Genomic DNA, 54250 nt, shown 5'->3' on the forward strand with positions numbered 1-54250 from the left:
CCCGGCGTAATCCTTTCATCCGGCGCGAGCGCTTTTCGCTCGCCAGCGTAGGCATCAAGTTATGAGCGGCACCACCCGGCACTATGTTCTGGCTGCGGGGGGCACGGGCGGGCACCTGATCCCGGCCTTTGCCCTGGCGGTCGAGCTGGAACGGCGCGGGCATCACGTTGCGCTCATCACGGACGAGCGCGGTAGCCGCCTGCCGGGGAAGCCCGGTAGCCTGGTGGCCCACGTTCTCCCCGCAGGCCGGATCGGCAAGAACCCGCTCCACTGGCCGCGCGGGATTGCCGCGATACTGGAGGGGCGGCGCATGGCGCTGCGCCTGTTCGAAAGCTTTCAGCCCAGCGCCGTGATCGGCTTTGGCGGCTATCCGGCCTTCCCCGCGCTGTGGGCCGCGACCAGCGCGGGCATCCCCAGCGTGATCCACGAACAGAACGCCGTGCTGGGCCGCGTCAACCGCTTCCTGGCAGGCCGGGTCGACGCCATTGCCACCTCCTACCGCGAGGTTGAGCGGCTGAAGCACAAATATGTCGGCAAGGCGCATCTGGTCGGCAACCCGATCCGCGCCGAAGTGCTGGCCCTGCGCGAACAGCCTTTCCCCGCCTTTACCGAGGATGGACTGCTGCGCGTGCTGGTGACCGGCGGCAGCCAGGGGGCCGGGGTGCTGAGCCAGGTGGTGCCCGATGGCCTGGCCATGCTGCCCGCCGCGCTGCGCAGCCGCCTGCAAGTGACGCAGCAGTGCCGCCCCGAAGATATCGAGGCAGTGCGCGACCGCTATGCCAGCCACGGCATTCCGGCGGAACTGGGCACCTATTTCGAGAACATGGCGGAACGGCTGGCCGATGCGCACCTGTTCATCGGCCGCGCCGGCGCTTCGACCGTGGCGGAGCTGACCGCCGTGGGCCGTCCCGCGATCCTGGTGCCGCTGCCGATTGCGACCGACGATCACCAGGCAGTCAACACGCGTGAGATTTGCGCCGCAGGCGGTGCGCGGATGATCCGGCAGGACCGCTTTACCGCGCCGGAACTCGCCAAGCAGATCCAGGCCATCGCGATGAACCCGCAGACCCTGGCCACGGCGGCCCATGCCGCCTGGAACTGCGGCTATCCCAATGCCGTGTCCGACCTGGCCGACCTGGTCGAAGGGTTCGGCGGCGCGCCGCTGATGGACGTGATCCGCGTGGCCGACAGCCTGGAGGCGGCGACCGCAACGCAAGGGGCTCCGGCATGAAGGCGGTTGGCACAGACATCGGCACGATCCACTTCGTCGGCATCGGCGGGATCGGCATGTCGGGCATTGCCGAGGTCATGCACAATCTGGGCTATAGCGTGCAGGGCAGCGACATTGCCGAAGGCTATGTGGTCGAAGGCCTGCGCCAGCGCGGGATCAGGGTGATGATCGGCCACGCCGCCGAGAACCTGGGCGATGCGGCGGTGGTGGTCACTTCCACGGCGGTGAAGCGCGACAATCCCGAAGTGGTCGCCGCGCTGGAAAACCGCATTCCCGTGGTCCGCCGCGCTGAAATGCTGGCCGAGCTGATGCGGCTGAAGCGCACGGTTGCTGTCGCCGGTACTCATGGCAAGACCACGACGACCTCGATGGTCGCGGCTCTGCTCGACGCGGGCGGGGTCGACCCGACCGTGATCAACGGCGGGATCATCAATTCCTATGGCTCCAACGCGCGGCTTGGCGCGAGCGAGTGGATGGTGGTCGAAGCGGACGAGAGCGACGGCTCGTTCCTGCGGCTGGATGGCACGATTGCGGTCGTCACCAACATCGACCCGGAGCATCTCGACCATTACGGCAGCTTTGACCGGGTCAAGGACGCATTCGTCGAATTCATCGAGAACGTGCCCTTCTACGGCTGTGCAGTGCTGTGCATCGACCATCCCGAAGTGCAGGCCGTGATCCCCAAGGTGCGTGACCGCCGCGTCGTGACCTATGGTTTCTCTGCCCAGGCCGATGTGCGCGGCGAAAACGTCGTGCCCTATCCGGGCGGCAACCGTTTTGACGCGGTGCTGCGCCAGCGCGACGGTTCGGTCCGCCGGATCGAAGGGATCGAACTGCCCATGCCGGGCCGCCACAACGTCCAGAACGCGCTGGCCGCCGTGGCCGTCGCGGCGGAGATGGGCTGCGCCGACAGCATTATCCAGACCGGCTTTGCCAAGTTCGCGGGGGTGAAGCGCCGCTTTACCAAGGTGGGCGAGATCGACGGCGTGACCGTCATCGACGATTACGGCCACCACCCGGTCGAAATCCGCGCCGTGCTGGCCGCCGCGCGCGAAGGCGTGGGCACCGGGCGGGTCATTGCCGTGGTTCAGCCGCACCGCTTCACCCGCCTGCGCGACCACATGGAAGACTTCCAGGCCGCCTTCAACGATGCCGACGTGGTCTATGCCGCGCCGGTCTATCCTGCGGGCGAAGCCCCGATCGAAGGGGTCGATTCGGCCGCCCTGGTCGAAGGGATCAAGGCGCGCGGCCACCGCAGCGCGCACACCATTGCCGGTTCGGATGCGCTCGCCGCTACCTTGGCCGACAGCGCAAAGCCCGGCGACATGGTCGTCTGCCTGGGCGCGGGCGACATCACCAAGTGGGCGGGCGGCCTGGCCGACAAGATCAAGTTCTTGAGGGCGGGGGGATGACTCTTTCCGCAACCTCGACCTCTCCCGTTCGGGGCAAACTGACTCCCAACGCTCCGCTGGCCCCGCTGGTCTGGTTCAAGTCGGGCGGCAATGCCGAGTGGTTGTTTGAACCGAAGGACGTGGCTGACCTGCAAGAGTTTCTGCGCGGGCTGGATCCGGCGGTTCCGGTCATGGCGCTGGGCCTGGGTTCCAACCTGATCGTGCGCGATGGCGGCGTTCCCGGGGTGGTCGTGCGGCTCGGCAAGGCCTTTGCCAAGGTTGCCAAGATCGCTGACCTCACGCTGGACTGCGGCGCAGGAGCCAGCGGCATCCTGGTTTCCTCCACCGCGCGGGACAACGGCATTGCTGGCCTCGAATTCCTGCGTTCCATTCCGGGCACGGTCGGCGGCTTCGTGCGGATGAACGGCGGGGCCTATGGCGGCGAGGTCAAGGATATCCTGGTCGATTGCGACGTGGTCCTGCGCGATGGCACGCTGCTGACGCTGCCGGTGGAGGAACTGCACTATACCTACCGCCACTCCGAACTGCCCGAAGGCGCGATTGTCGTCGGCGCGCGGTTCAAGGGGCGTGCGGGCAAGGCCGAGGATATCCAGGCCGAAATGGACCGCATCTCGGCCAGCCGCGAGGCAAGCCAGCCGCTGCGCAGCAAGACCGGCGGCAGCACGTTCAAGAACCCGCCCGGGCACAAGGCCTGGGAACTGGTCGACCAGGCCGGATGCCGCGGCCTGACCCTGGGCGGTGCGCAGGTCAGCGAAAAGCACTGCAACTTCCTGCTCAACCTGGGCGAGGCGAGCAGCGCGGATATCGAAAACCTGGGCGACGAAGTGCGGCGCCGGGTCAAGGAATTGTCGGGCGTAGAGCTCGAATGGGAAATTCAAAGGGTGGGTAACAAGTGACCGCGAATCTCAGGAGTCTCCCCCAATGGGGGAGGTGGGCCGCCGCAGGCGGGTCGGAGGGGGATGAACCCTTGCGCCAGGCCCCCTCCGTCAACGCTTCGCGCTGCCACCTCCCCCAGCGGGGGAGGATCTGCGCATGACGCTTCCGAAACTCCACGTTGCCGTCCTGATGGGCGGCTGGTCGAACGAGCGCCCGGTCTCGTTGATGAGCGGTGAGGGCGTGGCCAAGGCGCTGGAAGAACGCGGGCACAAGGTCACGCGGATCGACATGGGCCGCGACGTGGCGCAGCGTCTGGCCGAGGCCGCGCCGGACGTGGTGTTCAACGCACTGCACGGCTCTCCGGGCGAGGACGGTTCAATCCAGGGGATGATGGACCTCATGGGGCTGACCTACACCCATTCCGGCATGGTCACCTCGGTTATCGCCATCGACAAGGAACTGACCAAGCAGGCCCTCGTGCCGCATGGCATTCCAATGCCTGGTGGCCGCATTGTCGAAACCAGCGAAATTCACCAGCGCGATCCGCTGGAACGGCCCTATGTCCTCAAGCCGGTGAACGAAGGCTCTTCGGTGGGCGTGGCGATTGTCACCCAGGACAGCAATGTCGGCAATCCGATCAGCCGCGACGCCAAGGGGCCATGGCAGGAATTCGACCGGCTGCTGGCCGAACCCTATATCCGGGGCCGCGAACTGACCACGGCGGTGCTGGGTGACAAGGCGCTGATGGTGACGGAACTGAAGCCCAAGGGCGGCTTCTACGATTTCGAATCCAAGTACACCGACGGCATGACCGAGCATGTCTGTCCGGCGGAAATCCCGGATGAAATCACCCAGGCCTGCCTCGACCTCGCCCTGCGTGCGCACCGCCTGCTGGGCTGCAAGGGCTGCAGCCGCACCGATTTCCGCTGGGATGACGAGCGCGGGATCGAAGGCCTGTTCGTGCTGGAAACCAATACCCAGCCGGGGATGACGCCGCTCAGCCTCGTGCCGGAACAGGCGAAGCACCTGGGGATCAGCTATGCCGACCTGGTCGAGCAGATCATTGCCGAGGCCCTGGCGGACAAGGAAGCGGCGAAATGAGCGCACGGACGATCAAGCGCGGAGGCAAGGGCGTACGCCGCGCCGCTGCGGCCCAGGGCAAGGCGCAAAAGGTCCGCACGGCGAAGGCCAAGACGGGATCGCTGGTCGATACCCTGATGGGCTGGCTGCCCTTTACCGAAGCGCAGCTGCACCGCATTTTCATGGGCATGATCCTGGGCTTCGTCGGCCTGGCGCTGTGGATCGTCGCCACCTTGATCGGGGTGCCGGCCATGGCGCGGGATCAGGTGGCTCTCGCCTCGCACAATTCGGGATTTGAACTGCACAATATCAACGTGCGGGGGACCAACAATCTCAACGAACTGAAGGTCTACCAGATTGCCCTGGCTGACCGGAACCGGGCCATGCCCTTCGTCGATGTCCAGGCCATGCGCGAGCGGCTGTTGCAGCTTTCGTGGGTCGAGGATGCGCGCGTATCGCGGCAGTTGCCGGATTCGCTGGTGATCGACATTGTCGAGCGCAAGCCGGTGGCCGTGGTGGCCAAGGCGGACCGTCTGATGCTGATCGACAAGGACGGGGTCGAACTGGAAGTCGTCTCGGCCGAGCGAGCCAAGGGCAAGCTCCTGCTTACCGGGCCGGGCGCGGGGCGGCAGGTCGCGGCGCTGAACGAACTGCTCGATGCGGCACCGGCCATGCGCCCCCACGTGCGCAGCGCGGAATGGGTCGGCAACCGCCGCTGGAACCTGACCTTCAAGACCGATCAGGTCCTGGCCCTGCCCGAAGGCAAGGAGCAGTCGGCCAAGGCGCTGATGACCTTTGCTCAGCTCGACGGGCGCAACCGCCTGCTCGGCGGCAAGGCCACGGCCTTTGACATGCGCGCGCCGGACCGGATCTACCTGCGGGTGCCGGGCCGGACCGATGCGGTGGAGCAGGGCGCTGCGGCGGTAGCCACGGCTGCGCCCGCAACCACCTCTGCCGCCACCGAAGTGGCCGATGCCGCCGCAAAGTCTTCGCCCAAGCCCGCCGCCAAACCCAGCGCCAAGTCCGGAGAGAAGGACTAATGGTCGCGCCGCGCATCACCCGCGTCTATGGTGCCGTCAACGTCGGCTCATTCCGCATTTCGGCGATGATCGCCGGCCTGTCCGAAACGGGCGAAATGGTCGTGCTCGGGTCCGGGCACCGCGCCGCACAGGGGGTCAAGCGCGGCTATGTGACCGACATGACCGCCGCCACCTATGCCATCCGCGACGCGGTCGAGCGGGCCGAGAAAATGGCCAACACCTCGGTCCAGAGCGTCTGGATCGGCTGTTCCGGGGCAGGGCTGGCCAGCCAGGTCGCGCAGGTCGAAGTCGATATCGGCGGGCGGCGGATCGAGCCGGAGGACGTGGAGCACTTGCTGGTCTCCGCGCGCGATGTGATCCAGCCTGACGGGCGCATGGTGCTGCACGCGCAGCCCGCGCACTACACGCTCGACGGCGCAGACGGCGTCGCCGATCCCAAGGGCCTTCATGCCGAGCGTCTGGGCGTGGATATCCACGTCATGCTGGCCGATGGCGCCCCGGTGCGCAACATTACCGAAGCGGTCCAGAACGCGCACTTGCAGGTCGAAGCCGTGGTCGGTTCGCCGATTGCCGCCGGCTATGCCGTGCTGACCGCCGAAGAGCGCGAACTGGGCGTGGCCCTGGTCGAATATGGCGGGGAAGTGACCAACGTTTCGGTCTATGCGGCGGGGATGCTGCTGGGCCTGGTGACGATCCCGCTCGGCTCTGGCGACATTACCGACGCGATTGCCAGTGCCTTTGGCATCCGCCGCTTCCAGGCGGAGCGGCTGAAATGCGTCCACGGTTCGGCCATCGCCAGCCCGGCGGACCATCGCGAAATGATTCCGGTGAATGCTCCCGGCGAGGAAACGGGCGGACCTGCCGCGCGCCATGCCGATGACAAGAACCGCATTCCGCGTGCGGAACTGATCTCGGTCATCTCCACGCAGCTGGCGGCCTGGGTCGAGGAAGTGAACAAGGCGCTCAAAGGACTGGGCTTCACCGGCCAACGTGGGCAGCTGGTGGTGCTCACCGGCGGCGGCGCGGAACTGGCGGGGCTGGCTGATTTTGCACAGGGGGCGCTGGGCAAGCCGGTGCGCCTGGGCAAGCCGCAATATCTGAAGGGGCTGGCTGAGGCTCACGCCACTCCGGGTTTTTCGACGCTGGCGGGCCTGGTGCTCTATGCCGCGGCCGATCCGATCGACATTCGAGCTATCGGTCCGACATACCAGCCGATCGTGCGCTACAAGGGTTTTGGACTCGTCAATCGCCTCTACCAGGCGATGCGGGAATATTTTTAGCCGCTTGGCCCCTTTCCCAAGGTCTGGCGACTGTGGAAAATGGTTACCGCGACTTTGATTCACCGATTCGAAGGGTGCAAGAACCCGGACAATCGCAGAAAATGCATCCGCTTTGCGGACAGGAGAGCTTAAATGAGCATCAATATCGGACCGCCGTCAGTCGATGAACTCCGTCCCCGTATCACGGTGATCGGCGTTGGCGGGGCCGGGGGCAACGCCATTGCCAACATGATCACCGCCGGGATCGAGGGCGTGGACTTCGTCGTCGCGAACACCGACGCGCAGGCGCTGAACAATGCGATTGCCGAACATCGCATCCAGCTTGGTTCCGAAATCACCCAGGGCCTGGGTGCCGGCGCCCGTCCCGAAGTGGGCCGCGCCGCTGCCGAGGAAAGCATCGAGCTGATCGACCGCGCGCTGGAAGGCGTGCACATGTGCTTCATCGCCGCCGGCATGGGCGGCGGCACCGGCACGGGCGCTGCCCCGGTCGTGGCCAAGGCCGCGCGTGACAAGGGCGTGCTGACCGTTGGCGTAGTGACAAAGCCGTTCCTGTTCGAAGGCACCCGCCGCATGCGCGCTGCCGAAGCGGGCATCGAAGAGCTGCAAAAGCACGTCGACACCCTGATCGTCATTCCCAACCAGAACCTGTTCCTGGTCGCCAAGGCGGAAACCACCTTCAAGGAAGCGTTCCAGATGGCTGACGAGGTGCTCCAGCAAGGGGTGCGCTCGATCACCGACCTGATGGTCATGCCGGGCCTGATCAACCTCGACTTCGCCGACGTCCGCTCGGTCATGGCCGAAATGGGCAAGGCGATGATGGGCACCGGCGAAGGCAGCGGCGAAAACCGCGCGCTGGAAGCGGCAGAAAAGGCGATTGCCAACCCGCTGCTCGATGGCGTTTCGATGCAGGGCGCGAAGGGTGTGATCATCTCGATCATCGGCGGCGACGACATGAAGCTGCTGGAAGTCGACGAGGCCGCGAACCACATCCGCGAACTGGTCGATCCCAATGCCAACATCATCTGGGGTTCGGCCTTCAATCCGGACCTCAACGGCAAGATCCGCGTGTCCGTGGTGGCCACGGGGATCGAGCAGAGCGCGGCCCAGGCCGAAGAAGCATCGCGACCGTTCAGCCTGGGCGCCTCGCGCGGTCCGGTCCGTCCGGCTGTCGCCATTCCCGCTGCGGCCGAACCGGCTCCGCAGCCTGCACCGGCCCCGCAGCCAGAGCCGCAACCGGTTGCCGTCGCGCCGCAGCCTGAGCCCCAGGCCGAGCCTGCACCGGCTCCGGCTCCGGCGGCTGCCGAGGAAGATTGGCAAGCGCCCACCCTGCCTCCGCCCGAAACCGCCGCAGAGCCGCTGGAACTGGAACTGGAAGTCGAACCGCCGGTCCAGCAGGCCCCGGCTGACGAACTGCTGCTCGACGCCAGCCGTCTCCATGAAGAAGACGCCCCGGTCGGTGCTGGTCGCCGTCGCGGACTGGTGTCCGGTGACGAAATGGACTTTGGCGGAGCAGCCGCTCCGGCTCCGGCCGCCAGCGCACCCGAAGCTGCTCCAGCGGCACCGCGCGCCCCGCGCGTGGGCGGCGGCGCCACTCTGTTTGAGCGGATGGCCAACCTCTCGCGCGGTGGCCGCTCGACCGATGACGAGGATGAAGACGATGATGGTCCGTCGATCTCCATCCCGCGCTTCCTGGGTCGCCAGAACAACCAGTAATCCAGGTTTGTTCGGCGCCTGTTAAGCTTGGGGATTGCAGGTCCACAGCCTGCAATCCCCGCTTGCCTCCGGGCTTCAAAAGGTTAACGCGTCCGCCGATGTCGCACTTCGCTGCCTTGCCCCTAAAGCTCTGTTCCGTAACGGCATTGGTCCTGCTGGCTGCTGCCGGTCCAGCCTGGGCGCAGCAGGCGGCAGCGCCGCAAGTCGCCGTGCCGGTGGTCCAGGCCGTGCCGCAGAAGTCGGCGGGAATGCGGCTCAACGATGCGCTGAACCAGTTGGCGCGCAATTCGCAGGACATTGCCGCCCTGGGCGAGGCGGGACAGGCCTCGCTGGAACTGGGCGATGCCCAGGCGGCTATCGGCTTTTACCGCCGCGCCCTGACGATCCAGCCGGGCAATGCGCGGCTGAAGGCGGGGCTGGCCGGGGCCTTTGTCCTCAGCGAGGATCCTTTCACCGCGATCGACCTGTTCGACGAGGCGGAAAAGGCCGGTCCGATCGATCCGGCGCGGCTGGCGGACCGGGGCCTGGCCTTTGACCTGGTCGGCGATGCGCAGACCGCGCAGACCTATTACCGCCAGTCGCTTGCCGCCGCGCCCAGCGATGAAACGCTGCGCCGCATGGGGCTGAGCCAGGCCATCCTGCGCGACCGCAAGGGCATGGACGCCACGCTCGCTCCGCTGCTCCAAAAGCAGGACAAGGCCGCCTGGCGCACCCGCGCCTTCGGGCTGGCCATCTTGGGCCAGGCCGAGCAGGCCGAGGCCATTGCCTATCAGACCATGCCCGCCGACATGGCCGCGGCGATCACCGCCTATCTGCGCTACATGCCGCGCCTTACCGCTGCCCAGCAGGCGGCGGCGGGGAACCTGGGGCGCTTTCCGCGCGCATCCGAAATCGGCAGCGACGATCCGCGCATGGCCGCCTATTCCCGCTCGAAGGCGCAGGTTGCCGTGGCCGCGCCAGTGGCCCCCGCGCCAACCGGCAAGGGCAAGCGCGATGCAAAGGGCGGCAAGAACCAGCCCGCTAAGAGCCTGGCCGCCGTGCCGCCGCCCGAACCGCAGGTGAGCCGCGAAACGGCAACCGCCTCGCGTCCGGCCATCGCTCCGCAGCCACAGCCAGTGGCGAAGCCGGTGCCGGTTCAGGCTACTGCCACGCCGCCCGCACCCGTCGCCGCGCAGCCCGCCTTGGCCGCGCGTGAGCCGGTGGTGGCCAAGCCTGCCTCGTTCGATCTGGCACGGGTCGCGACGCCAACCCCTGCGCCAGCTCCGGCACCCGCGCCAGCACCGCAGGCTCAGCTTGCGGCGGCTACGCAGCCAGCCCCGGCACCGCGCAAGCCTGCTTCGCTGGACGAAGCCTTTGCCGATCTGGCTCCGCCGAGCAGCGTGATCGAGCCTCAGGCCGGTGCGGTTGACGTGCGCGCGGTTCGCCCGGTGACGCTCGCCAGGAAAGAACCGCCCGCCAAGGAAGCGCCCGCAAAGGAACCTGCGGCCAAGGACAAGCCCGCCGATCCGAAGGCGAAGGACGCCAAGGCAAAAGATCCCAAAGCCAAGGCTGCCAAGGATCCGAAGGCCAAGGACGCCAAGGACGCCAAGGCGAAGCCCAGCCATCCCAGCCGGATCTGGGTCCAGATCGCTGCTGGCCGCAACAAGCCCGCGCTCGCCTTTGACTGGCGCAAATTCGCCAAGGAAGACCCCGCGGTGTTCAAGGCGCAAAAGCCCTATGTCACCTCCTGGGGACAGACCAACCGCTTGCTGACTGGGCCTTTCGCCAGCGCCAAAGAGGCCGACGCCTTCGTTGCCAAGCTGAAGAAGGCGGGCCGCGATGGTGCCTTTGCCTGGACCAGCCCGGCCGGGCAGGTGGTCGACGCGCTGGGTGGCGGTAACTAAGTTCGTCCACTCCTTTTCCACACCTTGTAAACAGTCTTATGGAGTTTTGCGCAGGGCAGCGCGCCTGGTGGATTGTGGATTGACCCCGATCCGCTGCATCCAGCCGGACATGATACAAGGCGACCGCCAATATGAGCGCGACGAGGACGCTGCCCCCGTCGATATGCTCGCTTCCCTGTTCGAGGCGCGCGGCTGGCCTTGCGAATTCATCGGCGATGACGAGATTTCGGGCGAGATCAAGGGATCCTGGGCCAGCTATACCCTGCGCGGCGTGTGGCGGCGCGAGGATCACGTGCTGCAATTGCTCTGCCTACCGGACATTCGCGTGCCGGACGACAAGCGGGCAGCGATTTACGAATTGTTGACGCTGGTGAACGAACAGCTGTGGGTCGGCCATTTCGACCTGTGGTCCAAGGGCTCAGTCCTGCTTTACCGCCACGCCATGCTGCTGGGCGATGAAGGCCTGCTCAGCCTGGCCCAGGCCCAGGTCGCCGTCGAAGCGGCAGTCGAGGAATGCGACCGGTTCTATCCGGCCTTCCAGTTCGTGCTATGGGGCGACAAGAGCCCGACCGAGGCGCTTGCCAGCTCGATGGTCGATGCGGCGGGCGAAGCCTGACCGGTCCGGGCAGGCGACGGAGAAGTCACGTGAAGATCCTCATTTGCGGCTGCGGCAACATGGGCGGGGCGATGCTGGCGGGATGGCTGGCGGGCGGAGTGGACGCGGGCGCGTTCACCGTGGTCGATCCGGTCCTGCCCCAGACTCCTGCCGGAGTACGGCTGCTGCGCGAAGTGCCGGACGAGCGGTTCGACTTCGTCCTGCTGGGCATCAAGCCGCAGGCCCTGGCCGAAGTGGCCCCCAGCCTGTCCGGCGTCACCCGGGGCGCGGTCCTGCTCTCGATCCTGGCCGGAGCGGAACTGGCCAGCCTGGCCGCGCGCTTTCCCGATGCGGCGGCTCTGGTCCGCGTCATGCCGAACCTGGCGGCCGCGATCGGCAAGTCCCCGATGGGGCTTTACGGGCAGGGTCTGGACGCTGCCGGTCGCACAGCGGTTGAGGGGCTGCTGGCTCCCTTGGGGACGGCGGAATGGCTGGCAAGCGAGGATCAGCTTGACGCGGTGACCGCGCTGGCCGGGTCCGGTCCGGCCTTCGTCTATCGTTTCATCGCCGCCCTGGCCGAGGGCGGCACGGCGCTCGGCCTGGATTCGCAGCAGGCGGACCGGCTGGCGCGGGCCATGGTGGAAGGCGCTGCGTCCCTGGCTGCTTCGTCTTCGGACGATCCCGCCGAACTGGCCCGCCGCGTGACCAGCCCGGGCGGAACCACTGCTGCCGGTCTGGCAGTAATGGACGATCAGGGCCACTTCGCCCGGATCGTCGCCGATGTCCTGCGCGCTGCGCGGGATCGCGGTGCGGAACTGGCCGCTGCGGCAAGGGCTTAGGTCGTTCGTCGAAATCCGACGGAACCGGTCCGGTTTTGCTTGAAACCTGCATCAAGTAACACGATATTCAGACCATCGCCTCCATGTTGGGGCGGCAAAGGAGTTTGTCATGTCTAATTGGAACGACCCGCGGACCACCCGCTCGCCCTTCAGCAACGGGCCGGCGATCAATGGCCAGGCAATGGGCAACGTCACCATGGACCAGGGTCTGCGGCGCTACATGCTGTCGATCTACAACTACATGGCTTCGGGCGTGCTGCTGTCGGGCATTGTCGCCTTGCTGTTCGCCACTTCGGGCATGGCCGCGCAAGTGATGGCGACCCCGCTGCGCTGGGTGATCGCGCTGACCCCGCTGGCCTTCGTCTTCGCCATGAGCTTCGGCCTGAACCGGATGCAGGAAAGCACGCTGAAGCTGCTGTTCTGGCTGTTCAGCGTGTCGATGGGCCTGTCGCTCTCGGCGATCTTCCTGATCTATACCGGCCCTTCGATTGCCACCACGTTCTTTGCCACGGCGGGCGCTTTCGCCGGTCTTAGCCTCTATGGCTATACCACCAAGCGCAACCTGTCGGGCATGGGCAGCTTCCTGATGATGGGCCTGATCGGCCTGATCATTGCCATGCTGCTGAACCTGTGGCTCCAGTCGGGGCCGCTGGCCCTGGCCATTTCGGCGATCGGCGTGCTGATCTTCGCTGGCCTGACCGCCTGGGATACGCAGCGCCTGCGCGATACCTACTACTACGTTGCCGGAACCGACATGATGGGCAAGGTCGTGATCATGGGCGCGCTGTCGCTCTATCTCGACTTCGTGAACATGTTCCAGTTCCTGCTGAGCTTCCTCGGCAATCGCGAATAAACGCGAAACTGCAACGGCTTGACATGCCCGGAGCGCCCAGGGGTGCTCCGGGCATTTGCTTTCAGGGCAAGAGGGGCCTAAAAAGCCCGGAAATGCTGGCGAATGCCTAGGGGCTTCGTCGCATGAATCTAACGAATGGGATGGCGCGTGCGGAAGTTTGTATTCAAGGGTGTGGTGGCTTTGACAATCGCGATGGTTGCGGCCTGCGCGCCCAAGCCGCCGCCCCCGCCGCCCCCGCCGCCGCCCGCTCCGGTCGTCTACATCCCGCCGCGCCCGCTGCCGCCGCTGGGTGCTGCACCGGGCCTGGTCGTGCCGCCGCTGGGCATCGATGGGGTGCGCGTGACGATCAACACCGGGATCACTCCGGCGCAGACCGTGTGGAACCTGCGTTCTGCCTATAACGTCGCCGCGCTCAACTGCCTTGCGCCGGAGCATGCGGACATCCTGGTCGGCTACAAGCAGTTCCTGACTACCCACAAGAAGGCCCTGGCAACGGCCAACAAGACGGTCGACAGCGAATACAAGAAGCGCTTCGGCACCGCCTGGATCCGTCCGCGCGAAGCCTATATGACGCAGGTCTACAACTATTACGCCTACCCGGCGACCGTGACCAAGTTCTGCGATGCGGCGCTGATCATGGCGCGGGAATCAATGACGCTCAAGTCGGCGGACCTGCCCAGCTTTGCCCAGCGCAACCTGGCCTTCCTGGACACGGTGTTCCAGCAGTTCTTCCTGGCTTACGAGCAGTACCTGGCCGATGCGGCTGCCTGGGATGCGAAGTATGCTCCCACGGCGGTTGCCGCGCCGGTGGTGCTGCCGGTGGCGGACGTCGTGGCCGCGCCTGCTCCGGCCGGCCCGCCCGCCACGACCCCGCGTTAAAAATAGCCCTTCCAAGGGGCAATCGCTTTCGCTAATGCAGCGCCTCGCACGCGGGCGAGGTGATTGCCTGCGGTGTTGCACTGGAACGGGGCCGTAGCTCAGATGGGAGAGCGCGTCGTTCGCAATGACGAGGTCAGGGGTTCGATCCCCCTCGGCTCCACCAGTGTGCTGATAATTGCCCCATCCTGGCCTGCGAACAGCCGTTTTCTGCGCTTCCGGTGCTCACGACCCTAAAGGTCGCTGCGCGCCGGTTCTCGAAATCGACTTTTCTCGGCACAGGCTGAGACAATTCTCAACACACTGGTCTTGCCACTTGGCGAAGAACCCCGTTAGCGCTCGGCAAAGGCCGTGGGCGACATTTCCTGCAATTTACGTTAGTAGCCCATTCCATGCATTTTCTCGATCAGGCAAAAATCTACATTCGTTCGGGCCAGGGTGGCCCCGGTGCCGTCTCGTTCCGGCGGGAGAAGTACGTTGAGTACGGCGGTCCCGACGGCGGCAATGGCGGCAAGGGCGGGGATATCATCTTTGAAGCGGTGCCCGGGCTGAACACTCTGATCGACTTTCGCTATGCCCAGCATTTCAAGGCTCCGCGCGGGGTTCATGGGTCAGGCAAGGACCGCAACGGCGCGGCGGGCAAGGACCTGGTGATCAAGGTGCCGATCGGCACGCAGATCATTTCCGATGAAGACCGCGAAACCGTGCTGCTGGACCTGACGGAACCGGGTCAGCGCGTGACCTTTCTGCGCGGCGGCATGGGCGGGCGCGGCAATGCCAGCTACAAGACCAGCACCAACCGCGCCCCGCGCCAGCATCAGCCGGGCGAGATGGGCGAGGAAATGTACGTCTGGCTGCGCCTGAAACTGCTCGCCGATGCGGGCCTGGTCGGCCTGCCCAATGCGGGCAAGAGCACGTTCATCAACCAGATCACCAATACCAAGGCGAAGGTGGGCGACTATGCCTTTACCACGCTCACCCCGCAGCTCGGCGTGGTCCGCCACCGCGACCGCGAATTCGTGCTGGCCGACATTCCCGGCCTGATCGCCGGAGCCGCAGAGGGGGCGGGCATTGGCGACCGCTTCCTGGGCCACATCGAACGCTGCCGCGTCCTGATCCACCTGATCGACGTAAACGGGCAGGACCCGGCCGAAGCCCTGCAAGTGATCGAGGAAGAGCTTGAAGCCTATGGCGGCGGGCTGGACGAGAAACCGCGCCTGATCGCGCTCAACAAGATCGACACGGTGGACCGCGAACTGACCGATGCGTTCATTGCCGAGCTTAAGGAAGCGGGTGCCCAGCGGGTCTTCCCGATCTCCGGCGCGACCGGCAAGGGCATGGATGCGCTGCTGGATGCCGTGCTGGAATACCTTCCGGCAGCGACCGTGACCGAACGCCCCGATGGCGAGCGCGAGGAGGCGGACGATACGCCCTGGTCGCCTTTGTGAAATGATCACGCAAAGCAGCGAAGGCGCGAAGGGGTAGCGCCCGACGGCGAAGCCGCTTGCCTGTCACCGGCTGCGTCTTGGGCGGCGTTAAGTGGCAAGAGAGCCTGCGGCGCTCACCACATCTTCGCGCCTTCGCGGCTTTGCGTGAATTTTTCCAACCCGGCTTCGACAGACTCAGCCTTTGCGGGATTTCAAACCTCCCGTTCGTCCTGAGGAGCAAGCGAAGCCGCAGGCTGAGTTTGCGTCTCGAAGGACTGCGTAAGGCGCAGTGGTTCGAGACGACCCCTCAATCTTCGATTTCGGTGCCTCCTCACCACGAACGGAGAGAGCGCCGACAACTCTGCGTGAGTCATTTCCGCCAACCCGGCTTCGACAGACTCAGCCTGAGCGGGCGGTTCTTCGGCCCGTTCCCCGCACCGTGACGCAGCAAAAAGGTTGCGGGGGGCGCGGCAATCGCTAATCCCCGGGGCCATGAAGATTGCCCGCCTCTCCGACTTTGCTGACAAGACCGCCTGTCCTCGCCTGGTGGTGAAGGTCGGCTCGTCCCTGCTGGTCGGCAAGGAAGGCGTGCGGCGCGGCTGGCTGGAAGGACTCGTGGCTGAAATCGCTGCAGCCAAGGCGCGTGGGCAGGAAGTGATCGTCGTCTCCTCCGGCTCGATTGCATTGGGCGCGGCTAGGCTGGGGCTCGAAAAGGGCGGACGCGGCAGCCTTGCCGATGCGCAGGCGGCTGCCGCTGTCGGGCAGATCGCGCTGTCCGGCCTGTGGGCCGACCTGCTGGGCGCGCATGGCATCACGGCGGCGCAATTGCTGCTGACGCTGGAGGATCTGGAGGATCGCCGCCGCTACCTCAATGCAACCGCGACGCTAACCCGGCTGCTCGATGCCGGTGCAGTGCCGGTGATCAACGAGAACGATTCCGTCGCCACGCAGGAAATCCGCTTTGGCGACAATGACCGGCTGGCCGCGCGCGTGGCCCAGGCGGCGCAGGCCAGTGCCGTGCTGCTGCTGTCGGATGTCGATGGCCTGTTCGACCGCAACCCCGCTGAACCGGGTGCAGTGCGTCTCAGCGAAGTGCGCGGCGTGACGGCAGAGATTCACGCCATGGCCACCGGCGGAAGCTCGTCCGGCATGGGTTCCGGCGGGATGACCAGCAAGCTTCAGGCTGCCGAAATTGCGGAACGCGCCGGGATTGCCCTGGCTATCGCTTCGGGCCTGCACGATGCTCCGATTGCCCGCGCGACCGAGCAGGGCATCGGCACGCTGTTCCTGCCCAAGCGCAAGGATGCCGGGCGCAAGGCGTGGCTCGGCGGACGGTTGCGGCTGAAGGGCGCGCTGGTGATCGATGCCGGTGCGGCGCGGGCGCTGGGCAAGGGTTCCAGCCTGCTCGCCGCCGGGATCGTCTCGGTCGAAGGAGAATTCCAGCGCGGCGATGCGGTTGCCGTGCGCGATGAAGCAGGCACGGTGCTGGCCCACGGCCTGGCCGAATACGATGCGCTGGAATGCGCGCGGCTGATGGGCCACCAGTCTGCTGAACATGCGGCGATCCTGGGCTATGCGCCGCGCTCTGCCGTGGTGCACCGCGATCAGATGGTGGTGCTGTGACCATAGCCGTTACCGGCTCGACCGGGTTTGTCGGCCAGGCGCTGCTCGACCGCGCCGAGCAGGAGGGAATGCCGGTCAAGGCTCTCGCCCGCCGCCCGCAGGACGCACGCAGCGGGGTCGAATGGGTCCGCGGCGACCTTGAGGCCAAGGCTGCTCTGCGCCAGCTGGTGCGCGGCAGCGAAGCGGTGATCCACGTTGCCGGGGTGGTCAACGCTCCCGATGCGGCGGGCTTCGAAGCAGGCAATGTGACCGGCACGCTCAACCTGATCGAGGCTTGCCTGAGCGAAGGCGTGCAGCGCTTCGTCCATGTCTCTTCGCTTTCGGCGCGCGAGCCGGACCTCTCCGCCTATGGCGCGAGCAAGGCGCGGGCGGAAAAGCTGATCGCGGCCAGCGGGCTGGACTGGACCATGGTACGACCGCCCTGGATCTATGGTCCGCGCGATACGGATACCTTGGACATGTTCAAGGCTGCGCGCTGGGGCCTGATGCCTATGCCGCCCAGCGAAGGGCGAAGTTCGATGCTGCACGTCGACGATCTGGCGCGCCTGCTGCTCGCCCTGGTCCCGGGCGGCGAGGGCGTTACCGGGCAGACCTTCGAACCCGACGATGGCCGCAAGCAGGGCTGGAGCCACTACGAACTGGCCCGCGCCATCGGCTGGGCCATGGGGCGGCGGCCCTGGGTGATCCACCTCAGCCGCGCGTCATTGGAACGGGCGGCGCGGGCGGACCGTCTGGTCCGCCGGCACCGGGCCAAGCTGACGCTGGACCGCGTCGGCTATATGACCCATCCGGACTGGGTGGTGACGCATGAGGCGCGCCCGCCGCGCGGGCTTTGGCGACCGGAAATCCCCACCCGCGAAGGGCTGAAGGCCACGGCGGACTGGTACCGCGAAAATCGCTGGATCTGATGCGCCAAATGCAATTGCCGTGAGCATTTATTGCGTTAGGATAGTTTCATGAACACGCTTGGCACCACCGATCGCTATTCGAAGCTCTCCATCGCGCTGCACTGGTTGATGCTGCTGGTGATGATCGCCGTTTTTGCGACGATCGAACTGCGCACCAATTTCCCGCGCGGCAGCGACATCCGCGAAGGGATGAAGATGTGGCACTTCATGCTGGGGCTTTCGATCCTGGCGCTGGTGCTGGTGCGGATCGTGGCGCGGCTGACATCGCCCGCTCCGGCCGAGCTGCCGGGCGAACCGGCGTGGCGTCGGCTCACTTCCAAGGCGACGCACCTGGCGCTCTATGCGCTGATGCTGGGCATGCCGCTGGCGGGCTGGACTATCCTCAGCGCGGAAGGTGATCCGATCCCGTTCTTCGGCCTGGAACTGCCGCCGCTGGTCGCGCCGGACAAGGACTTTGCCCATCAGGTGGAAGAACTGCACGAACTGGGCGGGACGATTGCCTATTGGCTGATCGGCCTGCATGCCCTGGCCGCGCTGTTCCATCATTATGTGCTGAAGGACGGCGTGCTGCTGCGCATGATGCCGCGCCGCAAGCCCTAAGCAGGCGCTTAGCGGCAGACGCATAAACGCCTGTGTCTGGCGCGGGCAATCGGCTCGCTCCAGACCGGTCCTGCAATTTCAGCAGGAGCGAGTGCCATGCAAGACCAGGTTGATCGGCCCCGCGTGTGGGACCCCATCGTCAAGCTGACTCACTGGGGCGTTGTCGCCGCCGTGATCGGCAACGCCCTGTTTACTGAAGAGGGATCGGGCTGGCACATCTGGGTCGGTTACGGTCTGGCCGGATTGCTGGTCCTGCGCCTGCTGTGGGGCTTTATCGGTCCGGCCGAGGCGCGCTTCTCCGCATTCCCGCCCAGTCCTGCACGCGCCCTGGCCCATCTTGGGGAGATCCGGCGCGGGGAAGTGACGCGGCACCGCTCGCACAATCCGCTTGGCGCGATGATGGCCTATGCGATCTGGGCGACGCTGCTGGTCATCGCGGGCAGCGGCATCGCCATGTCCGGCCCGCCGCCCGCCGATCCCGCTGCAGTCAGCGGCGAAGGCGGTGAAGGCGGTGAAGGCGATAAGGGCGAAGGCGGCGAGGAGCGCGAAGAGGAAGAAGAGCATGAACAGGCCGCTTTGTCGCTCGGCGATCTGATCGTCGCTCCGGCCTATGCCGACGAAGGGGGCGAAGGCGGTGAGGGCGGCGAAGAGCTGTTCGAAGAAATGCACGAAATCGCGGTCAACCTGCTCTATGTCCTGATTGCACTGCACCTGGCCGGGGTTATGTTCGAAACGCGCCGGTCGGGCCGCGAGATCGTTGGGGCAATGATCCCCGGTGGCAATCGCCGGGGCTGACAGGAAGGACGCATGGCGGAAAACCGCAAGGGACTGCATCTGAACCGCGACCGGCAAACCACGCTGGTCGCGGTCATTGTCGTGGTTCAGGCGATTGCCGCCGTGTTCTTCGTCGGCGATGCGATTGGCGATGTCGCCGAAAGCGGGATCACGCCGCATATCGTGCTGGAAGCGCTGATCGCCTTTGCCCTGCTGACCGGCACGTTCCTGGGTGCCTGGCACATCCGCGAGCTGCTGGCCGAAGCGCAGCGGCGCGAGGAGGCCCTGGCCGTGGCGCAGGGCGCGCTGGCCCAGCACATCACTGCGCGCTTTGGCGACTGGGGGCTGACCGCAGCGGAAAGCGACGTTGCCCTGTTCGCGCTGAAAGGCTGCGACGCGGCGGAAATCGCGCGGCTGCGCGGAGCGGCCCAGGGGACCGTCCGCGCCCAGCTAAGCCAGGTCTATGCCAAGGCTGGCGTAACCAGCCAGGCCGGGCTGGTCAGCCTGTTCCTGGAAGACCTGCTTTAGAAAGCGGGATCGAACCCGGGCGGCAGCTCGCTGGCCGCCCCATCGACGTGAATGCCGCATTCGGTCTTGTCCCAGCCCTTCCACCGGCCCGAACGCGGGTCTTCGCCCGGCGCGACCTTGCTGGTGCAGGGCATGCAGCCGATCGAGGGATAGCCATGCGCGACCAGCGGGTGCGGGGGCAAGCCGGTTGCGGCGAAGTAGGACTGGATCTGGTCGCTGGACCAATCGACCAGCGGATTGACCTTCAGCCGCCCGGCAAGGTCGGTCTGGTCCAGCTCGAACCGGGGAAGCCCGGCACGGGTTGCGCTTTGAAAGCCCTTGCGGCCCGTAAAACTGGCGTCAAACTGGTCCAGTGCGCGCGCCAGCGGCAGGACCTTGCGAATCTCGCAGCAGCCATCCGGGTCATAGGACCAGCGCAGCCCGCTTTCGTCCTTCTTGGCCAGAAGGTCCGCGTCCGGCGTCAGGTTGATCAGATTGGTCAGGCCCAGGCGTGCGACGATTTCGTCGCGGTAGGCCAGGGTTTCCGGGAAATGCTTGCCGGTGTCCAGGAACAGCACCGGGACGGAAGGATCGACGCTGGCGATCAGGTGCAGCAGCACGGCGCTTTCCGCGCCGAAGCTGGACACGGCGGCAATCCGTCCGGCCAGTCCTTCGGTCAGGACCGCAGCGAGCATGTCCTTGGTCGGCGTATCCGCAAAGCGCGCATTGAGCGCCTCGGCATCGGCGGCGGTAAAGCGCGGTGCCGTGTCGAGGCGATCAATGCGGCGCGCGGCTTCACCCATGCCGCAGTTTCCAGATCGGCGCGCGCTGGTCCGTGGTCGGCTGATAGACGTGCTCGAACCGCTTGAACGCGTTTTCGGCGTCGGTGGGGTCAAGCGGCACTTCGGGAGCGAAGGAATCGAACCCGCAGCGGCGCATATGGGCGATCTGGTCAACCAGCACTTCCCCCACGGCGCGCAGCTCGCCCTTGTAGCCCGCTTCGCGCAGGATGCGCGCGGCGGAATAGCCGCGCCCGTCGCCAAAGACCGGGAAGTTCACTTCGATCAGTTGCAGCCGGTCCAGATGCGGCAGAAGGTCGCGGGCATCGTCGCCCGGTTCCAGCCTGACGGCGGCGGCATTGGTCTGGTCGCCAAACGAATCCACCGTGACGGCGGGATCGGCAACGGGTTCATCGTCGCGGAAGCGATATTGCACTTCAACCATAGAGCGCCTCCTTGAACGGGGCCATGCCGATGCGGCGGTAGGTATCGAGGAAGCGTTCCCCGTCCTGCTTGTTGGAAAGGTAGACTTGCGTGGCGGTTTCGACGGCATCGACAATGCCGTTTTCGTCAAAGCCAGGGCCGGTGATCTGGCCCAGCGAGGTATCCGCCCCTTCGCAGCCGCCGAGCAGAAGCTGGTAGTTTTCCACCCCCTTCTTGTCGACGCCCAGAATGCCGATGTGGCCCGCATGGTGGTGGCCGCAGGCATTGATGCAGCCGGAAATCTTCAGCTTCAGCTCGCCGATTTCCTGCGCCTTGCCGGACAGGCGCTCGCTGATCTTCTGCGCGACCGGGATCGAGCGGGCATTGGCCAGGCTGCAATAGTCCAGTCCCGGGCAAGCGATGATGTCGCCCACCAGGTCCAGGTTCGGCGTGCCCAAGCCCGCCGCCTCCAGCTTTTGCCACAGCGCGTAAAGGTCAGCCTTCTTGACGTGGGGCAGCACGATGTTCTGGGCATGGGTAACGCGCAGTTCGTCGAACGAATATTCGCGCGCCAGTTCGCCCATCAGGCGGATCTGCTCACCCGTGGCGTCGCCCGGAATGCCGCCGACCGGCTTCAGGCTGATCGTTGCGGCGATATAGCCGGGCTGCTTGTGCGCCAGGCAGTTGTTATCCACCCACAGGGCGAAATCGGGATCGCTGCGGTCCAGCTCGTCCGAAGCGCCCGCTTCGAAGGCCGGATCGGCGAACATCGCCTTGATCCGCTCCAGTTCGGCCAGGGGTGGCTCGATGTTCTGGGTCAGCAGGTGCTTGAACTCTTCCTCGACCTGGCGGGTATATTCGTCCTTGCCCAGTTCGTGGACCAGGATCTTGATCCGCGCCTTGTACTTGTTGTCGCGGCGGCCATAGCGGTTGTAAACGCGCAGGCAGGCCTCGGAATAAGTGATCATCTGGTCGATCGGCACGAAGGCGTTGATGCACGGCGCGATCATCGGGGTGCGGCCCATGCCGCCGCCGACGTAGAACGCGGCGCCGATTTCGCCCGCTGCGTTGCGGACGATCTGGATGCCGATGTCGTGCAGCTTCATCGCCGCGCGGTCGGTGTCGCTGGCGATGACCGCCATCTTGAACTTGCGCGGCAGGAAGCTGAATTCCGGGTGGAAGGTGCTCCACTGGCGGATCAGTTCGGCATAGGGGCGCGGATCGACCACTTCGTCAGCCGCCGCACCGGCGTACTGGTCAGACGTGGTGTTGCGGATGCAGTTGCCGCTGGTCTGGATCGCGTGCATTTCGACCTTGGCCAGGTCGGCCAGGATGTCCGGCGCGTCTTCCAGCTTGATCCAGTTGTACTGGATGTTCTGGCGCGTGGTGAAGTGGCCATAGCCGCGGTCATACTTGTCCGCGATGTCGCCCAGCATCTTCATCTGCGCCGAACTCAGGGTGCCATAGGGCACGGCAACGCGCAGCATATAGGCGTGCAATTGCAGGTAGAGCCCGTTCATCAAGCGCAGCGGCTTGAACTGGTCCTCGGTAATGTGGCCTTCAAGGCGGCGGCGCACCTGGTCGCGGAATTCCTCGACGCGGGCATCGACCATGGCCTGGTCATAGGTATCGTACTTGTACATCAGATCACCCAGTTTCCGGCTTCGGGATCGGCCGGCTTCAGTGTCAGGTCGGGGCGGACAGTGGGACCAAGGGCGCGGATGCGGTCCTTGATATGGGCGGGGCGGACGCCGCCGCTTTCATCCTTCACCGCATCGATGGCATAGGCTGCATTGACGCGGCGCGCGGCCTGTTCGCGGGCCAGGATCGTGTCGGCATGTTCGCCCACGTCGACCGCGTCCTCCACATGGAGCGACCACTGGACGCCGTCCCACCAGGTTACGGCGCCGGTCTTGAGATCGTTGCCGGTCAGAATCTTCATTGAATTGCCTCCAGGGCAAGGGCTGCAAGGGGCGCGTCGGCGGGCTGGGCCGCGACTTCGCCGATGACGATAAGCGCCGGGCTTTTCACCTTGTGGCGCGAAACCAGTTGGCCAAGACCAGCAAGCGGGCTGCGCAGCACGCGCATTTCGGGGCGCGTGGCGTTCTCGACCACGGCCACGGGAACGTCCGGCGCCAGGCCGTCGGCCATCAGCTTCTCGGCAATGGCATCGGCCGTGGCCAGGCCCATGTAGATCACCAGGGTGCGGCCCTTTCCGGCAAGACCAGTCCAGTCCTGCTCGGTCAGGCCCTTGCACTGGCCCGCGACGAAGCTGACGATCGAGGCCGAGCGGCGGTGCGTCAGCGGCATCTGCGCCGCGGCAGCAGCACCGATCGCGGCGCTGATTCCCGGCACGACTTCGACTGCGACTCCGGCTGCGCGGCAGGCCTCGGCCTCTTCGCCGCCACGTCCGAAGATGAACGGATCGCCGCCCTTCAGGCGCACTACGTCACGCCCGGCCAGGGCTTCGCTGACCAGCAGGGCGTTGATTTCATCCTGCTGGAGCGTGTGGCGCGAACGGCTCTTGGCCACGGAAATCAGCCGCGCCTTGGGGCTCGCCAGCGCCAGGATCGCGGGGTCGACCAGGCCATCGTGGACGATCACCTTGGCCTGCATGATCAGCCGCGCCGCGCGCAGCGTCAGCAGGTCGGGATCGCCGGGGCCGGCGCCAACCAGCCAGACCTTGCCATAAGGGGTGTGGCCAAAAGGGGTGGGGACTTGTTCCATCCGGCCCGAATGCGCGGAGCGGGGCGGCGGTGCCAGCCAGAATGGCTTTGGGGGGGATTAGGTAAGCTTTGTCCGGCCCAAAGTCCGGCTCAGGCAGCGGCCCATGCGGCCAACCCGCGTTCCAGGTCGGCGCGCAAATCGTCCAGTCCTTCCAAGCCGATGGACAGGCGCACGCCATAACGGTCCGCGCCGTCCATTCCGGGCAAAGGCCACTGGGTTGCGGTGCGCAAGGTTGCCGGGTCAATCGGCGTGACCAGACTTTCGAAACCGCCCCAGGAATAGCCGATGCCGAAGAGGGTGAGCGCATCGATGAAGGCATCGCGCGCGGCCCCGTCCTTGCCCTTGAAGACGAACGAGAACAGCCCGCAGCCGCCGCTGAAGTCGCGGCTCCAGATCTCATGCCCCGGCGATCCCGGCAGCATGGGGCACAGCACCTTGGCCACTTCCGCGCGGGAATCCAGCCACTTGGAAAGTTCAAGTGCGCTTGAGGTTTCCTGATTCAGCCGCAGGCCCATCGTCCGCAGCCCGCGCAGGGCAAGGCTGGAATCATCGGGCGAAACGACTTGCCCCAGGGCCTGCGCGGTGCGGCGGAGCTTGGCGTAGTATTTATCTCCGGCGGCGGCGCTGCCCAGCATCAGGTCGGAATGACCGCCGACATGCTTGGTCAGGCTCATCACCGAAATGTCCGCACCGCGTTCCAGCGCGGGGAAGCCGAGCGGTCCGGCCCAGGTGTTGTCCAGCACCACGGCCAGCCCCTTGGCACGGGCTATGGCGGCAAGCGCGGGCACGTCGCAAACTTCCAGTGTCAGGCTGCCGGGGCTTTCCAGCAGGACTGCCTTGCAGCGCTCATCGATCACGGCTTCGAAACTGGCCGGATCGAGCGGATCGAACCAGCGCGTTTCAATGCCGAAATCGCCCAGCAGGCCGCGCCCCATATTGCGGGTCGGCTCATAGGCATTGTCGGTCATCAGCAGGACATCGCCGGGGCGCAGCACGGCCAGCAGGGCACCCGCCAGGGCCGCGACGCCCGAAGGGTAGAGCACGGTTCCCGCCGCACCCGGTTCCAGCGCGGTCAGGGCATCGGCCAGGGCCCACTGCGTCGGCGAACCGCGCCGGCCATAGTAGAAATGCCCATCGGCATTGGGCTTGCCCGCGTGGAGCGCCTTGCTGTCCGGATAGAGGTGGGTCGAGGCCCGCCAGACCGGTGGATTGACCACGGCCCCCGGCTCAGCCGGAGTGCCGGTCCAGTCCGCCCGCCGCCCGGCCGTGACCAGCCGGGTGGCGGGAGTAATGCCCTCTGGAACGTCCTTTGCCATGAGTGGAGGAACGGCCGATCAGGCCGTCTTCACCGCCTTGGGCGTATCGGGGTCGTTGCCCCATTCGGTCCAGCTGCCGTCATAGAGCGCGACGTCGTCCTTGCCCGCGAGGTGCATGGCGAAGATCAGCACGCAAGCGGTCACGCCGCTGCCGCAGGAGGTGATGACCGGCTTGTTCATGTCCACGCCCGCACCTTCGAAGGTGGCGCGCAGGCCGGCTGCGTCCTTGAACGTGCCGTCAGCGTTGTAGACTTCGGTGAAGGGCACGTTGAGCGAACCAGGGATATGGCCGCTGGCGATGTTCGGACGCGGATCCGCTTCCTCGCCCGACCAGCGCTTGGCCCCGCGCGCATCGACCACCTGTTCGTCCTTGGAATGCAGGTTGGCAAGGACATGGGCCTTGGTCCGCACGTTCTTGTCGTCCTGCCACACGGTGAAGTGACGGTGACGCAGCGTTTCCTTGCCCTGGGCAAGCGGACGCCCTTCAGCCTTCCACTTGGCCAGGCCGCCATCGAGAATGGCAACGTCATGCGCGCCAAACATCTTGAGCATGAACCAGGCGCGGGCGGAGGTCTTTACCGCGCTGTCATCGTAAAGCACGATCCGGCTGCCATCGCCCAGGCCCAGCGACTGCATGCGGCTGGCGAACTTTTCCGCCGGCGGCAGGGTGTTTTCGACCGGGGCATTGCTGTCCACCAGGTCATTCAAGTCCATGAACACGGCGCCGGGAATGTGTCCGGCTTCGTATTCGGCCAGGGCATCGCGTCCGGTGCCGGGCAGATGCTTGGTACAATCGACAATGCGCAGGTCGCTCGCGCCCATTTCGTTGGCGAGCCATTCCGTCGAAACCAGACTTTCCACTGTGCTTTCCTCCTGAAGGCCGTCCTCCACGGCCATTGCACCGACCCCTCTTCGCTGCAATTGCGAAGAGACTAGACCCGGACGCGCCCTGCTGTCGAGGGGGAGATTGGCTTATTTTACCGCCCGCTGCCCGACCCGCGAATAGGTGCGCGGGCCAAGGTCGAGCCGGAAGGGCTTGAGCGCTGACGCTGCGTCTTCGGGCAATTCGCCCACCACCCAGGTCTGCGCCTGGACGAGCGAGCCGCCCGAAGGCGTGCTGGCCTGCACCCGCAGCCGCGCGAGCGGGACGAAGAATGCCGCGTCGCCGGAGCGAATCGGGGTGACCGCCGTCAGCGGCAGCATGAACACGCCGCTGAACTCCGCGCTTTCCCCCGGAGCAAGCGTGACGAGGTTGTGGCGCGGCTCCATCCGCTGGTTGTCATTGGCGATCTGCGCTTCCGGCGGCAGCGAGGCATGGGCCGAGATCATGTCCCCTTCCACCGCCAGCGCCGAGAGCGGTTCCGACCCATGGTTGGTCAGCTTGAGCACATAGTTGAGCGAGGTCGCCATCAGCGAAGCGTTCATGCGCCGCGCTTCCAGAGCGATGCCGAGACCGGACTCGACCGCGACAACCGGCGCGGGGGCGGGTGCAGGCCGGGGAGCGGGCTGCGGCTTGGCGGCGGGTTCCGGTGCAGGCTGGGGCTGGGGCTGGGGCTGGGGCTTTGGTTGGCGGGGCTGGACGACGGGGCGTTCGAAAGCGACGACCGCCACGGCGGCCTCTTGCCGCTTGCGCCACCACAGACCGGCGAAGATCAGCGCCAGCAGGGCGGCGGCGCCTGCGATCCACGGCCAATACCAGCCGCTTTCCGGCTCTACCGTCTGCGGCGAGGGGGCAGGCGGGAGGACCACCGGCGCGGGCGTCGTGGCCGCCGGGGTGAGCGTGGGCAGGGCTGTTGCGGGCGGAAGGGCGCTTGTGTCGGGAACGGTCGTTTGCGGTGAAGCTGTCGGACGTGCTGCCGTCGGCGCCGGGCGCGGGGCCGCGCTCCGCGTCGCTGCGGGCGTCGGCGCTGCCGGGCTGGGCGTTGCAACGGGCGTAGGCGTGGCGCTCTGGCTGGGACGCGGTGCCGTGGTGGTGACAACCGGATTGTCGCGGTCCACCGGGCCCTGCGATCCGGGCGGGGCAGGCGTCACGGTCGCGCCGGGCAGGCGCCAGTCGTTGGCGGATTGCGCGGCCAGCGGCAGCGGGACAAGCGCCAGCGCCAGCGCCACTGCGCCCGCTATCCTAAGGCGGTCCCCGATCCGTTGCATTGCCGTGTCCATCAAAACCTGAGTCAAATGCGCAAAGGCGCGTGGGCGTGAATAGGGAGTGAACCCACCTGTTCCAATGGCCGACTTGTGCAAAGGCTGCGATGAAGGCATGGCACGTTGCATGTCAGACACACCTCAACCCCTGCACCTGGGCCAGCAGAGCGCGCTTCCCGCTTCACCAGAAGCCGCGGTGCTGGACTATGTTCCCAACCCGCGCGCCGGTTCGCTGTTCCTGGTCCGCTTTGCCGCGCCGGAATTCACCTCGCTCTGCCCGGTGACCGGCCAGCCCGATTTCGCCCACCTGGTGATCGACTATGCGCCGGGCGAAACCATCGTCGAATCGAAAAGCCTCAAGCTGTTCCTGGGCAGCTTCCGCAACCATGCGGGTTTTCACGAAGACGTCACCGTCGGCATCGGCCAGCGCCTGTTCAGCGAAATGAAGCCCAAGTGGCTGCGCATCGGCGGCTATTGGTATCCGCGCGGCGGCATCCCGATCGACGTATTCTGGCAGAGCGGCAGCCCGCCGGAAGGGCTGTGGGTGCCGGATCAGGGCGTCTCCGGCTATCGCGGGCGGGGCTGACACAGCGAGAAAGCCGGAACGTCGATGCGGTGCTTCGAGACGGGCCCTCAATCTTCGATTTTCGGCCCCTCCTCAGCACGAACGGTTGCAGGAATTCCTGATCCGATCGCCCTGAGGAGCCTTGAAGCTGCAAGCTGAAAGGCATCTCGAAGGGCCAGGCGCTGCTTCTGCGCGATGGACGTCGGCCTACCCCGTTTGCCGCGCCAGAGCGAGCAGTGCATCGACGTCGGCTTCGTCCTGATAGAGGCCGAAGCCGATGCGCAGCACGTCGCCGCGCAGATCGGTAACTGCGCCGCGTGCGGTCAAGCGTTCATAGAGGGCTGGGGCCTCAGCGCCCTGGAACGCGAGGAACCGCGCCTCGGGCTGGCTCAGCAGGGTCAGGCCCGGAAACGGCGCGGCGTCGAGGAAGCGTTGCTTGAGCCGGTCGCAATGCGCGGAAATGGCCGCCGTATCCAGCCCTTGGTCATCGAGCATCCGGCGCACAGCGTTAAAGCGGTAAATGCCGCTGGGATCGAACGTGCTACCCAGAAAGCGCCGCCCATCCGGGGCATAACCAACCCCGCCTTGCTGCGCGGCAAGATCGTCGAATGCGGCATACCAACCAGTTACTTCCGGGCGCGGGCCAAAGCCGGGCGGCGCGTGGAGGAAGCAGGCGCCTTCGCCCGCCATCGCGTATTTGTAGCCGCCGGAAAGATAGAAGGCGCGGTCAGCGATGCCGGACAGGTCGGTCGGTGTCGCCATGAAGCCGTGATAGCCGTCGATCACCAGCCACGGTCCTTCAGGCCGGGATAGGGCGGCAAGGTCCGGCAAGTCTGGCAGGACGCGCCCGCTGTTGAACTGCACCTGGCTGGCAAAGATCAGGTCGAAGTCACCGCTGGCGGCGGTTTGCGCCAATTGCTCAAGCGGCACGGTGGTCAGTTCGATTCGCCCGGCCTCGTGCCAGCGCAGCGATTGGCGGCGGAAGGAATGGAACTCGCCGTCGCTGGCCAGAACGCGCGGGCGCTCCATGGGCAGGGCCGAGACGATCCGGACCAGAAAATCGTGGGTGTTGGGGGAAAAGGCGATGCTGGCCGGATCGGGCAAGGCCAGTTCGCGGGCGATGTGCTGCTGTGCCTCGGGGAAGACCTCGCCAAAGACGCGGTCCCACTTGTGATCGGCCCGCCGGGCAGCATCGTCCCACGCCTCGACGTGGCCGTCAAAGCTGGCGTCGGGCCAGAGGTGATGGCTGTGCGCGGCAAAGTGCAGGCGGCACGGCGCAGCGGAAAGGGCGCGGGAAAAGAGGTGCTTGAAGCTCACAGGCTGGTCCGCAGCGACCACAGTTCGGGGAAGGCCCGCTTGGCCAGCGTCGAATGGAGATAGCTGGCCCCCGCCGTGCCGCCGGTGCCGCGCTTGCCGCCGATCACCCGTTCCACGGTCAGCACGTGCTTGTGCCGCCAGGTGGCCATGGCATCGTCCAGGTCGACCAGCTTTTCGGCCAGCTGGTAAAGCTCCCAATAGCGTTCCGGTTCGCGGTAAACGGTCAGGAATGCGGCCTCGACCGCAGGGCTGGGCGCGTGCGGCTGGGTCACGTCGCGGTTCAGGACTTCGGCGGGTATGGGCAGACCGGCGCGCGCGGCGGCGGCAATGGCTTCGTCCCACAGGCTGGGTGCGGCAAGGGCCTGCTCCATCGCGGCGCGGGCCTCGGGCCGGTCGTCCTGATAGGACAGGAAGCGGCCATCCTTCAGCCCCAGCATATATTCCACGGTGCGGAACTGATCCGACTGGAACCCGCTGGACGGGCCAAGCACGTCGCGGAAGCGCGAATAATCGCTGGGGGTCATGGTGGCGAGGACGTCCCAGCTGAGCGTCATGACCGCCTGGATGCAGCTGACGCGGGCCAGCGCCTTGTAGGCCGGAACCAGTTGGTCCGCCCGCACCTGCGACAGAGCCAGGCGCAGTTCGCGGATCATCTGTTTCAGCCACAGTTCCTTGGTCTGGTGGATGACGATGAACAGCATCTCGTCATCGCAGTCGGAACGCGGGTGCTGGCAGGCGAGCAGTTCATCCAGCGCCAGATAGCGGGCATAGGTCATGGTCTCGGTCATGGACCGACCATTGCTCTAACTGGTTACGATTGCAACCGCTTAGCGCGTGCCTAGGCCGCGGGCGATGATCCCACGCAGGATTTCACGCGTGCCGCCACGCAGGCTCCAGCTCGGCGCATTGTGGACGATATTCGCCAGCACCCCGGCATAGGCCGCCGCCGTGCGCGGATCGGGTTCCGCATCGACCAGTTGCCGCGCGAAATCGGGCAGGGTCTGTTCCCAGACCGCGCCGACGTCCTTGACGATCGAGGCCTGCAGCCCGGCATCCTGCTTGTTCTGCAACATCGCCGCGACCGAGCGCGACAGGCGGCGCAGCACGGCCAGTTGCGCGGTGAGGCGGCCAATCGTGGCCAGCGCGGCATCGTCCTCGCGCCCCTTCAGCACTTCGATCAGCTGAACCATCAGTTCGATCGAGGAGAGGAAGCGTTCCGGGCCAGAGCGTTCGAAGGCCAGTTCGCTCATCACCTGGTTCCAGCCATCGCCTTCGCGGCCCAGCAGGTTCTTGGCGGGGACAATGGCGTCCTCGAAATGCATTTCGTTGAAGTGGTGCTGTCCGGCCAGGTCGATGATCGGGCGGATCGTCAGGCCCGGCGTTTCCTTGAGGTTGACCAGCAGCTGGCTGGTGCCCTGATGGCGGTCTGCGGGCGTGCCGCTCGTGCGGCAGAACAGGATCACATAGTCCGCCTCATGCGCGAAGCTGGTCCAGACCTTGGTGCCGGTGACGCGGTAAACGTCGCCGTCGCGCACCGCCTTGGTCCGCGTTGCGGCCAGGTCGGAACCGGAATCCGGCTCGCTCATCCCGATGCCAAAAGCCAGTTCGCCAGCGGCGATGCGCGGCAGGATGGTTTCCTTCTGCTCGTCAGTGCCGAACTTCAGGATCGAGGGGCCGGACTGGCGGTCCGCAATCCAGTGCGCGCCGACCGGAGCGCCAGCGGCCAGCGATTCTTCGACCACCACGGCGCGTTCAAACGCGCTGCGTTCATGCCCGCCGTACTGCTTGGGCCAGGTCATGCCGAGATAGCCGGCCTTGCCCATTTCCAGGCTGAACGAACGGTCAAAGCCGTACCAGTTGTCGCTGCGCTGGCGCGGGGTGCGGTGACCCAGGTGCTTGTCCAGGAACGCGCGGAATTCGGTGCGCAGGGCCAGGACCTCGTCCGTATCGGCGGGCGGGGCGGGGAAGGGAATCGCGCTCATAGTTCAGTCACCATCGGCCAATAGCCAGCGCCGCCAGCCTGCACTGCAGCCCGGCCCAGCAATTTCGCCCAGAATACCTGGCCGCCAAATTCATCGCGCCAGGACCACAGGGACGTCGTGTAAAGGTGCAGGGCGTGTTCACGGGTAAAGCCGATCGCGCCGTGCATCTGCGTGGCGATTCCAGCCCCGTTGCCTGCGGCTTCGCGGGCACGCAGCGATCCCGCCGCCACGCCCAGCACGTCGCCGCGCGCCAGGGCTTCACCGGCAAGGTCAGCCGCCGCCGTGGCGCAGGCCAGTTCCCCGGCCAGCTTAGCCAGCTCGTGCTGCACGACCTGGTTCTTTTGCAGCGGCTTGCCGAACTGGACGCGGGTCGCGGTGTGGCTGAGCGTCATGTCCAGCGCCGCTTCGAGCGCCCCGGCGATCTGATAGGCGCGCAGGGTGGCGCCTTCGGCCAGCGGGCAGTGCGGTAGCGGCGCTTGGGCATCGACTTCCCAAGCGATCTCCAGCGACGGACGCGGGTGGAAATTCAGGGCAAAGCCTTGTTCGGCTGTGGTCCAGCCAGAACGCGGCACGCGGTAGAGCGTGTCGCCCACGGCCAGCGCCAGGCAATCGAGGTGCTCGCCCCAGGCCACGCGGTCCACGCGGCCCTTAAGAATGCCGTTTTCCACGGTCAGATGATCGGCGCGGGCCAGCCCGGCAGCGCCTTCGGCCAGCGGCAGGCCGGCGGCGGCGAACAGGCGGTTAGCACCCATCGTTTCGGCAACAGGCAACGGCACGGCCAGCTTGCCCAGCAGGGTCAGGGCCTCGCCCTGTTCGGTCGGAGACAGGCCAAAGCCGCCTTGCTCTTCGGAAAGGAGCGCCAGCGGCAGGCCCATTTCGGCCACTTCCGCCCACAGGGAATCGAGCCATTGCCCATCGCGCGCCTGCCCTTGCGCCTTGTCATCGAGCGACCGTTCGAACAGGCGCTGGATCATTTCTGCAAGCATGACTGCGGCTCGCTCCCTGAATTATGGTGCCGGCTGCAGGGATCGAACCCGCGACCCCCTGATTACAAATCAGGTGCTCTACCAACTGAGCTAAGCCGGCAACGTGATCTTTTGTGCAGGCGTCCTTAGAACTATCGGGCGCCGAAGGTCCACCCCTCTGTTCGTGCAATTTCATCAGTCAGACCAGCAGGGTGCCAAAGCGCGCTGTCCTCCGCTGCGTTTCGCAGCCAGGCAGCGGTAATCAGGGCATCGCTGGCATGGTCGGCAATCGGTCCTGCGCCGGGAACGGGGGAGCAGCCAAGCTCCATCAAAGCCTGGTTCAACCCTTCGTAATCGCGAATCTTCGATTTCGCCGCGCTGCGTCCGGCGGCCATGGCGGCAATCGTGGTGTAGATTTCCACCACCACCGAGCCGCTGGGCGGCAGGGGATCGACCGGCCAGACCGGCAGGTGCCCGGACAGGCGGTGGAGCAGGCGCATCCCGGTCAGGCTGGACTTGCCGACCTGCGCCGCGCCGACCAGGTTGAAGTTGGAATAGGGCTTGCACCCCATGGCCTCCTGCGCGCGCTCCGTTACGCGAAAGCGCCCGCGTCCGCCGCCGAACAGATCGCCCTCGCGCCCGCCGTGGCGGCGAAAGTGGCGCGCGGCCTCCAGATGATCGACGAAGCTGGAAACGGACAAGTGCGGATCATCGGCGCAGAGCCGGTCCACAAGTGCCCATAGCGAACGGGCATCGGCGGGGCTGTCCGCCCAGCCGGGAAAGAAGGCCCCGCAATCGGCATGGGCCAGACCGATTCCTATGTCGAACCCGACCAGCGTATCGGCGGGCAATTTGCTGCGCAGCCAGTCCAGCACCTCGCTGCGGGACCAGCGGTGGCCGGGGCGGACCAGCGCGGGCGCGGGGTCTTCCTGCGCCAGCAGTGCCACGGCAATCCCGCGATGCCGCTCACCCGCAGCGCCGGACCAGTCGATGGCGGCAAAGTGGCGGAAGCGTCCTTCGAGACGGCCTCTGCCTGCGGCTTCGGCCTCCTCAGGAAGAACGGGCTTATTTTTCATCCGCTCGCCCTGAGGAGCGAGGACTTAGGTCCGAGCGTCTCGAAGGGTCCGCGCGCTTCTTGTCCCACCATTCCAGCCGCTTCAGCACCTCGCGCTCAAATCCCCGCTCGACCGGCTGGTAATAGCGTTGCGGTTCCATCCCGTCTGGCCAGTAGTTCGCGCCGGAAAAGCCGTCCTCCGCCTCGTGGTCATAGGCGTAGTCCTTGCCATAGCCGATGTCCTTCATCAGCTTGGTCGGGGCGTTCAGGATATTGGCCGGCGGGCTGAGGCTGCCGGTTTCCTTCGCGCTTTTCCATGCGGCTTTTTGCGCCACATAGGCCGCGTTCGATTTGGGCGCGGAGGCAAGGTAGAGGCAGGCCTGCACAATCGCCAGTTCGCCTTCGGGACTGCCAAGGAACTGATAGGCGTCCTTGGCAGCAAGGCACTGGGTCAGTGCCTGGGGGTCGGCCAGGCCGATATCCTCGCTGGCAAAGCGGACCAGGCGGCGGAGCACGTAGAGCGGTTCCTCTCCCGCGGTCAGCATCCGCGCGAGGTAATAGAGTGCCGCCTGCGGGTCCGATCCGCGCAAGGCTTTGTGGAGCGCCGAAATCAGGTTGTAATGCCCGTCGCGGTCCTTGTCATAGACGGCCACGCGGCGTTGCAGGAACTTGCCCAGGCCCGCTGGATCGAGCGGTTCGGCAATCTTCGCATTGTACAGCGTTTCGGCCTGGTTGAGCAGGAACCGGCCATCGCCATCGGCACTGGCGACCAGGGCCTCGCGCGCTGCGGCGGTCAGGGGCAGGGGGCCTTCCAATTGCTCGGCGCGGGTCAGCAGGGTATCCAGCGCCGCCGCGTCGAGCCGGTGGAGGATCAGCACCTGTGCGCGGGAAAGCAGCGCAGCGTTCAGGGCAAAGCTGGGATTCTCGGTCGTCGCGCCGACCAGCGTCACCGTGCCGCGCTCAACAAAGGGCAGGAAGCCATCCTGCTGGGCGCGGTTGAAGCGGTGGATTTCGTCCACGAACAGCAGGGTGCGCTGCCCGGCCCTGGCCGCAGTCTCCGCCTCGGCAAAAGCTTTTTTCAGGTCGGCCACCCCGGAAAAGACCGCGCTGACCGCGGCAAAGCGCATTCCCACTGCATCGGCCAGCAGGCGGGCGATGCTGGTCTTGCCGGTGCCGGGCGGTCCCCACAGGATCATGCTGGACAACTTGCCCGCGCCGACCATCCGGCCAATCGCGCCTTCCGGGCCGGTCAGGTGTTCCTGCCCGATCACTTCGCCCAGATGGGCGGGGCGCAGGCGGTCCGCCAGCGGAGCGTCTTCAGCCAGCGCTTCGGGTGGGGATGCAGGCAAATCGTCAGGGAACAGGCCGCTCATCGATTCGGTTTAGCCGCTGCGGCCCCGATTTGCACGCTCAGGCGCGAAGTGCCTTTTCCTTCTGCCGGATCAGGCGGATGTAGGTATCGGCGACGACCTGGTTGATCTGGTCCCAGGAAAAGGCCTCGCTGCGCTTTTCGCCCGCTGCGCCGTGGGCCGCGCGCAGGGCCGGGTCTTCGACATAGGCGCGCAAGGCTTCGGCGAACTGGTGTACTGCGCCGGGGCGGATCAGGCGGCCCGAGCGGCCATTGTCGACCAGGTTCTGGCTGCCCGTGGCAGCGGCGGCGACGACCGGGAGGCCGCAGGCCATCGCCTCAAGACTTACATTGCCGAAGGTTTCCGTGGTGGATGGGAAGAACAGCACGTCCATCGAGGCGACTGCCTTGCCCAGGTCCTTGCCCGCCATAAACCCGGCAAAGACTGCATCGGGCAGGCGCGCCTCCAGCCAGGCGCGTGCCGGACCGTCGCCGACGATCAGGGTACGGTGGACCACGCCGCGGCGGCGCAGTTCGTCAATCGTGTCGGAAAAGACGTCCAGCCCCTTTTCCATCACCAGGCGGCTGTGGAAGCCGACGACGACTTCGTCATCGGCAATGCCCATCGCGCGCCGCCAGCTCATGTCGCGCAGGCCGGGGTTGAAGATCTCGCGGTCGACCCCGCGCGACCAGATGTCGATGTCATAGTTCATGCGCTGGTCGCGCAGGACCTGGGCAAAGCTTTCGGACGGGGCGACCAGGGCATCGCAGCGGCGATAGAAGCGGCGCAGCAAGGCTTCGACCACCGGTTCGAACCAGGCCATATTGTAATAGCGGAAATAGGTTTCAAACCGGGTGTGGACCGATGCCAGGACCGGCAGGTTTCGCTTGCGGGCCCAGGTGACGGCGCGGTGGCCGCTGATGTCGGGCGCGGAAACGTGGACCACATTGGGGTTGAACTCGGCCAGATCGCGCTTGATCCGGCTGTTGACCCCGCCCGACAGGCGGTATTCCGGGCGGCCCGGAATCGGCATGGACGGCAGGCTGATCAGGTCACCCGTCGGCTCGAACGCTGGCGTGTCCGTCGTGGGCGCATAGACACGCACCTGCGCGCCGGTGCGGAGCAAGTATTCGACCAGGCGATTGAGCGCCTGGTTCGCCCCATCGCGGACATAGTTGTAGTTGCCGCTGAACAGGGCGATCCGCAGATCCGAAGTCTTCATGCAGTGCCTTTAGCGCAGCACCCGTCGCGTGACCAGAACGATGCGGGGGCGAGCCGTGCAACTTTATTGCCGGATCGAATGATATTCTAAGCAACTTGGTCGCTTGCTCGCGTGTTTCTTCCCAGCGCAACCAATGAGGAAACACATGACCAAGATTACCCTAGCCCTACCATTGATCGCAGCCGCAGCGATTGCGAGCCCCGCCATGGCGCAAGACCGCGAGGATCACTTCAACGGCTTTTACGTCGGCGCGTCGGTCGGCAAGGCCAATGCCTCGAACAACAAGGATGCCAACCCGGTTCAGTTCGACACCAACCGTGACGGCGAATTCACCGATACGGTCACGACGACGACTGGAACCAATGTTTTCACGCCCGGCTTCTGCCCGGGTGTCGCCACCGGCACCGCGCCGGGAAGCTGCGATGGCGATGATGACGATCTCGAATATGCCGCGCGCATGGGTTACGACATGCGCATGGGCAATTTCGTGGTCGGGGGCTTGCTGGAAGCAAGCAAGCCGCAGCTCCGCGACGCCGCAACAGCCTACAGCACTGCTCCGGCCGGTTATAACCTGAGCCGCGAACTGGACTACGCCGTGTCGGCCCGCGCGCGTCTGGGCTTCACGCCGGGCGGCGGCGCGCTGTTCTACGCCACGGGCGGTCCGAGCTATGCCAAGATCAAGCATGATTTCACCACCACCAACACGGCCAATACCTTCACCCCGACCAACGATGGCGAGATGACCTGGGGCTGGCAGGCTGGCGGCGGCGCCGAAATCATGGTCGCGGGCAACCTGTCGCTGGGTCTGGAATACCTCTACAACCGCTATGACGACGACAAGTACTATGTCGCGGCGGGTGCGGGCACGGCACCGACCAACCCGCTGGCGACCAACGGCGGCACCTATCTCCGCCAGGACCCGAAGTTCCAGTTCCACTCCGTCCGCGCGACGCTGGGGCTGCAGTTCTGACCTGAAACCAGGCAGTCCTTCGAGACGGCGCTTCAGCCTGCGGCTTCAGCGCCTCCTCAGGACGAACGGGAGACAAACCCCGCTCAGGCTGAGCTTGTCGAAGCCGGTTCGTTGCCGTTGAAGCTTGGACAGGCTCAGGTGAGCGGTTTGCCCAAACAAAAAGGACCGCCGGGCATTCCGGCGGTCCTTCGTGTTTAAAAGCGAGGCAGCCTGGATCAGGCCATTTCCTTCTTGCGGCCGGCCTTCTTGCGCTCATGCGGATCAAGGATCGCCTTGCGGACGCGGATCGACTTGGGGGTCACTTCGACCATTTCGTCGTCGTCAATATAGGCAATAGCCTGTTCCAGGGTCATGATCTTGGGCGGGGTCAGGCGGATCGCGTCGTCCTTGCCGGTCGAACGGAAGTTCGTCAGCTGCTTGGACTTCATCGGGTTGACTTCCAGATCGTCCGGCTTGGCGTTTTCGCCGATGATCATGCCTTCATAGATCTTGTCCTGCGGGCGCACGAACAGGATGCCGCGGTCTTCAAGGCTGTTCAGCGCATAGGCCACGGCCTCACCCGTGCAGTTCGAGATCAGCACGCCGTTGATGCGGCCTTCGATCACGCCCTTGTGCGGGCCGTACTTTTCGAACAGCCGGTTCATGATCCCGGTGCCGCGCGTGTCGGACAGGAATTCGCCGTGGTAACCGATCAGGCCGCGCGACGGTGCCGAGAAGGTCAGGCGGGTCTTGCCCGCGCCCGAGGGACGCATTTCGGTCAGTTCCGCCTTGCGGCGCTGCATCTTGTCCACCACGGTCGACGAATATTCGTCGTCCACGTCGATCACGACCGTTTCATAAGGCTCGGTGCGCTGGCCGCCTTCTTCACGGAACAGCACGCGCGGGCGGCTGATGCCCAGTTCAAAGCCTTCGCGGCGCATGGTTTCGATGAGGACGCCCAGCTGAAGTTCGCCGCGACCGGCCACTTCAAAGCTGTCCTTGTCCTCGCTCTCGGTCACGCGGATCGCGACGTTGGTTTCCGCTTCGCGCAGCAGACGGTCGCGGATCATGCGGCTGGTCACCTTGTCGCCCTCGCGGCCCGCAAAGGGGCTGTCGTTGACGGCAAAGCGCATGGCAAGGGTCGGCGGATCGATCGGCTGGGCCTTGATCGGCACGGTGACTTCCGGCGCCGCGACGGTGTTGGCCACGGTGGCCTTTTCCAGACCAGCCAGGGCGATGATGTCGCCAGCCTTGGCTTCGTCCACCGGCACGCGCTCCAGCCCGCGGAACGACATCAGCTTGGACGCGCGGCCCACTTCGATCACGTTGCCTTCGCTGTCGAGCGCGCGGATCGGATCGTTGACCTTGATCCGGCCCGACTGGACGCGGCCGGTCAGCACGCGGCCCATAAAGTTGTCACGGTCCAGCAGGGTCGCCAGGAAGCTGAACGGGCCTTCCTCGTCCAGTTGCGGCGCGGGCACGTGGTCCACGATCTTTTGGAACAGCGGAGTCAGCGTACCTTCGCGCAAGCTCGGGTCTTCGTTGGCATAGCCGTTGCGGCCCGAGGCGTAGAGCACGGGGAAGTCGCACTGTTCATCCGTCGCATCGAGTGAGACGAACAGGTCGAACACTTCGTCCAGCACTTCCTGGATGCGCTCGTCCGGGCGGTCGACCTTGTTGACCACCACGATCGGACGCAGGCCCAGGGCCAGCGCCTTGCCGGTGACGAACTTGGTCTGCGGCATCGCGCCTTCCGAGCTGTCGACCAGCAGAATCACGCCATCGACCATGCTCAGGATGCGTTCCACTTCGCCGCCGAAGTCGGCGTGGCCGGGGGTGTCGACGATGTTGATCCGGGTGCCGTTCCATTCGACCGAAGTGCACTTGGCCAGAATGGTGATCCCGCGTTCCTTTTCGAGATCGTTGGAATCCATCGCACGCTCTTCGACGCGCTGGTTTTCGCGGAAAGTGCCGGATTGGCGGAACAGCTGGTCAACCAGGGTGGTCTTCCCATGGTCAACGTGGGCGATGATGGCGATATTGCGCAGCGGCAGCGGGGCGGACATTGGGAAGCTTCTTTCTATCGGAAGGCGGCGCGCCTGTTGCACCGCAGCATTGCGCGCGCCCCTAGCCTAAGAGCGGCCAAGGAGCAAGCACGGCGGCTTTTGCTTGCGGCAAGCCGGGCAATGTGGTGAGAGCAGGGCAGGGAATAAGGGGGCGTAGCAAAAGGGATTTGCTATGCTGCAATGGATGATCCTGCCGCTGAAACGCTATGCCGACTTTTCCGGTCGGTCGCGCAGGCGGGAGTTTTTCGGGTTTTTCGCGCTCAATACCGTGGTCACGGGGGCGCTGCTGGGGCCGATCTGGACCTGGCTCGTGGGCAATGCCGCTGCGCTCAAGGCGGCGGGCCTCTCGCCAAAGCTGGCCGGGACGATTGCCGATCCCAGCCCGCTGGTGCTGGGGCTTGGCCTGCTGGGCGGCCTGTGGGCGATTGCCACGCTGATTCCCACCGTCTCGCTGTCGGTGCGCCGCCTGCACGATCGCGCGATGAGCGGGTGGTGGTACCTTGCCTTTGTCCTGCTGGCTCTGGCGATCACCTTCGCCGACGTCCCGCTGGGCGGTTTCATCCTGGCAGTCGCCTATCTGGCGGTGATGTCCCTGCCGGGCACGCGCGGCGACAACCGCTATGGAGCCGATCCCCGCCTGGGGGAGGGGCGCACGGCGGATTCGAACGTCCTGGCCTTTGACGCCGCCGCGCGGTCCTGACCCTAAAGCTCGCGCAGAGCCTGCGCGGGTTTGGCCCGCAGCAAGGGCAGTGAGGCCGCCAGCGCGAAGAGAATGACCAGGGCGAGGCCCAGGCCCAGGGTGCCGAAGACCACCGGCCAGTCGGGCAGCCAGTCGAATTCGAACAGCTTGACCACCACCAGCCAGGCTGTGCCTGTGCCCAGGGCCAGGGCGACGCCTGCCAGCACAGCGGCGAGCAGGGCATATTCGGCCAGTTGCAGGCCGAGCAACTGGCTCCGGCTGGCGCCCAGTACGCGCAGGATCACATTGTCATAGATCCGGGCAGCGCGGGCCGCCGCGATTGCGCCCAGCAGTACCGCGATGCCCGCCAGCACCGCGACCGAGGCGGCGGCGAGGACGGCCAGGCTGACTTGCCGCAACAGGTCGCGCGCCTGGGTCAGGACGCCGCCAACCTCGATCACCGAGCTGGAAGGGAAGCCCTTGACCAATGCGCGGAGCATTCCGCCGCGCTGCGCGTCCTTGGGCAGATCGATCATCGCGGCCAGGTTGTGCGGGGCGTCAGCAATGGCATTGGGGCTGAACACCAGCACATAGTTAAAGCCCAGCGAATCCCAGTCGATCCGGCGGAACGAGGAGATCTTGGCCGTGCGCTCCACGCCCAGCAGGCCGATGGTAAGCTGGTCGCCGATTTTCAGGTCGAGCGCCTCGGCCAGGCGCTCGTCGATGGAGACCAGCGGCTCTCCTGCATAGTCACGGGGCCACCATTTCCCAGCGGTGATGACGTTCCCTTCGGGCACGTCCACCGAATAGGTCAGTCCGCGTTCGCCGCGCAGGGGCCAGGCGTCTTCGGGGATTTCCTTCAGGCTGGACACCCGGATCATGCGGTCCGCCGGACCATAGGCGAGGATCGAGCCGCGCAGGGCAGGAACGCTGCGGACCTTCGCGCCCGGTGCCTCGCGCTCGACCGTCGCGGCAAATTCAGGTGCACGGTCACGCGGCACGTCGAGCACGAAATAGTCCGGCGCGCGCTGCGGCACGCGGGCCTGGATATTCGCGTCCAGGCTGGTCTGGATCGCGGCCAGCAGGACGAATGCGGCAAGACCAAAGCCAAGCGCCGTGACCAGCGCACCGGTCTGTGCGCCGGGGCGGTGGAGGTTGGACAAGGCGATCCGCAGCAGCGGCTTTTCCGGACGCGGCAGGCGCGCGGCCAGCGTGCGGATGCCCCAGCCGAGCGCGCCGAGCAGCAGGAGCAGTCCCGCCGCTCCGGCCAGGAAGCCCAGCACCATCTGCGGCTGGCGGCTGCCGATCAGCGAGAGGCCGACGATCCCGGCCACGCCCAGCGCAACCGGCAGAGCAGCATCGCGCCACCGGCTGGACAGCGGCGCGACCCGCGCACGGAACAGTGCCATGGCCGGAAAGCGACGCGCGGCCAGCAGCGGCGGCGCGGCAAAGACCAGCGCGACCAGCAAGCCGAAAGCGGCGGCGCGGACCAGCGCCCAGGGATCGAAAGTAAACCCGGTCGCAACCGGCAGCAACTCGCCCAGTGCCTTGGCGAGCAGCGGCGTGACCAGCACGCCCGCTGCCAGACCGGCCAGGCTGCCGACGACAGCGGCAGCAGCGATCTGGAGCAGGTAGATCCGGGCAATGTCGCGGCTGGTTGCGCCCAGTACCTTGAGCGTCGCCACTGAGCCGCGCCGCGCTTCCAGATAGGACGAAACCCCGCCGCCAATGCCGATCCCGGCAATCACCAGTGCAGCGAGGCCGACCAGGATCAGGAAATCACCCATCCGTGCGACGAACCGCTCGGCCCCCGGCGCGGCGCGATCCCGGGTACGCAGTTCAAAGCCGGACGAGGGAAATTGCTGCTTGAGCCGGTCGACCACCAGTTCCGGGTTCTGCGCGGCGGGCAGGGCGATGCGGACTTTGGTGCGGTACATCGCGCCTGGCGCGGTCAGGCCGGCCTTCGCTGGTACTTCCGCATGGGCCAGCACAACCGGGCCGAGCGTGAAGCCCTCGCCCAGGCGGTCAGGCTCATCGGCAATGATGCCCCCGACCTTCAGGGTCAGGGAGCCGATGGAGATCGTGCTGCCCGGGCCGATGCCCAGGCGGTCTGCCGCACCCTGGCCGATCCACACTTCGCCCGGCGGCGGCGCGCCGAGGCGGCGGCCGTCCTTCAGGGTCAGTTCCCCGACCAGCGGCCAGGCCTCGTCCACGGCCTTCAGTTCAACCGGAGCGGCGAGGTCGCCAGCGCGGGCCATGGCCTGCATCCGGGTTCCGGTCGAGACTTTGCCGAGGCGCTGGAAAGCCGCCAGTTCGGCTGCCGTTGCGCCGCGCTGCCAGACCGAGACTTCCACGTCTCCGCCCAGAATCGTGCGGCCCCGGCTGGACAGTTCCTTGCCGATTGCGCCGGTCAGCGTGCCAATTGCCGCCAGTGCGCCCACGCCCAGGAACAGGCAGACCAGCAACAGGCGCAGGCCCCGGAACCGGGCGGAAAGATCGCGCCGCGCGATGGTCCAGGCGGTGCGCCAGTTCATGCCGCAGCGCTATCCTTGGCAATCCGGCCATCGGCCAGCGTGACCACGCGCTCGCACTTTTGCGCCAGTCCGGCATCGTGGGTGATGATGATCAGCGTCGCGCCAGCCTCCGCCCGGCGAGCGAAGAGCAGGTCCACGATCCCCGCGCCAGTCGTCGCGTCCAGGTTTCCGGTCGGTTCGTCGGCGAAGACCAGCGGCGGGCGCGGGGCGAGGGCGCGGGCAATGGCCACGCGCTGCTGCTCGCCGCCGGAAAGCTGCGCCGGATAGTGGGACAGGCGGTGGCCCAGACCCACGGCGGTCAGTTCCGCTTCTGCCCGCGCGCGGGCATCGGGCATTCCGGCCAGTTCCAGCGGCGTCATGACGTTTTCCAGCGCGGTCATGGTCGGCAGCAGGTGGAAGGCCTGAAGCACTACGCCGATCCGGCCGCGCCGCGCCGTGGCCAGCCCATCCTCGTCCATGACCGCGAAGTCGGCCCCGGCGACGGTCAGTTGCCCGGATGTGGCGCGCTCCAGCCCGGTCAGCACGGCCATCAGGCTGCTCTTGCCCGAACCCGAAGGGCCGAGCAGGGCCAGCGTCTGGCCTTGCGGCACGGTCAGGTCGATGCCGCGCAGCACGTCGACCGCGCTGCCTGCATCGCCAAGGGTGAGGGTGAGGTTTCGGGCGTCAATCGCCAGGGAGGGGCTTGTCACGCGGCGGGGATGCCATAGCTAGAGGGAAAGAACAGGAGAATTCCGGTTATGAAATGGAAACTTGCCGCGGCACTTGCAACCCTGTCCCTCGGGGCATGCGGCAGCGAACCAGCGCCTGCTCCGACGCAGAGTGCCAGCCCCGCCATGCCCGATCTGCCGGTGGTGGGAGAGGAAGTGTCGATCCTGGCGCTGGGTGACAGCCTGTTCGCCGGATACGGGGTGGAACCGGGGCAAAGCTATCCCGCGCGGCTCGAAGCGGCGCTGCGAGGGCGCGGAATCAACGCGAAAATCACCAATGCGGGCGTTTCCGGCGATACGACGGCGGGCGGCTTGCAGCGGCTGGACTTCGTGCTGAACGGGATGAAAAGCCCGCCCGCGCTGGTGGTCGTCAGCCTGGGCGGCAACGACATGCTGCGCGGCCTGCCGCCCGAACAGACGCGCAAGAACCTCGACGAATTGCTGACCCGGCTCGACCAGCGCAAAGTGCCGGTCCTGCTGATGGGGATGCTGTCCGCGCCCAACTGGGGGGCAGACCATGCCAAGGCTTTCAATGCGATCTATCCTGAACTGGCGCGCAAGCACGATGCGGCGCTGGTGCCGTTTTTCCTGCAAGCGGTGATCGACAAGCCGCAACTGATCCAGGCGGATCGCATCCACCCGACGGCGCAGGGGATCGAGGAAATGGTCGCGGCGACAGTGGGCGAAGTCGCCAAGGCCCTGCCTGCTAAGCCAGCTTCTCCGCCAGCCCCTCGCTGACCCGCCAGACCGCCGCCTCGCCGGTGATCGCATCGAAGGGGGCAAGCTCGGTTCCGGTCAGCCAGACCTGGGCGGAACCGGCGCGGAGGCGGTCGAACAGGGCTTCGCGGCGCAGCGGATCGAGGTGTGCGGCCACTTCATCCAGCAGCAGCACGCCGGGACGATCGGGATCGAGCAGTCCGGCGTGGGCCAGGGTGATCGCGATCAACATGGCCTTCTGCTCGCCGGTCGAACAATCGGCGGCGGGCTGGTTCTTGCCCGCCATGGTGACGTTCAGTTCATCGCGGTGCGGGCCCACCAGAGTGCGCTGGGCCGCGCGGTCGCGCCTGCGGCCCTGCGCCAGCGCTTCGGCAAGTTCCTCCGCTCCGGTCGGGCCGCCCACTTCATAGCGCAAGGCGGGGCGGGCAAAGGGCGCTTCGGGCAGGGCATCGAGCGCCACGGCAAGCCGCTCCACCAGCCGCTGCCGCGCCTGGGCTACGGCGGCTCCCGCTTCGGCCAGTTGCAGTTCGATGGCGTCGAGCCAGCGCGGGTCCGGTTCCTGCTCATCCCCCAGCAGGCGGTTGCGTTCGCGCAGCGCGCCTTCCAGCTTGGCGGCGTTCTTCGCATGCGCCGGCTCCAGCGCCAGGACCAGCCGGTCAAGGAACCGCCGCCGTGCGCCTGCGCTCTCCGCGAACAGGCGGTCCATGGCCGGGGTGAGCCAGCCGACGGATAGCCACTCGCCCAGCCGCACCGCCGGGACTTCTGCACCGTTCACTTGCACCACGCGGCGGCCGGGCCGCTCGGCCCGCACCCCGCTGCCCAGCGTTACGGCCTCGTCCAGCACTGCGCTGACGGCAAAGCTGCCATCGCCCAGTTTAGCGGGAATTTCAGGCAGGGCAGCGCGGCGCAGTCCCCGGCCCGGGGCGAGCAGCGACAGCGCTTCCAGCACATTGGTCTTGCCCGCGCCGTTCTCTCCCACCAGCAGGTTGAACTGCGCCGTTCCATCAAGCCGGGTCGCCTGGTGGTTGCGGAAATTGGCAAGGGTGATGCGGTCAAGCCCCATGGGCGCCGCGATAGAGCGAGAGGGGCCGCGCTGTCACGCCAAAGCGTGATCCAAAAAGTTGGGAATTTTTCCCAACAGTTGTTTCTTGCGCGGGGGCGAACAAATCGTTCATCCGCCAGAAAGCCCGGAATTGCGTAGTTTTGCGCATTTGGCACGCCTTCTGCAATCAGACCGGCATCTGCGGAATGATCCGCAAGCCAGACTGAAACGAAGGGATAATACCATGACGCACCAATCCACTCTCGCCAACAAGCTCGCAGCGGCTGCTTCGGCTTTCGTTCTTTCGCTGGTCCTGATCAGCGGCACCGTGTCGATGCCCTCTACTGCCCAGGCCCAGACCGTCTACGTTGGAGAAATCGCGTGAACATCAGCAACCACGGGGGCAATGACATGACCACTGGCCGCACTTTCCGCCTCGACAAGGCAAACGGCAAGTTCATGGGCGTGTGCAGCGGCATCGCCAATTATACCGGCTGGGACGCCAACCTGATCCGCATCGGCTTTGCGCTGGGCACGATCTTCGGTTTCGGCTCGCTGATCCTGGTCTACCTGGCAATCGGCCTCATCGCCGATTGAGCCATCGCCGGTGAGGCCCCGCCCGTCGCGGCGGGGCCGAACACCGCCGGCCTAAACCGCCTCGGTTTTCGCAAAAGGCGAAAAGTCGGTGCCGGTATCGTAAACGTCCACGCCTTCGCGGTGCTTGAACCAGCCGACCACGGCATAGGTCACCGGCGTCAGCAAGGCTTCCCACAGCACTTTCAGCAGCCAGTTGGTGACCATGACGGTCAGGACCTGCTGCGGCGTCCAGATGCCCAGGAAGGCAACCGGATAGAAGATCAGGCTGTCCACGCCTTGCCCGAACACGGTCGAACCAATGGTGCGCGCCCACAGGTGCTTGCCTTGGGTGATGATCTTCATCTTGGCGAGGACAAAGCTGTTGACGAATTCGCCTGCCCAGAAGGCCAGGACCGATGCGGCAACGATGCGCCAGGTCGATCCGAACACGCTTTCATAGGCGGCCTGTCCGTCCCAGCCTTCCGCCGGAGGCATGGCCACCACGACATAGCTCATGAAGGCCATGAAGATCAGCGCGCCGAACCCCATCCACACGCAGCGCCGGGCGTTGGCATAGCCGTAAACCTCGGTCAGCACGTCGCCGATCACATAGGACAGCGGGAAGAACAGGATGCCCGCGCCAAAGGTGAAGCCGCCCACCGTCGCCAGCTTGGCCGCGCCGATCAGGTTGGATAGCAGCAGGATCGCCACAAAGGCCGCCATGACATAGTCAAAATAGCGGAAGTGGCGGCGGGCGCCTGAAACGCCATCGATGCTCTGGATTGTCCCCGTCATGGAAAAGCACGCTAACCCCATTTGCGCGCAAGGCAAACCCTGCCTATGAGGACAGGCCTTTCGCGCGCCCGTAGCTCAGTTGGATAGAGCACGAGACTTCTAATCTTGAGGCCGCTGGTTCGACTCCAGCCGGGCGCGCCATTTCACAACATAGCGATCAACCGGCACTGCTTTGCCATGCCTGAGACTGCCTCGCACCCTTGCGGCACGCCCGAGATGCGGGCGGGTGCGCGCAGCCGTGTACGATTCCGCAAACTGCTGATCAAAGAGCAAAATCTCTCTGGAAGGGCAAGGTGATCGATTGCAAACAACCGCATTGCGGGTTTGTATAACCGTTATGCGGTTTTTGTTTGACTCGGTGCGGCACCCGGCAATAGCTTCGCGACGAAATCGACAACCAAGTCACAGGAGAGAGGGATGCCCGGTTGGGAAGAAGGCGATTGGCGCGACGAAACGCTGTTCAAGGGGTTCAAGGAGCAGAACCTGCTCAACTCGATGGGGCTTGAGTTCTATGACCTCAGCCACCCGTGGGGCCTAGGGCAGCCGTGCTGGCCCTATTTCGAAGACGTCAAGATCGAGCGGCTCCACGGCATGTCGAAGTCCGGCGTGCTGACCCAGCGCATCACCACCGTGATGCATTCGGGCACGCATATCGACGCGCCGGCCCATGTGGTGGAAGGCACGCCGTTCATGGACGAAGTGCCGCTGCCCTATTTCTTCGGTTCGGGCGTTGTCGTTTCGATCCCCAAGAACAAGTGGGAAGTCATCACCGCCGAAGACCTTGAGAACGCGCGGCCCAAGATCCGCGAAGGCGACATCGTGATCGTCAACACCGGCTGGCACAAGTATTACGGCGATAACATGCACTACTACGGCTACTCGCCGGGCTTCTACAAGGACGCCGGGGAGTGGTTCGTGAAGAAGGGCGTCAAGATGTGCGGGTCGGACACCCAGGCGCTTGACCACCCGCTGGGCACGGCCATCGGTCCGCACGGACCGGGCGCGCCAAATGGCCTGATTCCCCGCATCAATGAGGAATACGAACAGCTGACCGGGCGCAAGGTCATTGAAGACTTCCCGTACTGGGAGCCGTGCCACAACGCGATCCTTTCCGCCGGGATCTGCGGGTTCGAAAACGTCGGCGGCGATATCGACAAGGTTACCGGAAAGCGCGTGACCTTCGCGGCTTTCCCCTGGCGGTGGAAGAAGGGCGATGGGTGCATCGTGCGCCTGGTCGCCATCGTCGATCCCAAGGGTACTTTCCGCATCGAAACCGGCGCGGACCGCGATTGAGTTCCCTCAGGGGCGGCGGACGTGACCCGCCGCCCCGTCCTTACCAACATGGCAATTCGCCGAAGTTTCGGGAGGTGCGACATGCAGGTCGTCAGGCTGAGCGATGCGCAAACCTATATCGCCCCCAAGCACTACGACATGCGCTCGCTGCGGTTGCAGGGCTTTGACGCGAGTGCGGCAGACTTTGCCTGGCTGGGCCTGTCCTATTTCCTGCCGGGCGGCGGGGCCGAGATGGACGCCGGGCCGCTGGGCAAGATCTACGTCGTCCTGGAGGGCGAAGTAACCATCGAACTGGGCGACGGGCGGACCGAAGTCCTGCGCCCGCTCGACAGCTGCTTCATTCCCGGCGGCGAGGCCCGCGCCGTACGCAATGACGCAAACGTGGTCGCCGCAATGCTGGTGATGATGCCCTATCCGGAGAAATCGGCATGAGCCTGCCCAGGATCGATACCGCGGCGCTGTTCGACGTTGCCGGCAAGTCGGCCATTGTCGTCGGCGCGACCGGCGCCTTTGGCAAGGTGGTCTGCGCCACGCTGGGCAAGGCTGGCGCGCGCCTGACCATTACCGCCGGGAACGCTAGCGAACTCAGCCTGCTGGAAAAGGAATTGCAGGACGCGGGGATGACCTGCGTGCCGGTAAACCGCCGTCCGAACAGCGAGGCTGACTGCAAGGCGATCGTCGATGCGGCCGTTTCGGCTTACGGCGGGGTCGATATTCTGGTGATCGCTTCGGGCACCAACGACGTCGGGATGATCGGCGATCAGACGCCTGAGCGGTTTCAGGCGGTCATGCTGGCCAATGTCGAAGGCGCCTGGCTAATGGCGCGGGCTTGCGGTCAGCAGATGATCGCGCAGGGACGCGGCGGGAAAGTGGTGTTCACTTCTTCCGCGCGCGGCAAGCTGGGCCATCCGGCGGGCTATTCGGCCTATTGCACGTCGAAATCCGCCGTGGACGGTCTCACCCGCTCGCTGGGCTGCGAATGGGGCAAGCACGGGATCACGGTCAACGCGATTGCGCCCACGGTTTTCCGCTCCCCGGTCACCGCCTGGATGTTCGCCGATGACGACAATGCCCGGAAAGTGCGCGAAGGGTTCCTGGCCCGCGTGCCCATCGGGCGGCTGGGCGAACCGGAAGACCTTGCCGGGCCGCTGCTGTTCCTGTGTTCGCGCGCCTCCGATTTCCATACCGGCCACATCGTCTATGCCGATGGCGGCTATACGGCGGGCTGACGGATGACGAAGCCCGTCATAGCCGTGATCGGCGGGGGCCTGATGGGTGCCGGGATCGCGCAGACCTTTGTCAGCGCCGGGCACCGGGTGTGGGTCCATGAACCCTTCGACGATGTCCGCGCGACTGTGGTGGAGCGGATCGCGGCGGGGCTGAAGCAGGTCGGCGACGATCCTGCGGCTGTCGACCTGGTTGCCGTCACCAGCGACCTTGCCACAGCGGTCGGGCAGGCCCGCTTCGTTACCGAAGCCGCGCCGGAAAAGCGGGAGCTGAAGCGCGAGATATTCAGCCGCCTGGTCGAGCTTGCCCCGCCTGACGCGATCCTGGCCAGCAACAGCTCGGTCATGCCGATTGGCAGCATCGTGGACGGCCTGCCCACGGCAGAGCGCATGGTCGGCACCCATTGGTGGAACCCGGCAGTGTTGATCCCGCTGGTCGAAGTGATCCAGGGCGAACAGACCTCCGACGCGACGGTGGCGGCGACCATGGAACTGCTGGCCAGCGTCGGAAAAAAGCCCGCCCATGTGAAAAAGGACGTTCCCGGCTTTGTCGCCAACCGGCTGCAACATGCCCTGTGGCGCGAGGCGATTGCCATGGTGGCCGATGGCATTTGCGATGCCCGCACGGTGGACGATTGCGTGAAGAACAGTTTCGGCCTGCGGCTGGCCGTCCTCGGCCCGCTGGAGAATGCCGATCTGGTCGGGCTGGACCTGACCCTGGACATTCACCGCACGATCATTCCGGAACTGGACCGCAGTTCGGGACCAAATTCCTTGCTTAAAGAGCGAGTTGCGGCAGGTGCGCTTGGCTTTAAGACCGGCGAAGGATTCCAGCAGTGGACGCCTGAACAACAGGCGGCACTGCGCGAAACACTGGTGAGGCACCTGGTGCGCCACCGGGAGGACAAGGGGAGAGAGCATGAAGGCTGACAGCAGCGCGGAGAACGTCCGCGACAGTTATCGCGCGAAAGAGTTCCAGATCGTCACCTTGATGGCGCTCGGCTTTGGCCTGGTCGGAATCGACCGGTTCCTGATCACGCCGCTGTTCCCGGTGATCGCCAAGGAACTGGGCCTCAGCTATGGCGACATCGGAACGATTTCCGGTGCGCTCGCCCTGGCCTGGGGCGCGGCGGCGCTGTTGATGGGCAACCTTTCCGACCGGATCGGGCGCCGCAAGGTGATCGTCGGCTCCCTGATCGTCTTCGCACTGCTGATCGGCGGTAGCGGTCTGGCGACGGGGCTGGGCGGGCTTGTGCTGGTCCGGGTGGTCATGGGTTTTGCCGATGGAGCCTATACGCCGCCCAGCATTTCCGCGACCCTTGAGGCCTCTCCGCCCAAGCGCCATGGCCTGAATATCGGTATCCAGCAGATGATGCTGCCGCTGTGCGGCTTGGGCATCGCTCCGATCATCGTGGCCGAACTGCTCCACGTGATCGACTGGCGCTGGATCTTCCTGGTATTCTCGCTGCCCGGTTTCGTCCTGGCCTATCTGGTGTGGAAGGTCCTGCCCGAACACAACACCCCGGACCTTGAGCGGAGCAGCTTTGCCGATTGGCGAACGGTCCTGGGCTATCGCAACATCCGCCTGCTGATGGCGCTGATGCTGTGCTGGCTGACCTGCCTGGTCACCACCAGCGCGCTGATGCCCAGCTACCTGATCGACCACATCGGCCTCAGCCAGTCGCAAATGGGCTGGGTCATGTCGGCAATCGGCCTGGGCGCGACCGTGGGCACCCTGGCGCTGCCGACCCTGTCCGACCGGCTGGGACGCAAGCCAGTCATGATCGCGTCGACCATCGGTATCGGGCTGTCGCTCTGGCAGCTTGGCCATACCGGTGCGGAGCCGCTGCAACTGTTCCTGTGGCTGGCGCTGGTCCACTGCTTCAACAATGCCGCGATCACCCTCACCGTTGGCCCGATCTGTTCCGAAACGGTCCCGGCAGGGCTGATGACCACGGCGACTGGGCTGGTCATCGCTTGCGGTGAGCTGTTCGGCGGCGGCATCGCACCGATGATCGCGGGGCAACTGGCCGACCGCTACGGCATCGATCACGTCCTGTTGCTTCCCATGGCGACCACTGCCGCAGCTTTCGTGCTGTCGCTGTTCCTCATCGAAACCCGCTGGAGTGCCGAGCATGACGGTTAAGTCGAACAAGGTCATCATCACCTGCGCCATCACCGGCGGTATCCATACCCCGACCCTGTCCGACGCCTTGCCCTATACCCCGGCGGACCTTGCCAGCCAGGCCATCGAGGCGGCACAGGCCGGAGCCGCGATCCTGCACATCCACGCCCGCGATCCGGAAACGGGCGCGCCGACGGGCAGCCCGGACGTCTACCGGCAATTCCTGCCGCAGATCAAACAGGCGACGGATGCGGTGATCAACCTGACCACTGGGGGCAGCCCCGACATGTCGCCCGAAGACCGCCTGGCCGGGGCACTGACCTTCTCGCCGGAAATGTGCTCGCTCAACATGGGCTCGATGAACTTTTCGTTCCATGACATGGGGCGCAAGGTGAAGGACTGGAAGTTTCCCTGGGAGGACCAGTACATCCTCGACAGCGAGAAGTTCATCTTCCGCAATACCTTTGCCGATATCCGCCGCAATTACGAGCTGCTCAGCGAACACGGCACCCGGTTCGAGCATGAATGCTATGACATCGGCCACCTCTACAACCTGGCCTATTTCGTCGACAAAGGGATCGCCAAGCCGCCGTTCTTCATCCAGTCGATCTTTGGCATCCTGGGCGGAATCGGTGGCGATCTGGACAACGTGATGTTCATGAGGCGCACTGCGGACCGGCTGTTCGGCAAGGACTATGTCTGGTCGGTTCTGGGGGCAGGGCGGTTCCAGATGCCGGTCTGCACCATGGCCGCGCAGCTTGGCGGGAATGTCCGGGTCGGTCTGGAGGACAGCCTGTTCATCGGCCGGGGCAAGCTCGCCAGTTCCAATGCGGAACAAGTCCGCAAGATCGTGCGCATCCTGGAAGAGCATGGGCTCGAACCGGCGACGCCTGCCGAGGCACGAGAAATCCTGGCCCTGAAAGGCGCGGACCGCACGCTGATCTGAACCCGGCCGGTCACGCGCCGGCTTGCTGGCGGCACCGCCACACCCGGCGGAACAATGCCGCCCGCCCCCGGTTACACTGGGGTTGGTCCGGCATTCCTTTCCGCATCGTCCGGCTGGGCCTGCTTGCCAAGGAGGCTGCCGTGACCTTTTCAGATACCGAACTGCTTCTGATCGTGCTGCTCGCACTGGTTGTCCTGGCGGGACTGTGGTTGTGGATGCGGCGCCGGCAGAGCGAGGCGCTGCGGGATCGTTTTGGCCCGGAGTACGATCGCACCGTCCATGTCGTCGGGGACGAGCGGAAGGCCGAGACGCTTTTGGCTGAGCGCGAAAAGCGCGTCTCTGCCTATACGATCAAGCCGCTGGCCCCGGAAATGCGCGACCATTTCGTCGAGACCTGGCGGCAAGTGCAGGCGCAGTTCGTTGACGATCCCAACTATGCCGTGACCCGCGCCGACGACCTGCTGGGCGAAGTGATGCGGGCCAGGGGCTATCCCATGTCCGATTTCGACCACCGCGCCGAGGACCTGTCGGTCGATCACCCGGAAGTGGTCCAGAACTATCGCCGCGCCCACGACATTGCGCTGCGCCATTCACGCGGGGAGGCGAGCACCGAGGACCTGCGCACCGCCATGATCCACTATCGCACGCTGTTCGATGATCTGGTCAATGAACCTGAGCTACATGCCGGGCAGCAGTTCCGGGAGCGGGATCGCCATGGCTGATGAGCGGGATCAAGAGGTGCGCCGGTTCGCCTTGCGCCACGGCCTGACCGAGGAGCAGGCGCGCCGTGTTCTGGAAGAGCACGGCGAGGATGAGAGCCGCTGGAGCGAAGCGGCCCGCAGCCTGATCCACTTCCTGAAATCGCCCGGCTGAAGGGCGGGCCTAGCCGCGCGCGGCGGTTTCCAGCACTTCGCCCTGGACCGGATAGCCCGCATCGTCAGGGATCAGCAGCCAGGGCACCCCGTCGCGCATTTCCATGTAAGGGGTGATCATCCGCGATGGATAATCCGCAACATGGGCGACAGCGGCATCGAAGCTGTCGAACAGGGCGAGGCGTTCCAGATTGCGGCGGGTGGGGAAAATCACCTTGATGTCGCCGGTGTCTGCCATGCGCAGGGCTTCCGTCGCGCTGGCCCAGAACAGGTGGGTGTTCTCGGTCGCATCGACCAGCAGATCGACCGCGCCCGTGCCCAGGTTGGCCAGGTAGAAGCGGGTATCGAAGACCCGGATTTCCTTGTGCTTGGGGCGCCACCGCGCAAACGGGATCAGGCCGTCCAGATCGAGCGTCCAGTTCATCGCTTCCAGCACCGGGGCCAGGGTTCCGACTTCCAGCAGATGGGCGCGGGCAGCCAGCGCTTCTTCCAGGCTGGGGCGCTGGTGCAGGCCGACCGCCAGGCCGGTTTCTTCCAGCGTTTCGCGGATCGAGGCAATGCGCGCGGCCAGCTCCTCGCGGTGTTCGTCTTCGCTGGCACCGTGCGCCTCGGCCAGTTCGTAGTCCGCGGGATCGACCCGCCCGCCAGGGAATACGGCTGCACCGCCGGCAAAGCGCATTTCCTTTGACCGCTGTACCATCAATAGCTGCGGGGGCCCGCCTTCGGGGCAATTGCGAAAGATCACCAGCGTGGCGGCGGGAGTGGCAGGGGGGACTTCGCCCTCTGGGTCGAACATTTCCTTGAGGTCCATGGCGACAAGGTGGAGCGTCAGGGGCGATTTGCCAAGCACTTTAATCGCCCGATTAGTGTCGGGAAATCTTACAAAACGCCGGCTGCCAGCGGGCCAGATTTTGATGAAATCAAGGAATTACGGGGCTTTGCGCGAATTGGCACAGTCCCTGCTTTATAAGAAATACCCCCGAGCAGTCTCGAACGAGGCGGGGCCGCTTCCTGGTCTCCGCGACCCGCCTCGATGAGCACTCAAGTCACCAAACGGAAACGGCCGGCAAATTTGCCGGCCGTTTTCTTTTCTGGATGAAGCGGATCAGGCGGCCGGGGTCAGGCCCGAATCAGCCATCAGCTGTTGCAGCTCGCCCGCTTCGTACATTTCCATCATGATGTCGCTGCCGCCGACGAATTCACCCTTCACATAGAGCTGCGGGATCGTCGGCCAGTCGGAAAAGGCCTTGATCCCCTGGCGGATTTCCATGTCCTGCAACACGTCGACGCCTTCATAGGGAACGCCCAGGTGCTCCAGGATCGCCACGGCACGGCTGGAAAAGCCGCACTGCGGGAACAGCGGCGTGCCCTTCATGAACAGGACGACGTCGTTGGAATTGACGATTTCGGCAATGCGGGCATTCGTATCGGACATGGGTGTAACTCCTCGCCGTCTCAGGTGGGAACGGCGGTGGTCAGTTGCAAGGCATGAAGCGCACCGCCCATGTCGTCGCCAATCGCCGCATAGACCAGCTTGTGCTGGGCCACGCGGGTCTTGCCGGCGAAGGATGCGGAAACGACGTGCGCCGCCCAGTGGTTATCGTCGCCGGCCAGGTCGGTCAGCGTCACTTCGGCGTCGGGTATGCAGGCCTTGATCCGGGCGACAATTTCGGCCCCGGGCATTGCCATGGATCAGACCTCGCCAATCAGGGCGCGGCGGGCTTCGACCGACTTGGCTTCCATCGCGGCGCGGATATCGGCTTCGCTGACGTCCACCCCAGCCGAAACCAGGTCGCCCAGCAGCTTGCGGATCACGTCCTCGTCACCCGCCTCTTCGAATTCGGCCTGGACGACAGCCTTGGAGTAAGCTTCCGCTTCAACGGCGGAAAGGCCCATCTTCTCGGCAGCCCAGCCGCCCAGCAGGCGGTTGCGCCGCGCGATGATGCGGAACTGCATTTCCTCATCGTGGGCGAATTTGGCTTCCTCGGCGCGTTCGCGGTCCTTGAAGTCGGTCATTTCTGCTCCTGAAGACTGGCCCGTCTGTCCCGCCGAATATGCCGGCACAGAAAGGCTTTTTACAATTCCCTGGCAGCCCTTGCACGTTGCCGCCATGGAGGCAAGCGCAGTGCAAGTGCGGCCCATCGGTTCGATCTTACCGGAGAATGGATGACCACAGCATTGATCGAGGCCAAGTCTCCGGCAGGGGCCGTTCCGTTTATTCCATCGACACCACGACCTTGCCGATGGCCTTGCGATCGGCCAGCATCGTGATCGCCTCGCCCCCGCGTTCCAGCGGGAAAGTGGCGGAAACCTTGGGGTTGATCTTGCCTGCCTTGAGCAGTTCGAACAGCTTGGCGATATGCGC

General features: G+C 65.6%; 58 protein-coding genes and 3 tRNA genes (2 of these 61 only partly in view). 35 read left to right on the forward strand and 26 right to left on the reverse strand.

Going from position 1 to position 54250, the window contains the following annotated elements:
- From ACQKOE_RS08510 to ACQKOE_RS08605, 20 genes are all read left to right on the forward strand, one after another.
- Positions 1-65: the end of an FtsW/RodA/SpoVE family cell cycle protein gene (locus ACQKOE_RS08510; protein WP_427512399.1), read on the forward strand. It extends 1156 nt beyond the left edge of the window; the window shows 65 of its 1221 coding nt (coding positions 1157-1221); the start codon falls outside the window, past its left edge; its stop codon occupies positions 63-65.
- Positions 62-1231: an undecaprenyldiphospho-muramoylpentapeptide beta-N-acetylglucosaminyltransferase gene (gene murG, locus ACQKOE_RS08515; RefSeq protein WP_427512400.1), complete on the forward strand. Its 1170-nt coding sequence runs from the start codon at positions 62-64 to the stop codon at positions 1229-1231. Before ACQKOE_RS08510 ends, murG begins: the two co-directional genes overlap by 4 nt.
- Positions 1228-2643 carry a UDP-N-acetylmuramate--L-alanine ligase gene (gene murC / locus ACQKOE_RS08520; RefSeq protein ID WP_427512401.1) on the forward strand — a complete coding sequence of 472 codons (1416 nt, stop codon included), beginning with the start codon at positions 1228-1230 and terminating at the stop codon, positions 2641-2643. Before murG ends, murC begins: the two co-directional genes overlap by 4 nt.
- Positions 2640-3539: a UDP-N-acetylmuramate dehydrogenase gene (murB, locus tag ACQKOE_RS08525; protein ID WP_427512402.1), complete on the forward strand. Its 900-nt coding sequence runs from the start codon at positions 2640-2642 to the stop codon at positions 3537-3539. Before murC ends, murB begins: the two co-directional genes overlap by 4 nt.
- A 136-nt stretch (positions 3540-3675) precedes the next feature.
- A complete protein-coding gene (locus ACQKOE_RS08530) occupies positions 3676-4620 on the forward strand; it encodes a D-alanine--D-alanine ligase (protein ID WP_427512403.1) in 945 nt (314 codons plus the stop codon).
- The gene (locus tag ACQKOE_RS08535; RefSeq protein WP_427512404.1) at positions 4617-5639 is read left to right on the forward strand and encodes a cell division protein FtsQ/DivIB; all 1023 of its coding nucleotides are present in this window, start codon (positions 4617-4619) and stop codon (positions 5637-5639) included. The genes ACQKOE_RS08530 and ACQKOE_RS08535 overlap by 4 nt, the downstream gene beginning before the upstream one ends.
- On the forward strand, positions 5639-6919 hold the full coding sequence (gene ftsA, locus ACQKOE_RS08540; protein ID WP_427512405.1) for a cell division protein FtsA: 1281 nt from the start codon (positions 5639-5641) through the stop codon (positions 6917-6919). The genes ACQKOE_RS08535 and ftsA overlap by 1 nt, the downstream gene beginning before the upstream one ends.
- Before the next feature lie 132 nt (positions 6920-7051).
- Positions 7052-8632: a cell division protein FtsZ gene (gene ftsZ / locus ACQKOE_RS08545; protein ID WP_427512406.1), complete on the forward strand. Its 1581-nt coding sequence runs from the start codon at positions 7052-7054 to the stop codon at positions 8630-8632.
- A gap of 98 nt (positions 8633-8730) precedes the next feature.
- Positions 8731-10515, forward strand: coding sequence for an SPOR domain-containing protein (locus tag ACQKOE_RS08550; protein ID WP_427512407.1), 1785 nt, complete (start codon positions 8731-8733; stop codon positions 10513-10515).
- Positions 10516-10624: 109 nt separating this feature from the next.
- Positions 10625-11131, forward strand: a complete 507-nt coding sequence (locus ACQKOE_RS08555; RefSeq protein ID WP_427512489.1) for a YbjN domain-containing protein — start codon at positions 10625-10627, stop codon at positions 11129-11131.
- Positions 11132-11160: 29 nt separating this feature from the next.
- Positions 11161-11949 carry a pyrroline-5-carboxylate reductase gene (proC, locus tag ACQKOE_RS08560; RefSeq protein ID WP_427512408.1) on the forward strand — a complete coding sequence of 263 codons (789 nt, stop codon included), beginning with the start codon at positions 11161-11163 and terminating at the stop codon, positions 11947-11949.
- A gap of 109 nt (positions 11950-12058) precedes the next feature.
- Positions 12059-12802: a Bax inhibitor-1/YccA family protein gene (locus tag ACQKOE_RS08565; protein ID WP_374589389.1), complete on the forward strand. Its 744-nt coding sequence runs from the start codon at positions 12059-12061 to the stop codon at positions 12800-12802.
- 147 nt (positions 12803-12949) lie between these two features.
- Positions 12950-13681 (forward strand): hypothetical protein, encoded by a 732-nt coding sequence (locus tag ACQKOE_RS08570; RefSeq protein WP_427512409.1) that lies wholly within the window; start codon positions 12950-12952, stop codon positions 13679-13681.
- Positions 13682-13768: 87 nt separating this feature from the next.
- Positions 13769-13844: transfer RNA gene (locus tag ACQKOE_RS08575), tRNA-Ala, on the forward strand.
- Positions 13845-14070: 226 nt separating this feature from the next.
- Complete coding sequence (gene obgE, locus ACQKOE_RS08580) at positions 14071-15126, forward strand: GTPase ObgE (protein WP_427512410.1); 1056 nt, start codon at positions 14071-14073, stop codon at positions 15124-15126.
- 471 nt (positions 15127-15597) lie between these two features.
- Positions 15598-16728 (forward strand): glutamate 5-kinase, encoded by a 1131-nt coding sequence (gene proB / locus ACQKOE_RS08585; protein WP_427512411.1) that lies wholly within the window; start codon positions 15598-15600, stop codon positions 16726-16728.
- Positions 16725-17636, forward strand: coding sequence for an NAD-dependent epimerase/dehydratase family protein (locus tag ACQKOE_RS08590; RefSeq protein ID WP_374589385.1), 912 nt, complete (start codon positions 16725-16727; stop codon positions 17634-17636). The genes proB and ACQKOE_RS08590 overlap by 4 nt, the downstream gene beginning before the upstream one ends.
- Positions 17637-17684: 48 nt before the next feature.
- A complete protein-coding gene (locus ACQKOE_RS08595; RefSeq protein ID WP_427512412.1) occupies positions 17685-18236 on the forward strand; it encodes a cytochrome b in 552 nt (183 codons plus the stop codon).
- A gap of 96 nt (positions 18237-18332) precedes the next feature.
- On the forward strand, positions 18333-19031 hold the full coding sequence (locus ACQKOE_RS08600) for a cytochrome b/b6 domain-containing protein (protein WP_427512413.1): 699 nt from the start codon (positions 18333-18335) through the stop codon (positions 19029-19031).
- Positions 19032-19043: 12 nt separating this feature from the next.
- Positions 19044-19538 carry a helix-turn-helix transcriptional regulator gene (locus tag ACQKOE_RS08605; protein WP_427512414.1) on the forward strand — a complete coding sequence of 165 codons (495 nt, stop codon included), beginning with the start codon at positions 19044-19046 and terminating at the stop codon, positions 19536-19538.
- Here the strand turns inward: ACQKOE_RS08605 and ACQKOE_RS08610 are convergent.
- From ACQKOE_RS08610 to ACQKOE_RS08645, 8 genes are all read right to left on the reverse strand, one after another.
- Positions 19535-20320, reverse strand: coding sequence for a phosphoadenylyl-sulfate reductase (locus tag ACQKOE_RS08610; RefSeq protein WP_427512415.1), 786 nt, complete (start codon positions 20318-20320; stop codon positions 19535-19537). The two genes, ACQKOE_RS08605 and ACQKOE_RS08610, sit on opposite strands and share 4 nt — an antisense overlap.
- Entirely contained in the window at positions 20313-20741 is a 429-nt protein-coding gene (locus ACQKOE_RS08615) for a DUF934 domain-containing protein (RefSeq protein WP_427512416.1), read from the reverse strand. The genes ACQKOE_RS08610 and ACQKOE_RS08615 overlap by 8 nt, the downstream gene beginning before the upstream one ends.
- The gene (locus ACQKOE_RS08620; protein WP_427512417.1) at positions 20734-22362 is read right to left on the reverse strand and encodes a nitrite/sulfite reductase; all 1629 of its coding nucleotides are present in this window, start codon (positions 22360-22362) and stop codon (positions 20734-20736) included. Before ACQKOE_RS08620 ends, ACQKOE_RS08615 begins: the two co-directional genes overlap by 8 nt.
- Entirely contained in the window at positions 22362-22661 is a 300-nt protein-coding gene (locus tag ACQKOE_RS08625; protein WP_374589378.1) for a DUF2849 domain-containing protein, read from the reverse strand. Before ACQKOE_RS08625 ends, ACQKOE_RS08620 begins: the two co-directional genes overlap by 1 nt.
- The gene (cobA, locus tag ACQKOE_RS08630) at positions 22658-23446 is read right to left on the reverse strand and encodes a uroporphyrinogen-III C-methyltransferase (RefSeq protein WP_427512418.1); all 789 of its coding nucleotides are present in this window, start codon (positions 23444-23446) and stop codon (positions 22658-22660) included. Before cobA ends, ACQKOE_RS08625 begins: the two co-directional genes overlap by 4 nt.
- 89 nt (positions 23447-23535) lie before the next feature.
- Complete coding sequence (metC, locus tag ACQKOE_RS08635; protein WP_427512419.1) at positions 23536-24762, reverse strand: cystathionine beta-lyase; 1227 nt, start codon at positions 24760-24762, stop codon at positions 23536-23538.
- 18 nt (positions 24763-24780) lie between these two features.
- Positions 24781-25623: a 3-mercaptopyruvate sulfurtransferase gene (sseA, locus tag ACQKOE_RS08640; RefSeq protein ID WP_374589411.1), complete on the reverse strand. Its 843-nt coding sequence runs from the start codon at positions 25621-25623 to the stop codon at positions 24781-24783.
- Positions 25624-25734: 111 nt separating this feature from the next.
- Positions 25735-26910 (reverse strand): hypothetical protein, encoded by a 1176-nt coding sequence (locus tag ACQKOE_RS08645; RefSeq protein ID WP_427512420.1) that lies wholly within the window; start codon positions 26908-26910, stop codon positions 25735-25737.
- A gap of 121 nt (positions 26911-27031) precedes the next feature.
- Here ACQKOE_RS08645 and queF point away from each other — a divergent pair, with 121 nt between their 5' ends.
- Complete coding sequence (gene queF / locus ACQKOE_RS08650) at positions 27032-27490, forward strand: preQ(1) synthase (RefSeq protein ID WP_374589374.1); 459 nt, start codon at positions 27032-27034, stop codon at positions 27488-27490.
- Positions 27491-27676: 186 nt separating this feature from the next.
- Here queF and ACQKOE_RS08655 read toward each other — a convergent pair whose 3' ends face one another.
- The 8 genes from ACQKOE_RS08655 to ACQKOE_RS08690 all read right to left on the reverse strand — a co-directional run bounded on the left by ACQKOE_RS08655 (position 27677) and on the right by ACQKOE_RS08690 (position 35358).
- Positions 27677-28786: a class V aminotransferase gene (locus tag ACQKOE_RS08655; protein WP_427512421.1), complete on the reverse strand. Its 1110-nt coding sequence runs from the start codon at positions 28784-28786 to the stop codon at positions 27677-27679.
- Positions 28783-29574 carry a tryptophan 2,3-dioxygenase gene (locus tag ACQKOE_RS08660; RefSeq protein ID WP_427512422.1) on the reverse strand — a complete coding sequence of 264 codons (792 nt, stop codon included), beginning with the start codon at positions 29572-29574 and terminating at the stop codon, positions 28783-28785. The genes ACQKOE_RS08655 and ACQKOE_RS08660 overlap by 4 nt, the downstream gene beginning before the upstream one ends.
- Positions 29575-29613: 39 nt before the next feature.
- Complete coding sequence (locus ACQKOE_RS08665; RefSeq protein WP_427512423.1) at positions 29614-30768, reverse strand: acyl-CoA dehydrogenase family protein; 1155 nt, start codon at positions 30766-30768, stop codon at positions 29614-29616.
- Complete coding sequence (locus tag ACQKOE_RS08670) at positions 30765-31754, reverse strand: acyl-CoA dehydrogenase family protein (protein ID WP_427512424.1); 990 nt, start codon at positions 31752-31754, stop codon at positions 30765-30767. Before ACQKOE_RS08670 ends, ACQKOE_RS08665 begins: the two co-directional genes overlap by 4 nt.
- Positions 31755-31778: 24 nt before the next feature.
- Positions 31779-31854, reverse strand: a tRNA-Thr gene (locus ACQKOE_RS08675).
- A 31-nt stretch (positions 31855-31885) separates the two neighbouring features.
- The gene (locus ACQKOE_RS08680; protein WP_427512425.1) at positions 31886-32809 is read right to left on the reverse strand and encodes a hypothetical protein; all 924 of its coding nucleotides are present in this window, start codon (positions 32807-32809) and stop codon (positions 31886-31888) included.
- A complete protein-coding gene (locus ACQKOE_RS08685) occupies positions 32799-34160 on the reverse strand; it encodes a replication-associated recombination protein A (RefSeq protein ID WP_427512426.1) in 1362 nt (453 codons plus the stop codon). Before ACQKOE_RS08685 ends, ACQKOE_RS08680 begins: the two co-directional genes overlap by 11 nt.
- A 37-nt stretch (positions 34161-34197) precedes the next feature.
- Positions 34198-35358, reverse strand: coding sequence for a glycosyltransferase family 4 protein (locus ACQKOE_RS08690; protein WP_427512427.1), 1161 nt, complete (start codon positions 35356-35358; stop codon positions 34198-34200).
- Positions 35359-35503: 145 nt separating this feature from the next.
- On the opposite strand from ACQKOE_RS08690, the gene ACQKOE_RS08695 reads away from it, so the two are divergent.
- A complete protein-coding gene (locus tag ACQKOE_RS08695) occupies positions 35504-36328 on the forward strand; it encodes an outer membrane protein (RefSeq protein WP_427512428.1) in 825 nt (274 codons plus the stop codon).
- A 215-nt stretch (positions 36329-36543) separates the two neighbouring features.
- Here the strand turns inward: ACQKOE_RS08695 and typA are convergent, their stop codons facing one another.
- A complete protein-coding gene (gene typA / locus ACQKOE_RS08700; RefSeq protein ID WP_427512429.1) occupies positions 36544-38373 on the reverse strand; it encodes a translational GTPase TypA in 1830 nt (609 codons plus the stop codon).
- Between the two features lie 172 nt (positions 38374-38545).
- On the opposite strand from typA, the gene ACQKOE_RS08705 reads away from it, so the two are divergent.
- Positions 38546-39073: a DUF805 domain-containing protein gene (locus tag ACQKOE_RS08705; protein ID WP_427512430.1), complete on the forward strand. Its 528-nt coding sequence runs from the start codon at positions 38546-38548 to the stop codon at positions 39071-39073.
- A gap of 2 nt (positions 39074-39075) precedes the next feature.
- Here the strand turns inward: ACQKOE_RS08705 and ACQKOE_RS08710 are convergent, their stop codons facing one another.
- Both ACQKOE_RS08710 and ACQKOE_RS08715 read right to left on the reverse strand, forming a co-directional pair.
- Positions 39076-41586 (reverse strand): ABC transporter permease, encoded by a 2511-nt coding sequence (locus ACQKOE_RS08710; RefSeq protein ID WP_427512431.1) that lies wholly within the window; start codon positions 41584-41586, stop codon positions 39076-39078.
- Positions 41583-42275: an ABC transporter ATP-binding protein gene (locus ACQKOE_RS08715; RefSeq protein WP_427512432.1), complete on the reverse strand. Its 693-nt coding sequence runs from the start codon at positions 42273-42275 to the stop codon at positions 41583-41585. The genes ACQKOE_RS08710 and ACQKOE_RS08715 overlap by 4 nt, the downstream gene beginning before the upstream one ends.
- A 48-nt stretch (positions 42276-42323) precedes the next feature.
- On the opposite strand from ACQKOE_RS08715, the gene ACQKOE_RS08720 reads away from it, so the two are divergent.
- On the forward strand, positions 42324-43031 hold the full coding sequence (locus ACQKOE_RS08720; protein WP_427512433.1) for an arylesterase: 708 nt from the start codon (positions 42324-42326) through the stop codon (positions 43029-43031).
- Here ACQKOE_RS08720 and recF read toward each other — a convergent pair.
- Complete coding sequence (recF, locus tag ACQKOE_RS08725) at positions 43000-44073, reverse strand: DNA replication/repair protein RecF (protein WP_427512434.1); 1074 nt, start codon at positions 44071-44073, stop codon at positions 43000-43002. The genes ACQKOE_RS08720 and recF overlap by 32 nt on opposite strands.
- Positions 44074-44296: 223 nt before the next feature.
- Here recF and ACQKOE_RS08730 point away from each other — a divergent pair, with 223 nt between their 5' ends.
- Together ACQKOE_RS08730 and ACQKOE_RS08735 are read left to right on the forward strand one after the other, a co-directional pair.
- Positions 44297-44437, forward strand: a complete 141-nt coding sequence (locus ACQKOE_RS08730; protein ID WP_374589359.1) for a hypothetical protein — start codon at positions 44297-44299, stop codon at positions 44435-44437.
- Positions 44434-44649 (forward strand): PspC domain-containing protein, encoded by a 216-nt coding sequence (locus ACQKOE_RS08735; RefSeq protein ID WP_427512435.1) that lies wholly within the window; start codon positions 44434-44436, stop codon positions 44647-44649. The genes ACQKOE_RS08730 and ACQKOE_RS08735 overlap by 4 nt, the downstream gene beginning before the upstream one ends.
- A gap of 51 nt (positions 44650-44700) precedes the next feature.
- Here the strand turns inward: ACQKOE_RS08735 and ACQKOE_RS08740 are convergent, their stop codons facing one another.
- Positions 44701-45423, reverse strand: a complete 723-nt coding sequence (locus tag ACQKOE_RS08740; protein ID WP_427512436.1) for a queuosine precursor transporter — start codon at positions 45421-45423, stop codon at positions 44701-44703.
- Positions 45424-45487: 64 nt separating this feature from the next.
- Between ACQKOE_RS08740 and ACQKOE_RS08745 the strand changes: the two genes are divergently transcribed.
- From ACQKOE_RS08745 to ACQKOE_RS08785, 9 genes are all read left to right on the forward strand, one after another.
- Positions 45488-45564 (forward strand) — tRNA-Arg (locus ACQKOE_RS08745).
- A 276-nt stretch (positions 45565-45840) separates the two neighbouring features.
- Entirely contained in the window at positions 45841-46716 is an 876-nt protein-coding gene (locus ACQKOE_RS08750; protein WP_374590009.1) for a cyclase family protein, read from the forward strand.
- Between the two features lie 81 nt (positions 46717-46797).
- The gene (locus ACQKOE_RS08755) at positions 46798-47148 is read left to right on the forward strand and encodes a cupin domain-containing protein (protein WP_374590007.1); all 351 of its coding nucleotides are present in this window, start codon (positions 46798-46800) and stop codon (positions 47146-47148) included.
- Complete coding sequence (locus tag ACQKOE_RS08760; RefSeq protein WP_427512437.1) at positions 47145-47945, forward strand: SDR family NAD(P)-dependent oxidoreductase; 801 nt, start codon at positions 47145-47147, stop codon at positions 47943-47945. Before ACQKOE_RS08755 ends, ACQKOE_RS08760 begins: the two co-directional genes overlap by 4 nt.
- A gap of 3 nt (positions 47946-47948) precedes the next feature.
- Positions 47949-48872 (forward strand): 3-hydroxyacyl-CoA dehydrogenase family protein, encoded by a 924-nt coding sequence (locus ACQKOE_RS08765; protein ID WP_427512438.1) that lies wholly within the window; start codon positions 47949-47951, stop codon positions 48870-48872.
- Positions 48862-50088 carry an MFS transporter gene (locus tag ACQKOE_RS08770; protein ID WP_427512439.1) on the forward strand — a complete coding sequence of 409 codons (1227 nt, stop codon included), beginning with the start codon at positions 48862-48864 and terminating at the stop codon, positions 50086-50088. Before ACQKOE_RS08765 ends, ACQKOE_RS08770 begins: the two co-directional genes overlap by 11 nt.
- Complete coding sequence (locus ACQKOE_RS08775; protein ID WP_427512440.1) at positions 50078-51013, forward strand: 3-keto-5-aminohexanoate cleavage protein; 936 nt, start codon at positions 50078-50080, stop codon at positions 51011-51013. Before ACQKOE_RS08770 ends, ACQKOE_RS08775 begins: the two co-directional genes overlap by 11 nt.
- Before the next feature lie 140 nt (positions 51014-51153).
- Positions 51154-51735: a hypothetical protein gene (locus ACQKOE_RS08780; RefSeq protein ID WP_427512441.1), complete on the forward strand. Its 582-nt coding sequence runs from the start codon at positions 51154-51156 to the stop codon at positions 51733-51735.
- Positions 51728-51886, forward strand: a complete 159-nt coding sequence (locus tag ACQKOE_RS08785) for a hypothetical protein (RefSeq protein ID WP_427512442.1) — start codon at positions 51728-51730, stop codon at positions 51884-51886. The genes ACQKOE_RS08780 and ACQKOE_RS08785 overlap by 8 nt, the downstream gene beginning before the upstream one ends.
- Before the next feature lie 9 nt (positions 51887-51895).
- Here the strand turns inward: ACQKOE_RS08785 and ACQKOE_RS08790 are convergent, their stop codons facing one another.
- The 5 genes from ACQKOE_RS08790 to ACQKOE_RS08810 form a co-directional block, all read right to left on the reverse strand.
- Positions 51896-52696, reverse strand: a complete 801-nt coding sequence (locus ACQKOE_RS08790; protein ID WP_427512443.1) for an NUDIX hydrolase — start codon at positions 52694-52696, stop codon at positions 51896-51898.
- A 294-nt stretch (positions 52697-52990) separates the two neighbouring features.
- Positions 52991-53320, reverse strand: coding sequence for a Grx4 family monothiol glutaredoxin (grxD, locus tag ACQKOE_RS08795; protein ID WP_374589008.1), 330 nt, complete (start codon positions 53318-53320; stop codon positions 52991-52993).
- Between the two features lie 20 nt (positions 53321-53340).
- Positions 53341-53574 carry a BolA/IbaG family iron-sulfur metabolism protein gene (locus ACQKOE_RS08800; protein ID WP_427512444.1) on the reverse strand — a complete coding sequence of 78 codons (234 nt, stop codon included), beginning with the start codon at positions 53572-53574 and terminating at the stop codon, positions 53341-53343.
- A gap of 3 nt (positions 53575-53577) precedes the next feature.
- Positions 53578-53901 (reverse strand): DUF1476 domain-containing protein, encoded by a 324-nt coding sequence (locus tag ACQKOE_RS08805; RefSeq protein WP_374589012.1) that lies wholly within the window; start codon positions 53899-53901, stop codon positions 53578-53580.
- A 199-nt stretch (positions 53902-54100) separates the two neighbouring features.
- On the reverse strand, positions 54101-54250 hold the final stretch of the coding sequence (locus tag ACQKOE_RS08810; RefSeq protein ID WP_427512445.1) for an NADPH:quinone oxidoreductase family protein. Its footprint extends 849 nt past the window's final position; 150 of the gene's 999 nt are visible here — the last part of the coding sequence; its start codon lies off the right edge, out of view; it ends in the stop codon at positions 54101-54103.

It is taken from the genome of Novosphingobium sp. NPDC080210, assembly GCF_050281025.1.
Classification (GTDB): domain Bacteria; phylum Pseudomonadota; class Alphaproteobacteria; order Sphingomonadales; family Sphingomonadaceae; genus Novosphingobium.

Excerpts from the sequence above, each read along its gene's own strand:
- murG (WP_427512400.1), top strand. The coding sequence starts at position 62 with ATGAGCGGCACCACCCGGCACTATGTTCTGGCTGCGGGGGGCACGGGC.
- murC (WP_427512401.1), top strand. The coding sequence starts at position 1,228 with ATGAAGGCGGTTGGCACAGACATCGGCACGATCCACTTCGTCGGCATC.
- murB (WP_427512402.1), top strand. The coding sequence starts at position 2,640 with ATGACTCTTTCCGCAACCTCGACCTCTCCCGTTCGGGGCAAACTGACT.
- ACQKOE_RS08530 (WP_427512403.1), top strand. The coding sequence starts at position 3,676 with ATGACGCTTCCGAAACTCCACGTTGCCGTCCTGATGGGCGGCTGGTCG.
- ACQKOE_RS08535 (WP_427512404.1), top strand. The coding sequence starts at position 4,617 with ATGAGCGCACGGACGATCAAGCGCGGAGGCAAGGGCGTACGCCGCGCC.
- ftsA (WP_427512405.1), top strand. The coding sequence starts at position 5,639 with ATGGTCGCGCCGCGCATCACCCGCGTCTATGGTGCCGTCAACGTCGGC.
- ftsZ (WP_427512406.1), top strand. The coding sequence starts at position 7,052 with ATGAGCATCAATATCGGACCGCCGTCAGTCGATGAACTCCGTCCCCGT.
- ACQKOE_RS08550 (WP_427512407.1), top strand. The coding sequence starts at position 8,731 with ATGTCGCACTTCGCTGCCTTGCCCCTAAAGCTCTGTTCCGTAACGGCA.
- ACQKOE_RS08555 (WP_427512489.1), top strand. The coding sequence starts at position 10,625 with ATGATACAAGGCGACCGCCAATATGAGCGCGACGAGGACGCTGCCCCC.
- ACQKOE_RS08565 (WP_374589389.1), top strand. The coding sequence starts at position 12,059 with ATGTCTAATTGGAACGACCCGCGGACCACCCGCTCGCCCTTCAGCAAC.
- obgE (WP_427512410.1), top strand. The coding sequence starts at position 14,071 with ATGCATTTTCTCGATCAGGCAAAAATCTACATTCGTTCGGGCCAGGGT.
- proB (WP_427512411.1), top strand. The coding sequence starts at position 15,598 with ATGAAGATTGCCCGCCTCTCCGACTTTGCTGACAAGACCGCCTGTCCT.
- ACQKOE_RS08595 (WP_427512412.1), top strand. The coding sequence starts at position 17,685 with ATGAACACGCTTGGCACCACCGATCGCTATTCGAAGCTCTCCATCGCG.
- ACQKOE_RS08600 (WP_427512413.1), top strand. The coding sequence starts at position 18,333 with ATGCAAGACCAGGTTGATCGGCCCCGCGTGTGGGACCCCATCGTCAAG.
- ACQKOE_RS08605 (WP_427512414.1), top strand. The coding sequence starts at position 19,044 with ATGGCGGAAAACCGCAAGGGACTGCATCTGAACCGCGACCGGCAAACC.
- ACQKOE_RS08610 (WP_427512415.1), bottom strand. The coding sequence starts at position 20,320 with ATGGGTGAAGCCGCGCGCCGCATTGATCGCCTCGACACGGCACCGCGC.
- ACQKOE_RS08615 (WP_427512416.1), bottom strand. The coding sequence starts at position 20,741 with ATGGTTGAAGTGCAATATCGCTTCCGCGACGATGAACCCGTTGCCGAT.
- ACQKOE_RS08620 (WP_427512417.1), bottom strand. The coding sequence starts at position 22,362 with ATGTACAAGTACGATACCTATGACCAGGCCATGGTCGATGCCCGCGTC.
- ACQKOE_RS08625 (WP_374589378.1), bottom strand. The coding sequence starts at position 22,661 with ATGAAGATTCTGACCGGCAACGATCTCAAGACCGGCGCCGTAACCTGG.
- cobA (WP_427512418.1), bottom strand. The coding sequence starts at position 23,446 with ATGGAACAAGTCCCCACCCCTTTTGGCCACACCCCTTATGGCAAGGTC.
- metC (WP_427512419.1), bottom strand. The coding sequence starts at position 24,762 with ATGGCAAAGGACGTTCCAGAGGGCATTACTCCCGCCACCCGGCTGGTC.
- ACQKOE_RS08645 (WP_427512420.1), bottom strand. The coding sequence starts at position 26,910 with ATGCAACGGATCGGGGACCGCCTTAGGATAGCGGGCGCAGTGGCGCTG.
- queF (WP_374589374.1), top strand. The coding sequence starts at position 27,032 with ATGTCAGACACACCTCAACCCCTGCACCTGGGCCAGCAGAGCGCGCTT.
- ACQKOE_RS08660 (WP_427512422.1), bottom strand. The coding sequence starts at position 29,574 with ATGACCGAGACCATGACCTATGCCCGCTATCTGGCGCTGGATGAACTG.
- ACQKOE_RS08665 (WP_427512423.1), bottom strand. The coding sequence starts at position 30,768 with ATGAGCGCGATTCCCTTCCCCGCCCCGCCCGCCGATACGGACGAGGTC.
- ACQKOE_RS08670 (WP_427512424.1), bottom strand. The coding sequence starts at position 31,754 with ATGCTTGCAGAAATGATCCAGCGCCTGTTCGAACGGTCGCTCGATGAC.
- ACQKOE_RS08680 (WP_427512425.1), bottom strand. The coding sequence starts at position 32,809 with ATGAAAAATAAGCCCGTTCTTCCTGAGGAGGCCGAAGCCGCAGGCAGA.
- ACQKOE_RS08685 (WP_427512426.1), bottom strand. The coding sequence starts at position 34,160 with ATGAGCGGCCTGTTCCCTGACGATTTGCCTGCATCCCCACCCGAAGCG.
- ACQKOE_RS08690 (WP_427512427.1), bottom strand. The coding sequence starts at position 35,358 with ATGAAGACTTCGGATCTGCGGATCGCCCTGTTCAGCGGCAACTACAAC.
- ACQKOE_RS08695 (WP_427512428.1), top strand. The coding sequence starts at position 35,504 with ATGACCAAGATTACCCTAGCCCTACCATTGATCGCAGCCGCAGCGATT.
- typA (WP_427512429.1), bottom strand. The coding sequence starts at position 38,373 with ATGTCCGCCCCGCTGCCGCTGCGCAATATCGCCATCATCGCCCACGTT.
- ACQKOE_RS08705 (WP_427512430.1), top strand. The coding sequence starts at position 38,546 with ATGCTGCAATGGATGATCCTGCCGCTGAAACGCTATGCCGACTTTTCC.
- ACQKOE_RS08710 (WP_427512431.1), bottom strand. The coding sequence starts at position 41,586 with ATGAACTGGCGCACCGCCTGGACCATCGCGCGGCGCGATCTTTCCGCC.
- ACQKOE_RS08720 (WP_427512433.1), top strand. The coding sequence starts at position 42,324 with ATGAAATGGAAACTTGCCGCGGCACTTGCAACCCTGTCCCTCGGGGCA.
- recF (WP_427512434.1), bottom strand. The coding sequence starts at position 44,073 with ATGGGGCTTGACCGCATCACCCTTGCCAATTTCCGCAACCACCAGGCG.
- ACQKOE_RS08730 (WP_374589359.1), top strand. The coding sequence starts at position 44,297 with ATGACGCACCAATCCACTCTCGCCAACAAGCTCGCAGCGGCTGCTTCG.
- ACQKOE_RS08740 (WP_427512436.1), bottom strand. The coding sequence starts at position 45,423 with ATGACGGGGACAATCCAGAGCATCGATGGCGTTTCAGGCGCCCGCCGC.
- ACQKOE_RS08750 (WP_374590009.1), top strand. The coding sequence starts at position 45,841 with ATGCCCGGTTGGGAAGAAGGCGATTGGCGCGACGAAACGCTGTTCAAG.
- ACQKOE_RS08755 (WP_374590007.1), top strand. The coding sequence starts at position 46,798 with ATGCAGGTCGTCAGGCTGAGCGATGCGCAAACCTATATCGCCCCCAAG.
- ACQKOE_RS08760 (WP_427512437.1), top strand. The coding sequence starts at position 47,145 with ATGAGCCTGCCCAGGATCGATACCGCGGCGCTGTTCGACGTTGCCGGC.
- ACQKOE_RS08765 (WP_427512438.1), top strand. The coding sequence starts at position 47,949 with ATGACGAAGCCCGTCATAGCCGTGATCGGCGGGGGCCTGATGGGTGCC.
- ACQKOE_RS08770 (WP_427512439.1), top strand. The coding sequence starts at position 48,862 with ATGAAGGCTGACAGCAGCGCGGAGAACGTCCGCGACAGTTATCGCGCG.
- ACQKOE_RS08775 (WP_427512440.1), top strand. The coding sequence starts at position 50,078 with ATGACGGTTAAGTCGAACAAGGTCATCATCACCTGCGCCATCACCGGC.
- ACQKOE_RS08785 (WP_427512442.1), top strand. The coding sequence starts at position 51,728 with ATGGCTGATGAGCGGGATCAAGAGGTGCGCCGGTTCGCCTTGCGCCAC.
- ACQKOE_RS08790 (WP_427512443.1), bottom strand. The coding sequence starts at position 52,696 with ATGGACCTCAAGGAAATGTTCGACCCAGAGGGCGAAGTCCCCCCTGCC.
- grxD (WP_374589008.1), bottom strand. The coding sequence starts at position 53,320 with ATGTCCGATACGAATGCCCGCATTGCCGAAATCGTCAATTCCAACGAC.
- ACQKOE_RS08800 (WP_427512444.1), bottom strand. The coding sequence starts at position 53,574 with ATGGCAATGCCCGGGGCCGAAATTGTCGCCCGGATCAAGGCCTGCATA.
- ACQKOE_RS08805 (WP_374589012.1), bottom strand. The coding sequence starts at position 53,901 with ATGACCGACTTCAAGGACCGCGAACGCGCCGAGGAAGCCAAATTCGCC.